The sequence below is a fragment of the Rathayibacter sp. AY1A4 genome, assembly GCF_002930955.1.
Classification (GTDB): domain Bacteria; phylum Actinomycetota; class Actinomycetes; order Actinomycetales; family Microbacteriaceae; genus Rathayibacter.
Genome location: NZ_PSTN01000010.1, coordinates 55,970 through 112,447 on the forward strand (window position 1 = coordinate 55,970; position 56,478 = coordinate 112,447).

The window sequence follows — 56,478 nt, forward strand, 5'->3', positions numbered from 1 at the left end:
GATCGTGGCGCCGCGATGAGGAGCCGGACGGCCGCGCTCGCCTCGGCGGCGCTCCTCCTGCTCCTCTCGGGCTGCTCCTCCGTCGTCGGGCCGGACGGCCCGGAGGCCGTGCGTGGCGAGGGCGGCACGGTGGCGACCGCCGGCGTCACCGACGTGTTCTCGCTGCGGCGCGGCGACTGCCTGGCCGACCCGGGCGACGACCGCATCGCCGACGTGGACGTCGTCCCGTGCGCCGAGGAGCACGAACTGGAGGTCTTCCACACGTTCGCGCAGCCCGGAGACCGCTACACCAGCCGCAACACGCTGCTCGCCCAGGCCGAGGCGGGCTGCGAGCCGGAGTTCGGCGCCGTGATGGGGATCGCCTACGGCGACTCCGCCCTCGAGTACCGCTCGCTCGTCCCCTCCGAGGTCGGCTGGCGCCACGGGGACCGCACGATCGTCTGCGCGGTCCTCGATCCGGCCGACGACTCCACCACCGGCAGCCTCTTCGGCTCCGCTCGCTGACCACGGCTCCGATCGACCCCCGTTCGGCTCATTGACACGCGCTCCGGCGGAGCGCAGGGTGAAGGGACGACCGGCAGGCGCGAGGGGGCGCGGAGACCGGCGGCTCAGGAGTCGACATGCAGGACCGGCACGATCAGGAACCCGCCGAGCGCTCGCGCACGGCCGAGCAGCACTGGGGACCGGCGGACAGCCTGTTCCCGAGGCTCCACCGGCAGAGCTCCCTGCTCGCCGCCGCGGAGGCGGTCGCGCAGGTCGACGGGCCCGGCCCGGGCGACGTCTGGTCGCGGCTCCTGCACGACTACGCCCACGCCTCCGACCGCGTCGTCTCGGTGGACGGCGACGCCGAGGCCGCCACGCTCGGCTGGCTGAAGCCGCGCGGTGTGGTCTCGATGCTGGTCACCGAGCGGTGCGACGACGACGACGCCGCCGAGCACCTGGTGGCCGCGCTCGCCGCGATGAACGCCGTGACCCTCTCCGTGCACGAGGCGCGAGCAGTACGCCTCCGTCCTCTGCTGGAGGTGCTGCACCGGCTCCTGCCCGACGCGTTCGCCGAGCTGCCGGTGGACCGCAGCGCCCACTACCCGGCCGGCACCGCCGTCGCCGTGCTGGCGCCGGGCGTGCTCTACCGGGACTGGGCCCCGCCGCAGGCTCTCGCCGGCCCGGCGCACGACGACGACGACCGGCTGGCGATGCTCACCCTCTACGGGCGGATCAGACAGCTCGACGTGCGACCGTCGTGAGGGCGGCGGAGCGGAGCTCCCAGTGTGCGACGACGACCGGTGGTGGAGATGGGGGGAATCGAACCCCCGTCCATCGCTGTGATTCTGCGCCTTCTACGGGTGTAGCCGATGAGAGCGTTCTGCTCGGCCCCGACCGTTACCATCGGCGCATCGGTCGACGGGCCCAGCCCGAGTGCAAGTCCCGCGTCGCCCTCAGGCGTAACGACGCAGCAAGTCCTCTAGATGACGCCAGGATCCGGGGCGAGGACGCACCCACGGGCTGACGGACTATCTACTCTGGCTTAGGCAGCGAGAGCGAAGTCGGTGCGCTTCTGTTCGGCACCTGTGTTTTCCAGGGATCGTTGACGAGATGACCCTGGATCCTCGACCCGCTTCTCGCAGTTTCGCAGGCAATGTCGAAACCGATCATCCCCGCGAGCACTCGACGGCCAGGAGGCCGCTGGAGTGGGTCGTTCGTCGCACACTGTGGAGTTACGAGTCCTAGTCTACCTCAGCTCCGCGGGCGGTCACCCGGCGGCGGCGCAGATCGAGCAGACCCAGCACGAGCGCGAGCGCGATCAGCCCGAGGGTGACGAAGTAGCCGTTGCGGAAGGCGTCGTGGTAGCGGTCCAGCCCCTCCGCCATCCCCTGCTCGCTCGCCAGCGTCGCGAAGAAGACGGCGGAGGCGCAGGCGGTGCCGACCGCGGTGCCCACGCGCTGGCCGAGCTGGCCCACGGAGCCCGCCACGCCGCCCTGCGCCGGCGGGATCTCGGCGAGGGTGAGCGTCTGGTTCGGCGACACGACGAAGCCGCCGCCGGCCCCGGCGACGAGCATCGCGGCACCCATGCCGTAGGCCGCGGTCTCGGCCGGGAGGAGCTCGGCGGCGAGCAGCACGAGCGTGAAGCCGATGACCACGAGCACGATGCCGAGCACCACCAGTGCGCGGCCGTAGCGCTGCACGAGCTTGCCGCCGTACCAGGCTGTCACCGCCGAGGTCAGCGCGAACGGGATGCTCACCATGCCGGCGAACACCGGCTCGAGGCCGAGCCCCTGCTGGAGGAAGAGCGTGGTGAGGAGGAAGGTCGCCGGGATCGCGGCGAAGTAGGAGGTCGCGATCAGGATGCCGTTGCGGTAGGAGCTGGTCCGGAAGATGCGGAAGTCGATGACGGGCGTCCGCCCCGACGCGGCGTAGTGCGCCTCCCAGCGCACGAAGACGGCGGCGGCGGCCGCGGCGAGGACCAGCCAGAACCAGCGGTAGGGCGAGTCCGAGGAGGAGCCCGTGGTCAGCAGGAACGGCAGCATGAACGCGAAGATCGCGACCGCCAGCAGGAGCAGGCCGACCGGGTCGAGGGACCGGTCTCCCTCGGGCCGCGAGCGCTTCTTCGGGATGAGCTTCCAGGCGAAGACCAGCGCGGCGACGCCCAGCGGGATGTTCATCCAGAACAGCAGGCGCCAGCCGTCCTGCTCGCCGCCGATCGCGATCAGGAGGCCGCCGAGGGTCGGGCCGAAGGCGGTCGACAGGCCGATGGTCGCGCCGAAGACCCCGAAGGCCCGGGCCCGCTCGGCGCCGGTGAACATCTGCTGCACCAGCCCGAGGACCTGGGGCATCTGGATGCCCGCGGCGACGCCCTGCAGGAAGCGCGCGACGACGAGCAGCTCGATCGACGGCGCGAGCGCGCAGAGCAGGCTCGTCACCGTGAACGCGGTCAGCCCGATGAGGAACAGCAGGCGGCGCGAGCGGATGTCGCCCAGCCGACCGGCCGGCACGAGCGCCAGTCCGAAGGCGAGCGCGTAGCCCGCGACGATCAGCTGCAGCTGGCTCGCGTCCGCTCCGAGCGAGCGCTCGATCGACGGCAAGCCGACGTTGACCTTCGAGAGGTCGAGGATCGTGATGGCCGCGACTCCGACGCTCACCGCGAAGGCGCGCCACCGCGTCTTCTCGTCGGCGGCGCTCAGGGCGGCGGGGGCGCTGTTCTCGGGGGAGGTCACGCGCCCCAGTCTCCCAAAGCACCGGGCGCGAAGAAGAGGCTTGCGCGGCACCCGTCGGACAGTGCCCGCCGGGGCCTACTCGCCGAGGCGGCGGCGGGTCGACATCGCACGGTCCGCCTCGCGGCGGTCCTGGCGCTCTCGGAGGACCTGGCGCTTGTCGTAGTCCTTCTTGCCCTTGGCCACGGCCAGCTCGACCTTGGCCTTGCCGTCGCTGAAGTACAGCGAGAGCGGGATCAGCGTGTACCCGCCCTCCTTCACCTTGTTGTGGATCTTGAGGATCTGCGCCTTGTGCAGCAGCAGCTTGCGCTTGCGGCGCGGCGGGTGGTTCGTCCAGGTGCCCTGGGCCCACTCGTTGATGTGGACGGCGTCGAGCCACGCCTCTCCCCCGTCGACGAACGCGTAGCCGTCGACCAGCGAGGCTCGGCCGGCCCGGAGGGACTTCACCTCGGTGCCGGTGAGCACGAGGCCCGCCTCGTAGGTGTCCTCGATGAGGTAGTCGTGGCGCGCCTTGCGGTTGGTCGCGACGACCTTCTGTCCCTGTTCTCTGGGCACGGCTGCTCCTCGGGTCGCGAGCGGATGAAGGGGGCGGGCATCGTCGGGGCGATGCACCGGTGGGCCGCCCCGAACGGGACAGCCCACCAGTATACGTCCGCTCCGGGATCAGACCCGCAGGTACCGCGCGATCGCGACGTTCGCCGAGACGGCGGCCAGGACGATGCCGACCACGATCAGGATCGGCACGACGATCAGAGCGTCGTCGAGTCCCACGAAGGAGGTCAGCGGGATCCGGTACGCCAGGAACCCCTGCACGAAGACCTGCACGATGGCGACCACCGCGACTCCCGCGAGGATCGAGCCGACCAGCGCGGCGAAGACCCCCTCGAGGATGAACGGGGTCTGGATGAACCTGTTCGAGGCCCCCACGAGCCGCATGATGCCCAGCTCCCGTCTCCGCGAGAACGCCGAGAGGCGGATCGTGGTGGCGATGAGCAGCACGGCCGCGACGAGCATCAGGACGGCGATGCCGATCGCCGTGTAGCTCGCCGCGTTGAGCATCGAGAAGATCTGGTCGAGGTACTGCCGCTGGTCGGTGACGCTCTCGACTCCCGAGACGCTCGACAGGCTCTCCACGATGACGTCCGACTGGGTCGGGTCCTTCAGGTTGATCCAGAAGGTCTGGTTGAGCAGGTCGGGAGTGACGTACTCGGCGACCGGGTTGCCCGCGAACTGCTCCTGGAAGTTCGCGTAGGCCTGGTCGTGGTCCTCGAAGTAGGAGCGGTCGATGTACGGCGCGAGCGTGGCGCCCTCGAGCTGGCCCTGCACCGCGTCGATCTGCTCGGCGGTGGCGTCGGAGCCGCTGCAGTTCGAGCCGCCGGAGGTGGCGGTGCACATGTACACCGCGACCTGCGCCTTGTCGTACCAGAAGTTCTTCATCTGGCCGATCTGCATCTGGAGCAGGATCGCCGTGCCGACGAAGGTGAGGGAGATGAAGGTCACCAGGATCACCGAGAGGACCATGGAGACGTTGCGCCGGAGGCCGCTGGCGACCTCCGACCAGATCAGTGCGAATCTCACTTGACGGGTCCTACGTTCTGCTGGTCGTCGCCGGTCTCGTCGCCCTCGCCCGCGTGGGCGCGGAGGCCGAGGCGCGCGGCGAGCGACTCCTCGGGCAGGGCGCCGGTGTCGGCGGGGAGGAAGATCGGACCGGTCTGGCTCTGCAGCTCGACGACGCGCGGGGCGGCGGCGGGCTCGGCGGCCGGCTCCGGCTCGCGCTCCGGCTCGACGGCGGCGGAGCGGCGGCCCTCGGGGACGCGGGGCTGGGCGGCGGTCTGCGAGAGGCGGGCCGGCTCGATCGGCGGGGCCGGAGCCTCCTGGCGCAGGTCGATCTCGGGGACCTCGGCGGGCGCGAGCTCGCTGTCGATGATCGCCGGGGGCGCGGGCTGCTCGGCGACCGCGTGGTCGTCGGCCGCCACGACCACGACGCCGTCGTGGACGACGGTGATGCTCTCGGTCTGGCCGTAGCCGCCCTGGCTCTCGTCGCGGACGATGCTGCCGGCCGAGAGCTCGATGACGCGGCGCTTCATCTGGTCGACGATGCCGGCCTCGTGGGTCGCCATGATCACGGTCGTGCCGCCCGCGTTGATCCGCTCGAGCAGCGCCATGATGCCGGCGCTCGTGGTCGGGTCGAGGTTGCCCGTGGGCTCGTCGGCCAGCAGGACGGCCGGCTTGTTGACGACGGCGCGGGCGATCGCCACGCGCTGCTGCTCGCCGCCGGAGAGCTCGTGGGGCAGGCGCGACGCCTTGCCCGCGAGGCCCACCATCTTGAGCGTGTCCGGTACGGCCTCCTGGATGTAGCCCTTCGACTTGCCGATCACCTGAAGACTGAACGCGACGTTGTCGAAGACGGACTTGTTCGGCAGCAGCCGGAAGTCCTGGAACACCACGCCCATGTTGCGGCGGAAGTACGGGACCTTGCGGCTCGAGATCTTGCCGAGGTTCTGCCCGAGCACGTGGATCGACCCGGAGGAGGGGCGTTCCTCCTTGAGGATCAGGCGGAGGCAGCTCGACTTGCCGGAGCCGGAGGCGCCGACGAGGAAGACGAACTCGCCCCGGAGGATCTCGAGATCGATGGCGTTGAGGGCGGGTCTCGTGCCGCCCCGATACTGCTTGGAGACGTTGTCGAAGCGAATCATGTCGGTACGAGGGTAAGCGACGATCCCGAAGAGTCCGCCGAGGGGGCGCGCGGCGCGTCGGTGGGGACGCGCCCGAGCCGCGCTAGGAGGACTTCCGCCAGCGGATCCCGGCGGCGATGAAGCCGTCCAGATCGCCGTCGAACACGTGCGAGGGGTTGCCGACCTCGTGGTCGGTGCGCAGGTCCTTCACCATCTGGTACGGAGCGAGGACGTAGCTGCGCATCTGGTCGCCCCAGCTCGCGGTGATGGTGCCGGCGAGCTCCTTCTTGGTGGCCGCCTCCTGCTCCTTCTGCAGCAGCAGGAGCCGCGACTGGAGCACGCGCATCGCCGCGGCGCGGTTCTGGATCTGGCTCTTCTCGTTCTGCATCGACACGACGGTGCCGGTGGGCAGGTGGGTGAGGCGCACCGCGGAGTCGGTGGTGTTCACCGACTGGCCGCCGGGGCCGGAGGAGCGGAAGACGTCCACGCGGATGTCGTTGTCCGGGATCTCGATCGCCCCGGCCTCCTCCATCAGCGGGATGACCTCGACCGCGGCGAAGGAGGTCTGGCGCTTGCCCGCGGCGCCGAAGGGGCTCATCCGCACGAGGCGGTGGGTTCCGGCCTCGACCGAGAGCGTGCCGAAGGCGTAGGGGGCGTCGATCTGGAAGGTGGCCGACTTGATGCCCGCCTCCTCCGCGTAGCTGGCGTCCATGACGGTCGCCGCGTACTTGTGCTTCTCGGCCCAGCGGAGGTACATGCGCATGAGCATCTCGGCGAAGTCGGAGGCGTCGACGCCGCCCGCTCCCGCGCGGATGGTGACCACGGCGGGGCGGTCGTCGTACTCGCCGTCGAGCAGGGTCTGCACCTCGAGCTCGCCCATGACCTTCTGGAGGGAGGAGAGCTCGGCGATCGCCTCCTGCTCGGACTCGGCGTCCTCGGCCTCGTTCGCCATCTCGACGAGCACCTCGAGGTCGTCCAGGCGCCGGTCGATCGCGGTGATCCGCGCGAGCTCGGACTGGCGGTGGCTGAGGGCGCTGGTCACCTTCTGCGCGTTGGCCGTGTCGTCCCACAGGTCGGGGGCGCCGGCCTGCTCGCTGAGCTCGGCGATCTTCGAGCGGAGACCGTCCACGTCGATGACGGCGCGGATGTCGGCGAAGGTGGAGCGGAGAGCAGTGATCTGCTCGGTGAAGTCGTTGTCCAGCATGGTGCGTCCAGACTACCGGGGGCCGGGGGCCGCCCTCCGGCCCGGGCGTACCCTGGGGACGGTGACCAGCACCGCTCCGCGCCCCTTCCCCGTCGGGCCGCTGCTGCTGTCGACCTTCCTCCCCACCCTCCTCTTCTCCATCGGCGAGGGGGCGATCATCCCCCTCCTGCCGGCCGCGGCCGGCGACCTCGGCGCGACGCTGGCCCTGGCGGGCCTCGTGGCGGGGATGATCATGATCGGCGAGCTGGCGGGCGACATCCCCAGCGGCTGGATCGTCTCGCGGATCGGCGAGCGCGGCGCGATGCTCGGAGCCTCGGCCGCGTCGATCCTCGGGCTCGTGGTGTGCCTGCTCTCGACGTCATGGGTCGGGCTGACGATCGGCGTCTTCGTGATCGGCCTCGCGACCGCGGTCTTCGCGCTGGCGCGGCACGCGTTCATGACGTCGTTCGTCCCGATCACGCACCGCGCCCGCGCGCTCAGCGCCCTCGCCGGGGCGTTCCGCGCCGGCTGGCTGATCGGCCCGTTCCTGGCGGCCGGGGTGGTGCACCTCACCGGCTCCGTCGAGTCCGTCTTCTGGGTGCACATCGTCTGCTGCGTGGCGGCGGTCGTGGTCCTGCTGCTCGTGCCCGACCCCGCGACGGTGCTGCGGCGGGCGCAGGCCGCGGCCGACCGCGCCGCTCCGGAGGACGTGGTCGCCGCGGAGGCGTCGGCGACCGTCCCGGAGTCGCCGCAGTCGCTGCTCGGGACGCTGCGCGAGCACCGCGGGGTCCTCGCTCGGATGGGGACCGGCGCCGCCGTGATCGGGGCGCTGCGGGCGAGCCGGACGCTGATCCTCCCCCTCTGGGCGGTGAGCATCGGGCTCGCCGAGACCGACACCGCGATCATCATCGGCATCGCCGGCGCGCTCGACTTCGCCCTCTTCTACGCCGGCGGCCAGCTGATGGACCGCTTCGGCCGGGGCGCCACCGCGATCCCCTCGATGATCGGCCTCGGGCTCGGCCACCTCGCCCTCGCCGCCTCGGTGCTCGCCCTCGATCCGGTGCCCTGGTTCGTCGCCGTGGCCTGCGTGCTCGCGGCCGCGAACGGCATCGGCTCCGGCATCCTGATGACCATCGGCGCCGATCTCGCGCCTCCCGCCGATCCGGCCCCGTTCCTCGGCGCGTTCCGCTTCACCGGCGACGCGGGCAACGCCGCCGCCCCGATCGTCGTGTCGGCGCTCACCGCCCTCGTCTCCCTCCCCTTCGCCGCCGTCGTGATGGGGGTGCTCGGTCTGGGCGGAGCGGGGGCGCTCGCCCGCTGGATCCCGCGGTACCTCCCCCGAGCGGCTTTCCGCGGCTGAGGCGCGGAGCCCTCCTCCTACACTGGAGCCCGCACGCGGGAGTGGTGGAATGGCAGACACGCAGGATTTAGGTTCCTGTGCCGAGAGGCGTGAGGGTTCGAGTCCCTCCTTCCGCACGGGATCGGCCGGTACGCTGAGCGCGCTCGCGTGACCGCCGACCGGCCACCGGCCCCCGTCGACTGGAGATCCGTTGAACCACGCCGCCCTCGTCCCCTGGCTCGATCCGGAGACGATCCTGACCTCGTTCGGCCCCTGGGGCGTGCTCGTGGTCTGCCTCATCGTGTTCGCCGAGACCGGACTGCTGATCGGCTTCCTCTTCCCGGGCGACACGCTGCTGATCATCACGGGCCTGCTGGCGCACGAGAACGCGTCGAACGGCGGCCTCGGCGTCCCGATCTGGCTCATCTGCCTGGCCGTCGGGTTCTCGGCCTTCGTCGGCGGCGAGGTCGGCTACCTGATCGGGCACAAGGCCGGCCCGCGCATCTTCGAGCGCAAGGAGTCCGGCTTCTTCAGCATCGAGAACGTGAAGCGGACCAACGCGTTCTTCGAGCGCTTCGGCGGCCTCGCCGTGATCCTCGCGCGCTTCGTGCCGATCGTCCGCACCTTCGCGCCGATCGCGGCCGGCGTGGCCCACATGAACTACCGCAAGTACAGCCTCTACAACCTCATCGGCGCCCTGATCTGGGGCAGCGGGGTCACCCTGATCGGATGGCTGCTCGCCTTCATCCCGCCGGTCGCCGACTTCGTCTCGCACTACATCGACGTGATCCTGATCGGCGCGGTCGTGCTCGCGCTGGTGCCGACGCTGTTCCACTTCTTCCAGCAGCAGCGCAAGGCGAAGCTCGCCGCCGACCCCGAGACCGACTCGACCGAGTCGGCCGCCTACGTGCTCGACGCCGACACCCTGGACGACAAGCACCCGAAGTCCTGACCTCCGCCTCCGGGGGACGCCACTCCGGCACGCGGCACGCCGACAGGCGTGCACCGGAGTGGCAGTTCGCGGTTGAGCCCGCCGGGTCAGAGCCGGGCGGACAGGGCGGCGAGCTCGGCGCGCAGCGCGGTGAAGGCGCGGGTGCGGTGGCTCCGGGCGTTCTTCTGCTCGGGAGCGAGCTCGGCCGCCGTGAGCGCCCCGGCCTCGGGAACGAACACCGGGTCGTAGCCGTGGCCGTTCGCACCGCGCGGCGCCGTCGCGATCGCGCCGTCCCAGCGGCCCTCGACCACCGTCTCCTGCCCGCCGGGGAGCACGGAGTCCGGCACCACGAGGGCGATGGTGCAGCTGAAGTGCGCACCGCGGTGCTCCACCTTCACGTCGTGCAGCTGCGCCAGGAGGAGCTCGAGGTTGGCCGTCGCGTCGTGCGCGCGTCCCGACCAGCGGGCCGAGAAGATGCCCGGCGCGCCGCCGAGGACGTCGACGCAGATCCCGGAGTCGTCCGCGAGCGCCACGAGGCCGGTGTGCGCCGCCGCCGCGCGCGCTTTGATCAGCGCGTTCTCGGCGAAGCTCACGCCGTCCTCGACGGGCTCGGGTCCGTCGTAGGCGCGGACGCCGACTCCGGGGAGCGCGCCGGCCAGCATGGCGCGGAACTCCTCCACCTTGCCCGCGTTGTGCGTGGCGAGGACGAGGTCCAGGCTCACGCTCCGGGCTCCGCGGCGAGCGCTTCGGCCTGGATGCGGGCGAGGTCGGAGGCACCGGCGACCGCGAGGTCGAGCAGGGCGTCGAGCTCGCGGCGGTCGAACGGGGCCCCCTCGGCGGTGCCCTGCACCTCGACGAACAGGCCGCGTCCGGTGACGACGACGTTCATGTCGGTCTCGGCGCGCACGTCCTCGACGTAGGCCAGGTCGAGCATCGGCACGCCGTCGATGATGCCGACGGACACCGCCGAGAGGCTGTCGATCAGCGGCTGCGCCTTCTGCCCCACGTACTTCTTGCCCCGCGCCCACTCGATCGCGTCGGCCATCGCCACGTAGGCGCCGGTGATCGCCGCGGTGCGGGTGCCGCCGTCGGCCTGGAGGACGTCGCAGTCGATGACGAGGGTGTTCTCGCCGAGCGCCTTCGTGTCGACCACCGCGCGCAGGCTCCGGCCGATCAGCCGGGAGATCTCGTGCGTGCGCCCGCCGACCTTCCCCTTGACCGACTCGCGGTCCATGCGGGAGTTGGTGGAGCGGGGCAGCATCGCGTACTCGGCGGTGACCCAGCCCTTGCCCTTGCCCTGCAGCCAGCGCGGCACGCCGTTCGTGAAGGAGGCGGTGCAGAGCACCCTGGTGTTCCCGAACGAGACGAGCGCGGAGCCCTCGGCCTGGGAGCTCCAGCCGCGCTCGATCGTCACGGTGCGCAGCTCGTCGGGCGCCCGCCCGTCCTTGCGCGCGGCCTTCGATGCGGTGCTGTCGGTCACTCGGGTCTCCCTCGATCGTGCGGGAGCGCGGCCCGGTCGAGCTCGCGCAGGTTGATGGTGCCGGTCTCGACGAGGTCGACGCTCGAGACCTCCGGGCCGAGGAAGCGGCGGGCGAGGCGAACGAAGTCGCTCGAGCCCGTCTCCTCCCACCGGTAGGTCGGAGGAGCGGCGGAGGTGCGCTGCAGGCCGTGCGCCACGAGGGTCCGGTAGACGTCGAGCGCGGTCTCCTCGGCGCTCGAGACGAGGCGGACGTCCGGCCCCATCACGTAGGCGATGGCACCGCGCAGCAGCGGGTAGTGCGTGCAGCCGAGGACGAGCGTGTCGACCCCCGCGGCCTTGAGCGGCGCGAGGTACTCCTCCGCCACCGCGAGCAGCTCGTCGCTCCAGGTGACCCCCGCCTCGACGAACTCGACGAAGCGCGGGCAGGCGGCGGTGAACAGCTGCAGGTCCGGCGCGGCGACGAAGGCGTCGTCGTAGGCGCGGGAGCGGATCGTCCCGACCGTGCCGATCACCCCGACGCGGCGGTTGCGGGTGTCGCGGACAGCGCTGCGGACGGCGGGCTGGATGACCTCGATCACCGGGATGCCGCGGCCGAGCGTGTAGCGCTCGCGGGCGTCGCGCATCATCGCGGCCGAGGCGGTGTTGCAGGCGATGACGAGCAGCTTGGCGCCCTGGTCGACCAGGGTGTCGAGGGTGTCGAGGGCGTAGGCGCGGACGTCGGCGAGCGGCTTGGGCCCGTAGGGCGAGTGCGCGGTGTCGCCGAGGTAGACGATCGACTCGTTCTGCAGCTGGTCGATCACGGAGCGGGCGACGGTGAGCCCGCCGACTCCGGAGTCGAAGATGCCCAGCGGTGCGTCCGTCACAGAGGAACAGCCTACCCGCGCCCTGCGGCCCGGTCCCGGCCGCACGCCGTTCCCGGGCCCGGCGGCGTGCGCAAGCCCCGGCACCCGCGCCTGGGCCGCGCGGGGGCGGCCGTGGAACACTGAGCGGATGGACTCCACGGCCTTCCTCACCGACCGGTACGAGCTCACGATGGTCGAGGGCGCCCTCGGCAGCGGCACCGCCGACCGCCGCTGCATGTTCGAGGTGTTCGCCCGGAGCCTCCCGCCGGGGCGCCGCTACGGCGTGCTCGCGGGCACCGGCCGGCTCCTCGAGCTGATCTCGCGCTTCCGCTTCGGCGACGACGAGCTGTCCTGGCTCCGCGACAACCGCGTGGTCGACTCCCGCACGCTGGACTGGCTCGCCGACTACCGCTTCCGGGGCGACGTCTGGGGCTACCGCGAGGGCGAGGTCTACCTCCCGGGCTCCCCCGTGCTCATCGTCGAGGCGCCCTTCGCCGACGGCGTGCTGCTGGAGACCCTGGTGCTCAGCGTCCTCAACCACGACAGCGCCGTGGCGAGCGCCGCCGCGCGGATGGTCTCGGCCGCCGACGGGCGACCGCTCGCCGAGATGGGCTCGCGCCGCGCCGGTGAGCGGTCCGCCGTCGCGGCGGCTCGCGCCGCCTACATCGCCGGATTCGGCGCCTCCTCGAACCTGGAGGCGGGCCGCAGCTTCGGCGTGCCCACGATGGGCACCTCCGCGCACTCCTTCACGCTCCTCCACGACTCGGAGGAGGAGGCCTTCCGCGCGCAGGTCGCCGCGCTCGGCCCCGGCACGACCCTCCTGGTGGACACCTACGACGTGACGGCCGCCGTCGACCTGGCGGTCCGCGTCGCCGGCACCGGTCTCGGCGCTGTGCGCATCGACTCCGGCGACCTCCCCCAGCAGGTGGCCGCCGTCCGGCAGCAGCTGGACGCGCTCGGCGCGACCGGCACGCGCATCACCGTCACCAACGACCTCGACGAGTACGGGATCGCCGCGCTCGCGGCCTCACCGGTCGACTCCTACGGCGTCGGCACCTCGGTGGCGACGGGCTCGGGCCACCCGACGGCGGGCATGGTCTACAAGCTGGTCGCGCACGAGGACGACGCGGGCGAGTGGGTCGCGGTGGCGAAGAAGTCGGTCTCGAAGGCGTCGATCGGCGGACGGAAGGCCGCCGGCCGTCTGCTCTCCGACGACGGGATCGCCGAGGCCGAGGTCGTGCACGTGGGCGCCGGCCCCGAGGGCGCCGTCGGCGAGGGCGAGCGGGCGCTGCTCGTCCCCCTGATCGAGGACGGGACGATCCGTCCCGAGCACCTCGGCATCGAGGGAGTGGCGGCAGCCCGCGCGCACCACGCCAACGCGGTCCTCGAGCTGCCGATCGACGCGCTCCGGCTCGGCCGCGGCGAGCCCGTCATCCCGACCCGCTACGAGTGAGCGGGCGGGCGCTCACTTCATCTTCGCGTAGATCTCCTTGCAGGCCGGACACACCGGGAACTTCTCCGGGTCGCGGCCCGGGAGCCACTTCTTGCCGCAGAGCGCGCGGACCGGCTTGCCGGTGATGGCGCTCTCGAGGATCTTGTCCTTCGGCACGTAGTGGGAGAAGCGCTCGTGGTCGCCCGGCTCGATGGACTCCTGGTTGAGGAGCTCCTCGAGCTCGCGGTCGAGCGTGGCGGTTCCTCCGCCTCCCTCGAGGGGGTCGGTGCTGCTGTTCTGGACGCGCGGAATCATGCCGACGATCCTACGCGCGGAGCCCGGGCCCGCGGCCGTGCGCTCCGGATCGGGCGGCGCTAGTAGCGGCTGGTGAACGCGACCAGCTCGGTCGCGCGGCGCTCGAACAGCCGGCCGCCGAGGAGCACGCCGAGGGCGAAGACGACCACGGCGCTGCCGAAGCCGACGAGCACGGCGTCGCCCGCCGCTTCCGGGTCGACGAACAGGGCCCTGACGCCGAGCACCACGGCCGGAGCCGAGAGGAGCAGCCCCAGCCCGAACGCGAGGGACTGCGGACCGGCGCCGCTGGCTCCGGGGGCCTGGGGCTGCGTGAACGCGCTGTCGCCCGGGCGCGGAGCCGGATAGGCGAGCCGTGCCGAGACGGCGCTGGCGACGCCGGCGGGGACGAGCAGGAGGCAGGTGTTCACCGCGAGCACGACGGGCAGCGCATCGGGGAGACCCGAGGTCGCGCTGCCGATCAGCGAGCCGAGCACGACGACCGGCACGCCGAGCAGGAGGGTCGGGAAGGCGCGGCCGAGCCGGTCCGACCAGCCGCGGACGCCCGCGGCCACGTGGAGCCAGAACGCCGAGCCGTCGTAGGCGACGTCGTTGTGCAGGAACCAGCCGAGGAACAGCGCGATCAGCGGGACCGGGAGCAGCGAGAGCAGCGGGAAGGGGACGCCGACGACCGCGAGCAGCAGCAGGGCCGCGACCGGCAGCACCGGCACGGCGACGAGCGACGCCTGGTAGCGCGGATCCCGGAGCCAGTAGGTGATGCTGCGCGCCGCGATCGCGCCGGTCCGGGTCGAGCCGAGGACGTCGAACCAGCCCAGCCGGAGGCCGCGCGGCGGCCGGTGCGTGCGCTCGGGGCGCCCGGTCAGCAGGCGGACGACGAGCCACCAGAGCGCGCCCGCCGCGACGAGCGTCGCCAGGGCCAGCAGGAGCGGGCCGAGCGCGTCGCCGGTCCGGGCGGCCGGGGCGATCATCCACGCCGCGCCGAACGGAGTGGCCCCCATCGCCGCGCCCCAGCGCTCGAGCACCGGGGTGTCCCCCGTGTCGACCAGCGCGGCGGCGCCGAGGGCTGCGGGACCGCCCAGCATCAGCACCAGGCCGAGGACGGCCAGCAGCTCGCGGGCGGTCCGGGAGGGGACGAGGGCGGCGGAGGCGGCGAGGCCGATCCGCGCGAACAGCGAGGCCGTCGCCACCGCGAGGAGCGGGCCGACCACGGCGAAGGCGCCTGCGCCCGGGACGAGCGGCGCGCTCGCGAGCCCGACCACCAGCAGGGCGAGCGTGGGGACCGAGACGAGGCCGGCCAGGGCGAGCGCCCCGGCGAGGCGGAGCGGCGGAAGGCCGAAGAGGCGGAACGCGCGCGGATCCATCGGGTCGAGCGGGCCGAGCAGGAAGGGCAGCACCAGGAAGCCGACGGAGACGAGGCCGCCGGCGGTCACGAGAGCGCCCGCCGCCGCGTCCGAGGAGCGCAGAGCGCCGATCGCCGCGATCAGCAGGGCCGTCACCGCGACGACCACGAGCACGCCCAGGACGGCGCCGGCCGAGCGCGCGGGCCCGGAGCGGAACGCGCCCAGGAGGACGTCGACCCTCAGCCGGAGAAGTCGTGCAGCCACTGCAGCCCCTCGGCGATCTGCTTGCCGCCCGCGAGCTCGAGGAAGCGCTCCTCCAGCGTCGCGGTGCCGGCGACCTCCGCGACCGTCCCGGAGGCGAGCACGCGCCCGCCGACGATCACGGCCACGTCGTCGCAGACGCGCTCGATGAAGTCGAGCCCGTGGCTCGAGAGGACGACGGTGCCGCCGCCCTCGACGAAGCGGCGCAGCACGGTGATCACGGCGGCCGAGGAGACCGGGTCCACCGACTCGAACGGCTCGTCGAGGACCAGCACGCGCGGTGCGTGGATCATCGCCGCCGCGAGGGCGACCTTCTTCGCCATCCCCGCGGAGTAGTCCGAGATCAGGCGCTCCAGCGCGTCGGAGAGGCCGAGCGCCTCGGCCAGCTCGACCGTGCGCTGCTTCGCCGTGGCGAGGTCGATGCCGCGCAGCGCGGCGGAGTAGGCGAGGAACTGGGCGCCGGTGAGCCGGTCGAACAGCCGGAGGCGGTCGGGCAGGACCCCGATCAGCGGCTTCGCGGCCGACGGGTCCTTCCAGACGTCGACGCCGTGCACGAGGACGCGGCCGGTGTCGGGTCGCAGGAGGCCCGTCATCATCGAGAGCGTGGTGGTCTTGCCCGCGCCGTTCGGGCCGATGATCCCGTAGAAGGTCCCCGCGCGGACGGCCAGGTCGATGCGGTCGACCGCCACCGTCCTCCCGAAGGTCCGGATCAGCTGGTGCAGCTCGAAGACGACGGGCGAGGCGCCGTCCGGATCCGCGGCACCCTCAGCGGGCTCGGCGTTCGTCACGGACGTCATCCGGCTACGGTACCAACTCGCCCGCAGGCCCCCGGCGCCCGCGCCGACACCCGGCGACACGGCGAGAGGTCAACCACCCTGGCCCCGGGGGGCGTGAACTGTACACTAGGTCTCTACCCGAGGAGTCGATCAGATCGAGACGCAGCGGTTAATTCGAGGAGAACACACGATGATGCACACAGGTTCGACGAGCAGCAGCCCCGCCACCGTCGTCATCCTCGCCGCAGGGATGGGCAGCCGGCTCGGCCGCTCCCTCCCCAAGCCGCTCACGCCGCTCAGCGACGGGCGCACGATCATGCAGCAGCAGTTCGACAACATCCACCACGCCTTCGGCACGAAGATCCCGGTGAGCGTCGTCGTCGGCTACAAGCTCGAGCACATCATCGAGGCCTTCCCCTCGGCGACGTTCGTCTACAACGAGCAGTACGACCAGACCAACACCTCCAAGAGCCTCCTCCGCGCGCTGCAGGCGAGCGGGCAGGGCGGCGTGCTCTGGATGAACGGCGACGTCGTCTTCGACCCGCGCATCCTCGACCGGGCGGCCGCGCTGATCGCGAAGGACGTCTCCTTCGTCACCGTCAACACCTCGAAGGTGTCGGACGAGGAGGTCAAGTACACGACGAGCGCCGAGGGCTTCATCCAGGAGCTCTCCAAGACGGTGCGCGGCGGCCTCGGCGAGGCGGTCGGGATCAACTACGTGTCCGCCTCCGACAAGGCCGCGCTGGTGCGCCAGCTCGCCCGGGTCGACGCCCAGGACTACTTCGAGCGTGGCATAGAGTTGGCGATCGAGCAGGACCGCCTGCTCGTCGAGCCGATGGACATCTCCGACCTCTACGCCGTCGAGGTGGACTTCGCCGAGGACCTCGAGCGCGCGAACCTCTTCGTCTGACGCTCCCGGCTCCTCCCCCGGCTCGAGCGGAGCCGACGGGAGGAGTCGCGCAGTGAGCACGGCCGACACCCTCGCGACCGAGACGGCCCTGCGCCACCGGCGCTCCCGGGCCTGGCGCTACCGCCACTCCCTCTGGCTGCTCACCAGGCGCGACCTCACCGTCCGGTATGCCACGAGCGCGCTCGGGTACGTCTGGTCGGTGCTCGACCCGCTCGTCATGTCGGGCATCTACTTCTTCGTCTTCACCGTCGTCTTCCGGCGGACCGTCGGCGAGGACCCGTACATCGTCTTCCTGCTCGCGGGCCTGCTGCCGTGGATGTGGTTCAACCAGGCGACCTCCGACGCGACCCGCGCGTTCCTCCGCGAGGCGAAGCTGGTGCGGTCGACGTCGATCCCGCGGACCATCTGGGTCGGGCGGATCGTGCTCTCGAAGGGCATCGAATTCGTGGCGAGCCTGCCGGTGCTGGTGCTCTTCGCCGTGATCGCCGGCGCGCACCTGACCTGGGCGGCGCTGCTGTTCCCCGTGGCGATCCTGCTGCAGGCGGTGCTCACGCTCGGCGTGGGTCTGCTGGTGGCTCCGCTCGTGGTGTTCTTCCGCGATCTGGAGCGGGCCGTGAAGCTCGTGCTCCGGTTCCTCTTCTACGCGTCGCCGATCATCTACTCCACGGCCAACCTGCCGGAGCAGATCCGGCCGCTCGCGGCGCTCAACCCGCTCAGCGGGATCTTCGCCCTCTACCGCTCCGCGTTCTTCGAGAGCGAGCTCGACGTCCCGCTCATCCTCGCCTCCGCGGGCATCTCGGTGCTCGTGCTGGCGCTGGGCCTCGTCGTCTTCCGCCGCTCCGAGCGCGCGGTGCTGAAGGAGCTGTGATGGCCGACGCCCCCGTGGTCATCGAGTGCCGCGGCCTCGGGATCCGCTTCCGCCGCAACCGGCGGGGCCGCCGCTCCTTCAAGGACCTCTTCGCCGGCCGCTCCCGCCGCTCGCGGCCCGGCGAGTTCTGGGCGCTCCGCGGGCTCGACGTGCAGGTGCGGGCGGGCGAGGCCATCGGTGTCGTCGGCCGGAACGGTCAGGGCAAGTCGACGCTGCTCAAGCTCGTCGCCGGCGTGGTGCTTCCGGACGAGGGCGCGGTGGAGGTGCGCGGTGGCGTCGCTCCGCTCATCGAGATCACCGGCGGCTTCGTGGCCGACCTGAGCGTCCGCGAGAACGTCTACCTGACCGCGGGTCTCCACGGGATGTCCAAGCGCGAGGTCGACGCGCGCTTCGACTCGATCATCGAGTTCGCCGAGATCGGCGACTTCCTCGACACCCCCTACAAGCACCTCTCGAGCGGGATGAAGGTGCGGATCGCCTTCTCCGTCGTGTCGCGGCTCGAGGAGCCGATCATCCTGGTGGACGAGGTGCTCGCGGTCGGCGACAGGGCGTTCCGCGAGAAGTGCTACGCGCGGATCGAGGAGCTGCTCGCCTCCGGCCGCACCCTCTTCTTCGTCTCGCACAATGAGCGCGACCTCCGCCGCTTCTGCACGCGCGGCCTCTACCTGGACAAGGGCCGCCTGGTGCTGGACGCGCCGATCGAGGAGGTGCTCGCGCGTTACGCTGAGGACTACGCGCCGACACCGCGGAGCAGCACGGCGCCGGCCGAGGGCCCGCCCGTCCAGGGCACCGTCTCCGACGACTGACCCCTCCCGCACGCGGCGCCCGAGGACGCAGGAGTGCACGACATGGCCCAGAAGGACCGCAAGCGCGAGCGCGCCGTGGAGAGGGCCGGCGAGGTGGAGCAGGCCGACGGCTCCGAGAACGCGCAGCTGGCGAAGCTGCTCGACCGGCTCCTCGCGGTGCAGCGCCCGGCCGTGCTGGCGAACATCCGCCTGCTGCGGCGCCGGCGTCCCGGGGCGACTCCGGAGCAGATCATCACGTCGCTCGAGCGGCAGTACCTCTCGAGCGTGGCCGCGGGAGGCGCGGCGATCGGGGCGACCGCCGTCGTCCCCGGCATCGGCACGGCCGCCTCGGTGGCCCTCTCCGGCGCGGGAGCCGCAGGGTTCCTGGAGGCGAGCGCGCTCTTCGCGCAGTCGGTGACGGAGGTGCACGGGATCCCGCTCGAGGACCCGGACCGCGCGCGGGCCCTCGTGCTCACGCTGATGATGGGCTCCTCCGGCAGCGAGATGGTGCGCCAGGTGGCCGGGCAGGCCGTCGGCGGGGGCAGCGGCCTCAACCAGTACTGGGGCTCCGTGGTCACGAAGGGCCTGCCGTCCTTCCTCGTGGGCGAGCTGGCGGACCGCGCGAAGAAGTCCTTCGCCAAGCACTTCCTCGCCCAGCAGGGCGCGGGCCTGGTCGGCCGGGCGATGCCGTTCGGGATCGGAGCGGCGCTCGGCGGCGTCGGCAACGCGATGCTCGGACGCAAGGTGGTCCAGAGCGCGCGCGACGCCTTCGGACCGGCGCCGCAGGCGTTCGGCAACACGCTGGTGCTGGAGCCGACGCGCGCCGAGCGGAAGGCGCTGGCCGCCGCGCCGGCCGAGCCGCTGGCGCTGTTCGTCCGCGACTACGGCGGACCGGGCGAGCGGGTGGCGCTCCTCTTCCACGGCCTCGGCTCCGACTCCCGGATCTGGTACGCCCTGGTCCCGACGCTGCACGAGCACGGCTACCGCGTGGTGGCCCCCGATCTCGCCGGTCACGGCGGCTCGCCGGCATCGCCCGCGTACTCGCCGGAGCGCTGGGCGTCGGACGTCCGCGCCTCGGTGCTGCAGACCCCCGACCTCGTCATCGGCCACGGCCTCGGCGCCGTCATCGCCGCCCGGCTCGCCCCCGAGTACGGCGCCGACCGGCTCGTCCTGCTCGACCCCGCGTTCTCCGACGCCCGCGGCCTGACGAGCGCGCTCCACCGCGGCGGCTCGGTCGCGCACGTCGAGAAGGGCGACGCCGACTCCCTCCGCCACCGCCACCCGATCTGGACGGACGAGCAGATCGAGCTCGACGTGTCGGCCCACGCGCTCTGGGACCAGGACTCCGCCGGCGGGCTGACGGCACGGGGTGCGGCCGAGGCCCCCGAGACGTTCCCCGTGCCGACGCTCGCCGTGATGCCGGAGGACCCGCTGGGCCACGGCTCGCTGGGCGACGTCCTCGCCGGCCGCGGCGTCGAGGTGCGGACCGTGCCGGGGGGCGGGGCCTCGATCCTCCGTGAGGACCGCGCGGCGCTGATCGCGGCGCTGGAGGACCGGATCTAGCTCAGGATCTGCTCCAGCTCACGGCCTGCTCCGCGCGCGATGGTCCGGAGCCGTCGGAGGCGTTCGGTCAGCGTTCCCGAGGCCGGCGCCCGGGCCCGACGAGCGGCATCCCGAGCACGGTGCGGACGAGTCCGCCGCCGTCGCGGTCCTCGGCGATCACGCGGAGGCCGGTCTTCTCGGCGACGCGCCTCGAGGCGGCGTTGTCCGGGTGCACGAGCGCCACGAGTCGTCCCGCGAGGCGGTGGGCGAGCGCGAGGTCGCGGCAGGCCGCAGCCGCCTCGGTGGCGTAGCCGCGGCCGTGCAGACCGGCCCGCACGTGGTAGCCGACCTCGAGCTCGATCCCGCCGTCGACGCGCTGCCAGGTCAACCCGCAGTCGCCGACGAACTCGCCGTCGAGGGTCTCGACGATCCACAGCCCGAAGCCGTGCTCGCGGTAGTTGCGCCGGTTCCACTCGATCCAGGCGGCTGCCTGCTCGCGGTCCTTCGGCGCGGGGTAGTACCGCATCACGACCGGGTCGCCGAGCAGGTCCGCCATGTCGGGGAGGTCCTCGGCGGTCATCTCACGGAAGCGCAGCCGGGCGGTGGCGGCGGGGATCATCGGGTCGGGCTGCTCGGCCTGCGACTGCGGAGACGGCGACCGGGACCGTCGTCGAGCGCTCGATCCATCCGGCCGCCGCCCCCGGCCCTACTTCTCCGCCTTGGCGGCGGCCTTCGCGGCCTGCTTGGTGGCGCGGACCTTCGTCAGCGACTCCGGAGAGACGATGTCGGCGACCGAGCGGAAGGCGCCCTCCTCTCCGTAGGCGCCCGCGGCCGCGCGCCAGCCCTCCCCCGAGAATCCGCGCTGCTTGCCGAGCAGGGCGAGGAAGATCCGCGCCTTCTGCTCGCCGAAGCCGGGCAGCGCCTTCAGACGCGCGAGGACCGTGCGGCCGTCGGGCTCGTCGCGCGTCCAGACGGCCGCGGCGTCGCCGTCCCAGTCGTCGACCAGAGCGCGGCAGAGGACCTGCACGCGGCCCGCCATGTTCGCCGGGTAGCGGTGGATCGCGGGCGGAGTCCGGCAGAGCTCCGAGAACGCGTCCTCGTCGAAGCCCGCGATCGACGCGGCGTCGAACGAGGCGCCCTCCGCCTCGAGGCGCTCCTCGATCCTGCGGGGCCCCGAGAAGGCCGTCTCCATCGCCACCTGCTGGTCGAGGAGCATCCCGATCAGCAGGGCCAGCGGGTCGCGGCTGAGCAGCGCGTCGGCGTCGGGATCGTCGGTGATGTGCAGGGCGGAGTCGCGGGTCATCCTCCAGGGATACCACGGACGGCCCCGGCGGCGAGCGCGCGGACGGTCCGGTCGACGAGGTCCAGCGCCGCAGCGAGCTCGAGGTCGCCGACATGGCCGTAGCCGAGGACCAGCGCCTCGGTCGCAGCCCGTCCCGACAGGGCGTACTCGTGCAGAGTGGCGACGAGCAGTCCCTCCCGGAGCAGCGCGGCCGCGACGGCGTGCGCGTCCAGAGGCGCGGGCAGGGAGAGGACGACGTGCAGACCCCCGTCGAGTCCGCTTGCGCGCCCCCACGGCACCGACTCCCCGAATGCGTGGACCAGCTCACGGCGGTGGGCGTAGCGCCGTCTCGAGCGCGTGAGATGCCTCCGGAACGCCCCGCTCGCCATGAACTGCGCGAGCGCCGCCTGCGTCGGACCCGAGGCGGAGGCGTCCTTCTCGCCGTCGAGGCCGGCCAGCGCCGCGCGCAGCCAGGACGCCCGCGGAACGGCCAGGTAGGCGATGCGGAGCCACGGCGAGACGGTCTTCGAGAACGACCCGACATGGGCGACTCCGCCGCCGGAGTCGAGCGAGGCGAGCGCGGGCAGCGGGGCGCCGACGTAGCGGAACTCGCTGTCGTAGTCGTCCTCCACCACGAGCAGGGGGCCGGCCGACGCGCGGCGCACCAGCTCCAGGCGCTCGGCGAGGGCGAGCCTGCCTCCGGTCGGGTACTGGTGCGACGGAGTCACGACGACCACGTCCGCGCCGGAGCTCGCGAGAGCGTCGAGGTCGATGCCGTCGCCGCGCACAGGGACGCCGACGACCTCGTGCCCGTCGGCGCGCAGGCGGCGCCGGACGGCCGGGTAGCCGGGGTCCTCGACGGCGACGCGCACCTCGCGTCCCAGCGAGGCCGAGGCGGCGCGGGCCAGGAGCGCGACGGCGCCCGCGGTGCCGCTGGTCACCACCACGTCCGACGCCTGCACGTCGACGCCGCGGGACCGGCTCAGCTGCTCGGCGATCTGCTCCCGCAGGGCCGGGTCACCGGAACCCCGAGGAGGCGCCGAGGGCGGCGAGGCGAGCGCCAGGCGCCAGGCGGCCCGCCACTCCGGGGTGTCGAGGGCGCGGGTGTCCGGCCGACCCGGCCTCAGGTCCGCCGCGGCGGACGGGACGACGATCTGCCGGGCCTCCGGCCGCGGCTCCTGCGGCGCCGGCGCCAGCAGTCCGTCGGAGGCGACCGTCACCGCCGCGCGCGGGTGGGCGACGAGGTAGCCCTCCCCCACCAGCTGGTCCACCGCGGCGACGACGGAGCCCCGCGAGACGCCGAGCCGCTCGGCGAGCACGCGGCTCGACGGGATCGGATCCCCCGCCCGGTAGCGCCCGTCCAGCACCGCCTGGCGCAGCGCCTCGGCGAGCCCGGCGCGGACCGAGCCGCGCGGCGACGGCCCGAGGAGGAGCGGGATCTCCAGATCGCCCGACGCCATCGACCGCTCCGCTCTGGACCACTCCGATCGCGCTCCAGTGGCATCCTGGCAGATCCAGTCGGCGCGGGACGATTCCGACATGGACAGTCTCCCCGTCACCGATCGCACCCGCGTCTCCCGTCTCCGCGACCGCCAGCGCACCGATCCCGCCGAGCTGCACGCCCTGCTCGACGAGGCGCTCGTCGCCCACGTCGCCGTCGTGCGGGACGGCGCCGCGATCGTGCTGCCGATCCTCTTCGCCCGCGACGGCGACTCCCTCCTGCTGCACGGGTCGAGCGGCGGAGGACTGCTGCGGGAGGCGGCGCGGCACTCGCTCCTCACCGCCTCGGTCACGCTGGTCGACGGACTGGTCGTCGCCCGCTCCACCTTCGACAGCTCGATGAACTACCGCTCGGCGATGGTGATCGGCCGGGCTGAGGCGCTGGAGGGCGAGGAGAAGGCGCGGGCCCTCGATCTGCTGGTGGCACGCCTCCTCCCGGGGCGCGACGAGGAGGTGCGAGCGAGCACCGCCCGCGAGATCGCGGCCACGCTGGTGCTGCGCCTCCCCCTGGCCGAGGCGAGCCTGAAGGTGCGCGCGCACGGAGCCGGCGACGAGCCGGAGGCCGGGGTCTGGGCGGGCGTCGTGCCGCTGGTCACCCGCACGCTCGCGCCGGTGCCGGCGGAGGAGGGCGTCGCGGTCCCGGAGTCGGTCCGCCGCTTCAGCGCTGCGGTCGACGGCGCGGTGCCACCCTGGCGCTGAGCGGACCGGCCGTCGCGGTGCGGTCCGCTACTTGGCGTCCTGACGGGGGAAGACGACCTTCTGCACGACGATGATCACCGAGGCCGCGACCGGGATCGCGACCAGGGCGCCGAGCACGCCCGCGATGGTGCCGCCCGCCACCGCCGCGATCACGACGACCGCACCGGGGACCGAGACGGCCTTGTTCATGATGCGGGGGCTGAGGAGGTACGCCTCGACCTGCATGTAGACGAGGTAGTAGATCGCGGCGACCAGCGCGGTCAGCGGCGAGGCCAGGAGGCAGGCGAGCGAGATGATCACGGCGCCCGAGAGCGTGCCGACCAGCGGGATCAGGGAGCCGAGGAACGCGACGCAGGCCAGCAGCGCCGGCACCGGGGCGCCGATCGAGAGCAGCAGGATGAACGTGAGCACGCCGTTCACGCCGGCGAGCGAGACCTGGCCGACCACGTAGCGGCCCACGGCGCCGGTGATCTCGTCGCCGACCTCGTGCGCCTTCGCGCGGTGCGAGGCGGGGGCGAAGCGGTAGGCGACGGCCTTCATGGAGCGCAGCGACGCGAGGAAGTACAGCGTCAGGATCAGCACGATGACGGCGCCGGTCACGCCGCTGGCGATCCCGGTCCCGACCGCGATCAGTCCGCCGCCGAGCGAGAGCAGGTTGTTGGGGTTGCCGATGAAGCTCTGGACGCTCTCGATCAGCTCGTCGATGTCGATCACGCCGCGCAGCTGCTGCTCGAGGTCGAGCACCCACTGCTGCGAGGCGATGTCGGTGACGATCTGCGGGGCGCTCGTGACGAACATCGTCAGCTGCTCGACAAGGATCGGGATGATGTAGACCAGCAGGCCGGCGAAGATCAGCACCACCGCGGCGAAGACCGCCGTGATCGCGAGCGGCCTCGGCAGGCGCTTGCTCTCGAGCCAGGAGACCAGCGGATCGAGGCCGAGCGCGAAGAACAGCGCCACGAAGATGTAGGTCAGCACCGTGCCCAGCTGCACGACGAGGCCGCCCAGGACGAGCGCCACCAGCACGCCGAGCGCGCCGAACAGGCCGATGCGGAAGGAGCGGATCGTGAAGACCGGCTTCTCCGGGTCGGCGGAGACCACGATGTCCGGCTCGACCGCGGGCTGGGCGGGTGCCGACCGGCGCCGGCGGGAGCGGGCGAAGGCGCGCGGGGTCATCATGGGACGAGCGTAGCGGGGCGCCGGGAGGCCGCCCGGCGACCGGCCCACCCTTGACGCGGCCGTTCGAGCGGTGCTCCCGCCCGCTCAGCCCTCCGGATCGTGGTCGTCGACCGCGCCGTCGCCCCGGTGCAGAGCGGCGTGCCGCTCCCACTCGGTGAGCAGGTGCTCGATCGCCTCGTGGAAGCGCCGCGTGGCCGCTCCGGGCGACGTGTCGCCGAAGTAGCGGTGCACCCAGCGCTCCAGCCGCTCGACCGACTCCGGATCGTGCTCGGCGCTGTCGATCCGCGCGATGATCGCGGAGGCGTCCTCGGCGAGCAGCCACTCCGCGTCGCCGAGGTAGCCGCTCTCGTCGACCTCCGCTTCGGCGCTGACGGGCCGGGTGACCAGCAGCGGGCGCCCCGTTGCCAGCCGGTCGTAGACCATCGCCGACACGTCGAGGATCGCGAGGTCGGCGGCGGCGAGCTGCCAGCCGAGCTCGGCACCGGTGTCGTGCACGTGACCGGCGCGCGGATCGGCCGCGTTGGCGGCGGCGATCATCGCAACGATCGCCCGGTCGGCCGCGGCGTAGTCGGAGTCGACCGCGCCGCTGCGGGGATGCGGGCGGTAGACGAGCCGGAACCGCGGGTCGGCCAGGAGCCCGCGCACAAGGGCCGTGCCGTGGCTCCGGATCGAGCCGTAGCCCGCGGCGGGGCGGTCGCCCTCCCAGGTCGGCGCATAGAGCACCACGCGGCGCTCGTCGGACGTGAACGGCACGGCGCCGGCGAAGTGGTCCGCCTGAGGACGGCCGATGGCGAGGGCGCGCCTGTCGAAGTCGTAGTCCCAGAGCACGCGGCGCAGCCGGGCCAGGGCGGCGTCCCCGGCGATCATGCTGTAGTCGTACGCCTTGAACTGGTTCGTCGTCATGTACATCTTGTCGCTCTCGCCGTGGTTGACGAAGACGTGCCAGCGGCGCCCGTAGCGCATCATCTGGAAGTTGCGGGCGTTCTGGTTGACGTAGAGCACGATCCGCAGCGGCTGGCTCGCGATGGTGCCCTCGAGGTCGGAGACGGAGCGGACGTAGGCGACCGGGACCGGGCTCTCGCGCAGCAGCACCTCCGCGGCGCCGGCGTTGCGGCTGAGCAGCACGACCGGGTGCGTCTCCGCCAGCTCGGCCAGCGGCCGGTACCACTGCCGCAGCTGGTACAGGTTGATGTCGCCGTCGGCGAAGTAGACGCCGATCTCGAACCGGCCCTCGGGCAGCGGCCCGCGCTCCGCGAGCAGCCGGGTCACCGCGTGGCGGGCCCGGCGAGCCGCGAGCAGCTCGCCGCCCACCTTGCGCGCGAGTCGCGCGTCGGTGCGGAGGCGGGCGATCAGGGCACGGGGAGCGGGAGTCATCCGCCCCAGGGTACCGGCGACGGCCCCCGCGCCGGGGGCGTCGCGCGGGCCGATCAGGCCGGGGTCACCCTCAGCCAGACGAACTGCAGCGGAGCGAGACGGAAGCCCTCGCGCAGGTCGACCGCGATCTCGGTGACCAGGTCGACCGCCTCCGCGGCGAACCCGCCGAACCGCTCGGCCGCGACCTCCTGGACCTCGTCCGACACGTTCGCGAGCACGAGCACCGACTCCCCGTCGCCGGGGCGCTGGTAGCCGAGCACGTGGTCGTTGACCGGGTCGAAGACGCTCAGCTCGGTGCCCGCGAACATCGGCACGGCCTTGCGCACGGCGATGAGGTGCAGCAGCCCGCCGAAGACCTCGCTCGCGGCCGTCCCCGGGACCTCGCGCTCGTCGTAGCGCTCCGCGGGGCGGCGCGGCCGGTTCACCCAGCGCGAGTCGCCGGCCGTCGTCGGGTCGTCGAGGTAGCCGTGGTCGTTGAGCTGGCCGACCTCGTCGCCGAGGTAGAGCAGCGGCAGCCCCCCGGTGCTCAGGGCGATCGAGTGCGCGAGCAGCACGCGATCGATCCCGTAGGCGTCGCCCGCCTCCACTCCGGCGAGGGACGCGGTGGTGCCCGAGACGCGGCGGTCGCCGGTGCGCGGGTTCTCCTGGAACGGCACTCCGCGGGCGAAGGTGCCGTCGAACCGGTCCGTGTAGAAGTCGTTGAGGAAGCGCCGGTGACCGGCCGCGTCGATCCCGAGCTCGGCGGCGTCCTCGTCGGCGAAGGTCCAGCCGATGTCGTCGTGCCCGCGCACGTAGTTGACCCAGGCCGTGCCCTCGGGGAGGGCGTGCCGGCGCTCGAGGGCCTGCGAGAGGAGACGGACGTCGCGGGTGGCGAGCGCCTCCCAGGTGAGCGCCATCTGCAGCGGGTTGTACGAGAGCTGGCACTCCTCGACGTCGATGTACTCGATCACCTCGTCGGGGTGCACGATCGCCTCGGACTTGAACAGCAGCGCCGGAGCGGCCAGGCGGCAGACCTCGTTGAACGCGCGCAGCAGCAGGTGCGCCTGCGGCTGCGACTCGCAGGTGGTGCCGAGCTCCTTCCAGATGAACGCGACCGCGTCCATCCTCAGGGCGTCGATCCCCTGGTTGGCGAGGAAGAGCATCTCTCCCGCCATCGCCCGGAACACCTCGGGGTTGGAGTAGTTGAGGTCCCACTGGTAGCGGTGGAACGTAGCCCAGACCCAGCGCCCGTCCTCCAGCTGCACGAAGGAGCCGGGATGGTCGTCCGGGAAGATCTCGCGGGTCGTGCGCTCGAAGGCGTCGGGCTGCTCCCGGTCCGGGTAGATCCAGTAGTAGTCCTCGAAGCGCTGCTCGCCGGCGAGCGCGCGCTGCGCCCACTCGTGCTCGTTCGAGGTGTGGTTGAAGACGAAGTCGACCACGAGTGCGATGCCCTGCTCGCGCAGCTCGGAGGCCAGCCCGCGGAGCTGCTCCATGTCGCCGAGGTCCGGCCGCACGCGCCGGTAGCTCGAGACCGCGTAGCCCCCGTCCGACTCGCCCTCGGGCGCATCGAAGAGCGGCATCAGGTGCAGGTAGTTCAGGCCGATCTCGCGGAAGTACGGGATCTCGGCGCGCAGCCCCTCGAGGTCGCCCGCGTAGCGGTCGACGTAGCAGACCCCGCCCAGAGCCTTGTTCGAGAGGAACCAGGTCGGGTGCTGCTCGCGGGCGCGGTCGAGCGCGCGGAGCTCCTCGGGCCGCTCCTCCCAGGAGGCGGCGGCGAGCTCGACGATCGCGACGAGCTGGTCCTCGAGGTCGTCGCGGCCGGCGTACACCGTGGCGAGCAGATCGACCAGGCGCGGGAGGTGCTCGTCGAGGCGGCCGGAGAACTCGTCGTCGACGGCGCCGAGGCGCTCGCGGACCGTCGTGAGGAGGTCCGGTCCGGCAGGGGTCGCCTCCGCCTCGGCGCGCTCGGGCGGGGAGAGCTGGGTCGAATCGAACACCGTCGTCCTTTCGGGGGCCCCGGCGGGGGCGGATTCCCCGATGCTAGACGATCGGCGGACGCCCGGCGAACGCCATCCGGAGCACCGTGCGGGCCGAGAGGACGCGCCGGCCGCCCGGATCCGAGCGCCATCCCTCCCGCCAGCCGGCGAACCAGGCGCGCAGGGCGGTCGGGTCGCGACGCCAGCGGAGGCACTGGATCGCCGTCCAGGACCCCACGTAGACGAGCGCCAGAGGTGCGGCGAGGTTGCGGCGGGCGAGCCAGACGCGGTTGCGCGCGTTCAGCCGGTAGTAGTCGGCGTGACGGGTCGGCTGGATGACCGGGTGCTGGGCGACGAGCTCTCCCGCGTACCAGGCGGTGCGGCCCGTGTCCCAGACCCGCCAGGCCAGCTCGATGCCCTCGTGGGCGTAGAAGAACGGAGCCGCCCAGCCGCCCGTCCGGGCGAACACGTCGCGCCGCAGCACGACCGCTCCCTCCCAGACCGAGAAGACGGGGCCGGAGCGGCGGGGGTCGCCCTTGAGGATCCGCGGGATCCAGCGCCGCGGGCTCGGCGTGCCGTCCGTGCTGTCGACGCGGGGCTGCACCAGGCCGATGCGGCGGTTCGAGGCGAGCAGCGCGACCGCGTCGACGAGGAAGCGGGGGGACGGGATCCGGGCGTCGTCGTCGAGGAAGAAGAGGTACTCGCCCGCGACGGCGTCGACTCCGGCGTTCCGGCCCGCCGGGATGCCGAGGTTCTCGGGGAGCGCCAGGGCGCGCACTCCCTCGGGCAGGCCGTCCGGCTCCCAGCCGTTGCCGACGCAGACGACGTCCAGCTCGACGCCCTCCTGCGCGAGGACGCCGGCCAGCCCCGTGGCGAGGTCGTCGGGCCGGGTCCCCTGCGTCAGGACGACGACGCCGACCCGCGGCTCAGGAGCGGACACGCTTGGACGCCATGATCGCGACGAAGTGGCCGACCAGGGCGAGGAGGGCGAGCGGCAGCAGCGCCCCCACGAGGACCCGGTCGGCCGTGCCCGCTCCGACGACGAGGCCCACGAGGGCGGTCGCGAAGGCCAGCATCGTCAGCTCGACGGAGTGGTAGAGGCGGTGGAAGGGCAGGAAGCGGGCCGCGCGGCGAAGCCCCGCCAGCCCGGACGAGGACGGCACCGCCTCGCCCTTCGTGTCGGCCAGCTTCGTGAGACCGGCGTTCGCGCGCGCCACGTGCACCATGTCGTTGAGCGCCTTGTTGAGGACGATCACCAGGGCCAGGGCGAAGCCGATCGTGGTCCAGAGGAAGTCCGCCGGCGCCTCGAACGGGACGCCCGCCGCTCGCAGCCCGAGCGCGATCGGGATCAGCGCCTCGGTCGTGTAGTGCCCGACCTTGTCGAGGAACACGCCCCCCGGCGAGGACGTGCGGCGCCAGCGCGCGACCTCGCCGTCGCAGCAGTCCACCAGCATCTGCAGCTGGCCGAGGAGCAGCGCCAGCGCCGCTCCGGCGATCCCCGGGATCAGGAGGGCTGCCGCCGCGCTCCAGCCGACCAGGATCATCAGCCCGGTGACGCCGTTCGCCGAGATCGAGGTCTTCAGCAGCAGCCAGGTCAGGTAGGGCGAGAAGCGGCGCAGGTAGAGCGACGCCGTCCAGTGCTCGGCGTTGCGGCGCCCGCGCACCTCCGGGGGCTGCGTGACGGCGCGCAGCTCGGCGATGGAGCGGGGTCTCGTCGTCGTGGTCATGCGCCCCTCGGCGAGTCGGACCGCGGCTGGTGGCGGTGGGCGGAGATGTTGCTGGTCAGCCCGGCGAAGCCGAGCACGAAGCCGGTCCCCCAGGCCACGTGGACCGCCGGGATGACCACGGCGAACCACAGCATCGCACGCGCGCCGTCCGGCCGCGCGACCACGAGAGTGGCCGCCGCCACCAGGAGGAGGTAGGCGGCGGGCACCGCGAATCCGAGCAGGAGCCAGGGCGCGGCTCCGGCGAGCGCCTGGACGACTCCCGCCAGCCCGACGAGCAGCCCGATGGCGAGCATGGCGACGAGCACGGGCGGAGCGAAGTAGCGCAGCGACCGCGAGGCCGGGAACATCCGGGTGAGCTCGCCGCGCCACATCCCGGTCGAGAGGAACTGCCGGAGCAGCGCGCGCATCGAGGGCCGCGGCCGGTAGGTGACGGTGAGGCGCGGAGTGAACCAGACGACCTCGCCGCGCTCGCGCAGCCGCCGGTTCAGCTCCCAGTCCTGCCCGCGCTTGAAGCGCTCGTCGAACAGGCCGGCGCGCTCGAGGGCGGAGCGGCGGAAGACGCCGAGGTACACCGTGTCGGCCGGGCCCTCCTCGCCTCCCACGTGGTGGGGCGTGCCGCCCAGGCCGATGCGGGAGCCGTACGCCCGGGCGACCGCGCGCTGGAACGGGGTGAGGCCCTCCGCCGCCATCACTCCGCCGACGTTCGCCGCTCCGGAGCGCTGCAGCGCCTCGACCGCCGTGCGCGCGTACTCGGGCGGCAGGACGGAGTGCGCGTCGACCCGGACGACGACCGGGTGACGCGAGGCGCGGATCGCGGCGTTGAGGCCCGCAGGAGTGGAGCCGACCTCGTTCGGCACGACGCGGATCCGCGGATCGGCCGCGCTCAGCTCGGCGACGAGCTGCTCCGTGCCGTCGATGCTCGGGGCGACGGCGAGGACGACGTCGAAGGGGCCGGTGTAGTCCTGGTGCAGCAGCGAGTCGACCGCGGCGCGCACGTGCGCGACCTCGTTGAGGACGGGCATGACGTAGGAGACGCCGGGCAGGTCGGAGAGGTCGTCTTCCGGGATCTCGTGCTGCATGGGTCCAGTTCGTGCGGGAGGAGCGCGGGCGCAGGGATCCACCACCCTACCAGCGGGGAGCGCCGCGCCCCGGGCCGGGCCCGGACGCGGAACAGCCCCCCGGGACGGATCCTCGAGGGGCTGTGCGCGGTGGCGGAGCACAGCCCCCCGGGGACGGATCCTCGAGGGGCTGTGCGCGGCGGCGGAGCACAGCCCCCCGGGGACGGATCCTCGAGGGGCTGTGCGCGGTGGCGGAGCACAGCCCCCCGGGGACGGATCCTCGAGGGGCTGTGCGCGGTGGCGGAGCACAGCCCGCCGGGGACGGATCCTCGAGGGGCTGTGCGCGGCGGCGGAGGGTCAGCCGGCGGCCATCTGGCCGAGCGTCGCCTTCGCCTGGTAGCTCTGGCCGTTGCGGACGTAGGTCAGCTCGACCGCGGCGTTCGCGGCCTGCGCGCGGACCTGCGCAGTGAGGTCGGACGCGCTCGTGATCGGAGTGCTGTCGATCGCGGTGATGATGTCGCCCTTGGCGAGACCGGCCGCCTGCGCGGCACCGCCTCCGGAGACCTCCTCGATGCGGGCGCCGAGGACGTCCGCGGTCGAGTCGGAGACGCTCGCGCCGAGCAGGCCGTGCGAGGCGGAGCCGTTCGCGATGATCTCCTTCGCGATGCGCTCGGCGATCGCGCTGGGGATCGCAAAGCCGACTCCGATGTTGCCGGACTGGCCGCTCGAGGAGGACTGGCCGGCGCTCGCGATCGCGACGTTCACGCCGATCAGCTCGCCGTCGCTGTCGAGCAGCGCGCCGCCGGAGTTGCCCGGGTTGATCGCCGCGTCGGTCTGGATGACGGGCAGCGAGATGGTGCTCTTCGCCTGGGTCGGCGCCTGCTGGCCCGGGATGTCGAAGTTGAACGGGCTCTCGGTGCCGCCGCTCGAGCTGTCGCCCGAGTCGTCCGGAGCCGCTGAGGAGGCGACCTGGATGCTGCGGTTGAGCGCGCTGACGATGCCGTCGGTCACGGTGCCGGAGAGGCCGAGCGGGGCGCCGATGGCGACCGCCGTGTCGCCCACGTTGATCTTGGTGGAGTCCGCGAACGTCATCGGGCTGAGGTCGGTCGCGCCGGTCAGCTTGATGACGGCGAGGTCGAGGGTCGGGTCGGTGCCGACGACGGTCGCGTCGAAGATCCGGCCGTCGCTGGTGGTGACCGAGACGGTGCCGTTCGCGATCTCGCCGTCGAGGGTGACCACGTGGGTGTTGGTCAGGACGTAGCCGTCCTTCGAGAGCACGATGCCGGATCCGGTGCCGGCGGACGAGCTGCCGCTCACCGCGATGGTGACGACGCTCGGAGTGGCCTTGGCGGCGACCGCGGTGGCGGTCGTGGCGTCCTCGGCGTTGTTGACCGTGATCGTCTGCGAGCCGCCGGCGGAGACCACGCGGGTCCCGCCGCCGTTGGAGGCGGACCAGAGGCCGAACACGCCGGCTCCCGCGACTCCGCCCACGACCGCGCCGATGGCGAGCGCCGCGACGACGCCCACTCCGGCTCGGCGCTTCGTGGCGGTGGGGGCGGGGGTGTACTCGGCGCCCGGGCCGAAGGGGCTCGAGGAGGGCGGCTCCTCGGAGCCGTGCAGGGTGTTCGCAGCGGGCGGCGCGTACTGCCCGTAGCGGGCGGGCTGGGAGACGGGCTGCGCCTCGTTGCCGGCCGTCGCGTTCGGCGTGTACGGCGGCCGGGGGGCCGAGGAGGAGGGGTAGGGGACGGTCGGGTTCTCGCTCTCGCGGTGCTCTCCGCCCCGGTGGATCGGCTCGGTGGGCCCGGTGGTCGAGGACGACGCTCCGGAGCTCTCGCCGGGGGTGCGCTCGGTCGCCTCTCGGGCGCCGGACTCCGTCGGCGTGGTGGGTTCCTCCGGCTGACGAGGACCCTCGTGACTCTCGGTCATGGGTGCTGCTCCTTCCAAGCGGGGATAGCTTGGCGATCGTACCTGGGGGTTTCTTATGACGGGCCTGCGAGCGGGAAATGAAACCGGCCGGACTGCTCGAGCGGGCACACTGGGCACGTGAGCATTCCCGGATCCTGGTCCCGCGCCGCGGCGGGCGCCGGCCTCCTCGGCCCCGGCGGCGAGGTCGCCGCCACCGTCTTCAGCGAGATGAGCGCGCTCGCCCTGCGCACCGGAGCGGTGAACCTCGGCCAGGGCTTCCCGGACGAGGACGGCCCGCGCGAGATCCTCGACGCCGCGCGCGACGCCATCGCGTCCGGGCTCAACCAGTACCCGCCGGGTCCCGGCTTCCCCGTCCTGCGCGAGGCGATCGCCGCGCACCGGCTGCGCTTCTCCGGGATCGCCCTCGACCCCGACGGCGAGGTCCTCGTCACCACGGGCGCCACCGAGGCCCTGGCCGCGGCTCTGCTGGGCCTGCTCGAGCCGGGCGACGAGGTCGTCACCTTCACGCCCCACTACGACGCCTACGGAGCCCTGATCGCCCTCGCCGGAGGGGTGCATCGCACCGTGCTCCTGCGCGGCCCCTCCTTCGCGGTCGACCACGACGAGCTGACCGCCGCAGTGAGCGACCGCACGCGCGTCATCCTGGTGAACGACCCGCACAACCCGACCGGTGCCGTCCTCCCGGCCGAGACCCGCGAGCTGATCGTGCGGCTCGCCGAGCGGCACGACGCCGTGATCCTGACGGACGAGGTCTACGAGCACCTGCGCTTCGACACTCCGCACGTCCCGCTGGCCTCCCTTCCCGGAGCCTTCGAGCGGACGCTCTCCGTCTCCTCGGCGGGCAAGACCTTCAGCACCACGGGCTGGAAGATCGGCTGGGTCACGGGCCCGCGCGAGCTGATCACGGCCGTCCTCGCCGTGAAGCAGTTCCTCACCTATGTCAGCGGCTCGCCGTTCCAGGGGGCCGTCGCCCTCGGGCTCGGGCTCCCGGACGCCTTCTTCACCGGCGCGGCGCAGACGCTGGCGGCCAAGAAGGACCTGCTGTCGGCGGGCCTGGCTGCTGCGGGCTTCGGCGTCGCGCCCTCCTCGGGCGGCTACTTCGTCGTCGCGGACGCGGCACCGCTCGGCTACGACGACGGGGTCGAGCTCTGCCGGGCGCTCCCGGATCTCGCGGGAGTGGTGGCGGTGCCCGTGTCGGCGTTCTGCCGCCCCGAGGACGCCGCTCCCTACCGCTCGATCGTCCGCTTCGCCTTCTGCAAGCGGTTCGAGGTGCTGGAGACCGCGGTCGCGGGCCTCGCCCGCATGGCGCGCTGAGGAGCCGGCCTCAGCGGATTCGGTCGGATGCCCGGCGCCGTCGGGCCGGGGGCGGCGGTCAGAGCGGCAGCACCCGGAAGCGCCGCAGCGCCAGAGCGGGGTTCTTCGCGCGCGCCGCGTCGATCCGCTCGCGCGAGACCCAGGCGACGGCGACATCCTCGACCTCGCCGAGGGTGACGGTCTCGACGCCCATCGGATCGACGATCATGCTCGTGCCGACCCCGATCGGCGGGGTCTGGTCGGCTGCGACGAGGTACACCGTGTTCTCGAGCGCGCGGGCGGTGACCAGCGTCCGCCAGTGCGCCTCCTTGAGCGGGCCGCGAACCCACTCGGCCGGTGCCGCGATGACGTCGACCCCGGCGTCGACCAGCCAGCGGCTGACCTCCGGGAAGCGCAGGTCGTAGCAGGTCTGCAGCCCGACGACGAGGCCGCCGACCTCGAACGTCTCGGGTGCGGCGATCTCCCCCGCGGCGACCCACTCCGACTCGGTCTGGCCGAAGGCGTCGTACAGGTGCAGCTTGCGGTAGCGGGCCACGAGCGCGCCCTCGGGGTCGAGCGCGACGAGCGTGTTCGCGATGCGGCGCCCGTCCACCGCCTCGACCATGCCCGCCACGAGGTGGATCCGGAGCTCGCGCGCGAGCGCCGCGAGAGCCGTGACGAACGGGCCGTCGAGCGCCTCGCCCGCCGCGACCAGCTCTGGCCCGAGCGGATCGGTGAAGGCGGAGCTGTACTCCGGCAGCACCACCATGCTCGCGCCGCGCTCGGCGGCGATCCGGGCCAGGCGCTCGATCGTCGCGATGTTCGCCTCCCGGTCCGACGAGGGGGCGAACTGCGCCACGGCCATGCCGACGGCGCCGGTCATCAGCTCGGCGGGTAGAGGAAGAGGGCGACCTGGGAGGCCGGGATGGTGCGCTTGTGGTACGCGTGGTCGTTGCCCCAGTTGTACTCCTCGAGCGAGACCGTGCCGTCGGAGTTGACGGCCTGCACGTAGGCGACGTGGTTGCCGGTGAACCAGGCGACCGCGCCGGGGACGGGCGTGCTGCTGGTCACCCAGCCGTGTGAGGCCCACTGGCCGGCCCACGCGTAGGCGCTGCCTCCGCCCGGGGTCATGTTGCCCCAGGTCCACTTGAAGGGTGCGCTCGTCGAGCCCTGGTCGCGGTTGATCCGCCAGGCGACGAAGTCGACGCACTCGCGGTAGTAGTACCGCAGCGGCGAGAGGCCGCCGCCCTGGTCGTCGGTGAGCTGGTCGCGCCAGGGGTAGTCGTCGCCCTCCTCGCGGGGCGTGACCGAGGTGCTGGTGCCGCCGCTGCCCGCGGCGGCGCCGTCCGCGCCGGTCGTGCCTGCCGCGGCCTGCGCCTCCTGGGCGAGGCGGGCGGTCTCGGCGTCGCGGGCGGCCTGCTCGGCAGCGGCGAGCGCGCGCGCCTGGGCGGCCGCCTCGTCGAGCTGGGCCTGGGTCGGTGCGGTGAAGGAGTCGCGGATGACCTGCTCCTGGACCGCGGTCGGCGCGACGGTGAGCTTCTGGTTGCCGAGCGCCTGCACGCGGGCGGCGGCCTCGACGGCGGCCTGCGAATCGGGTGCCGGGTCGAAGGAGTAGGCGGGGAGCGCGGAGACCGCCACGAGGCCCGCGATGGCGGCGAGGGCGACCGTGCTGACGGTCGCGCGGAAGACACGGCCCCGGCGGCGCCGCACGGGGCGGACGGGCGTGAGGACCGGAGTGGTGACGCCTGCTGCGGGCAGCGCGTGCGGCGCCTGCCGCGGGCTCCGCCGGGTCGGGCGGTCGCCGAGCCCCTCGTTCGAGCCGTCGTCCCCGCGTTCGTCCCTCACAGCAGCACCCCTCGCATCGGGGTCGAGCCTAACGTGCGGGCCGGTCCGGCACACGCGCCGGCGCGGAGCGTCGGGAGGCCGGTCCGCGGATGCGGGTCGCGCGAGCCCGGCACGAAGTCGGCGGCGGCGCCGGGCGGATCCGACGGTGACGCGGACGGGCGACCGGAGTAGCGTCCGGAGCGGAGCGGGCGCGACGGTGCGGCCGCGGGACGGAGGACGGCGATGATCCGGAGCGAGAGGGCCTTCAGCGGCTTCAGCGTGGACGACGTGGAGGCGGCGCGGGCCTTCTACGGCGGAGTGCTCGGGCTCGAGGTCGAGCTGAACGCGATGGGGATCCTCGACATCCGGCTGCCGGGCGGAGGCCGCGCGATCGCGTACCCGAAGCCGGACCACGAGCCGGCGTCGTTCACGATCCTGAACTTCTCGGTGGAGGACGTCGACGCGGCGGTCGCCGAGCTGCACGCGGCAGGCGTCACCACGGCGATCTACGACGACCCGTCGCTGCCGACCGATGCGGACGGAGTGATGCGCGGCCACGGGCCGACGATCTGCTGGTTCCGCGATCCGGCGGGCAACGTGCTGAGCGTGATCGAGGGCGACTGAGGTCTCGGCCCGCGCACTGTCAGCCGCGGGAAGCACGTCCGCGACCCGTGTTAACGACGAAAGCCGGCCCTTCTCAGGACCGGCTTTCGCTTTCTTGTTGCGGGGGCAGGATTTGAACCTACGACCTCTGGGTTATGAGCCCAGCGAGCTACCGAACTGCTCCACCCCGCGGCACAAGAAGAGACATTACACGCGTTCCGGCGCCGATGCAAATCGACGCGGCGGTGGGAGCGGGCTCCGGTCTCAGGCGGGCTTGGCGGCGCGCAGCACGGCGCTCTCGTCCACGCTCAGCCCGACCGCCGTCAGGGCGGCTGCGAGCTCGGACGAGGTGCGCGACCAGGTGCGGACGTCGGCGCCGACGGGAGCGGACGACGACGGGGCGACGAGCACCGCTCCGCCGGGGGCGACGAACCACTCCACCAGCCGCGCCCACTCCTCCAGGTCGGGGAGCCACGAGACGACGCCGGCGCTGCAGAGCACGACGTCGAACGAGTCGGGCTCCGGCAGCATGTGCCGCAGCTCGTAGAGGTTCGCGCAGACGAAGCGGGCGGAGCCGGCGAGGTCCCTGTCCGCGGCGGCGGCGCGTGCTCGGCGCACCGCGGGCATCGAGAAGTCGACGCCCACCACGCGGGCGCCGCGCTCGGCGAGCTCGAGCGCGTCGAGCCCGTCGCCCGAGCCGAGCTGGAGGATCCTCGGCCCAGGGTCGAGGAGCGCCGCGGTGACGAGCTCCGGGTGGAGCGCACCCTCGCCGGTGCGCTCCTCCCAGTACGTGCGGTTCAGCTCGAGCCACTCCCCCGAGCGGAGGTGCTCGCCGCGGTCGACCTGCACCATGCGGGCTACTGGCCGCCCTCGGCCTGCAGCGCCCGCGAGAGCGCCTCGGTCAGCTGCTCGTCCGCCGCCGCGAAGGCGGTGAGGTCGCCCGCCTTGAGGGCGTTCTCGCGAGCCGTGAGCGCGTCCCGCGCGTCGTTCAGCGCCTGCTGCAGCGCCGTCTGGTCGCCCGTGGCCGGCGTGGAGCCGGTGCCGCCGGTCGTGCCGCCCGCGTCGCCTCCGGTGTCGCCGCCCGAGGTGCCGGTGCCGGCGTCCGGAGTCGTCGGCGTGCCGGTGTCGCCCGCGTCGGCTCCCGAGTCGCCGCCGAAGAGGCTGTCGAGGGCCGCGTCGAGGGTGTCCTCGAAGGCGATGTCGTCACCGAACGCGACCAGCACCTTCTGCAGGAGCGGGAAGCTCGTGTCTCCGTTGGAGCGCACGTAGATCGGCTGGACGTAGAGCAGGCCGCCGCCGACCGGCAGCGTGAGCAGGTTGCCCCTCGTGACGGTGGTGTCGCCGCGGGAGAGGATGTTCAGCTCGTTCGCGACCGTCGGGTCGGTGGTGAACGCGTTCTGCACCTGGCCGGGGCCGGGCACCGTGTCGTCCTTCGGCAGCTCGAGCAGGCGGAGCGTGCCGTAGCCGTCGGCCACGGAGCCCGCCGTCGAGCCGGCGTCGGAGTCGGCCACGAGGTAGCCGGTCAGCACGTTGCGGCTGGCCTGCGCGCCCTGGACGCTCGCCGGGATGTACGTCGAGTAGAGCGAGTACGACGGCACGTCCTGATCCGGCGTCTGCAGCGTCAGGTAGTACGGAGGCTGCAGGCTGGTGCCGGTCGCGGCGGCCGTGGTCGCGGCTCCGCTCGTCGGGTCGTTCGGCGTCGCCCAGGCGTCCTCGCGGGAGTAGAAGGAGCCCGCGTCGGTGACGTGGTAGGTGCCGAGGACCGCGCGCTGGACCTTGAAGAGGTCCTCCGGGTACCGGACGTGGCTGAGCAGCTCGCCCGACATGTCGCTCACGGGCTTCACCGTGGTCGGGAAGATCTTCTGCCAGGTCTGCAGGATCGGGTCCTCGGTGTCCCACGCGTAGAGCGTGACGCTGCCGTCGTACGCGTCGACGGTCGCCTTCACCGAGTTGCGGATGTAGTTGACGTCGTCGGTCGGGAACTGCTGCTGTGTGTTCGTGTCGGCGATCGCCTGCGAGAGGCTCTGCACCTCCGAGTACGGGTAGTCGGCCGAGGTGGTGTACCCGTCGACGACCCACTTCACGCGGCCGTCGACGACGGTCGGGTAGGCGTCGGAGTCGAGCTTGAGGTACGGTGCGACCTTCTGGACGCGCTGCACGGGATCGCGGTCGTAGAGGATCTGCGAGTCGTCGTTCACGCCGTCCGACAGGAAGATCTGCTCGGACTGGAACTTGATCGCGTAGACGAGCTTCTTGAAGACGTTGTCGAGAGCGGGGCCGCCCTCGCCGTCGAAGGTCGTGTAGGTCTGCTGCGCGCCGTCGGTGCCCGAGGGGTAGTCGAGCTCGATGTCGCGCGAGTCGTTGCCGCCCACGATCGAGTACGGCGGGGAGTTCTCGCCGAAGTAGATCCGCGGCTCGTAGTCGCCGAGGTCGCCCGTCGTCGGGACGCCGGACTCGATGAACACCGGCTCGCCGTCGGCCGAGCGCTGGTTGCCGTACGCGGCGACCAGGCCGTAGCCGTGGGTGTAGACCAGCGTCTGGTTGTACCAGGTCTGGTTGGTGCCGAGGCCGTTGAGGTTCAGCTCGCGGACGCCGACCACGGCGTCCTGCGTCGATCCGTCGATGGAGTAGCGGTCGACGTCGAGCGCGTTCTGCGTGTCGCCGAACTTGTAGTACTGGCGGAACTGCTGCAGCTGCGAGAACGCGTCGGTGACGACGGCGGGGTCGAGGATGCGGATGTTCGCGGTGGTCTCGGCGTCCGAGCGCAGGGCGCCCGGCTCCGCGTCGGTGGTCGCCTCGTAGGGGATGACGTCGACGTCGCTGACGCCGTAGGCCTGGCGCGTCATGTCGATGTTGTTCTGGATGAAGGGCTGCTCGAGCGTGCGCTCGTTGGGCTCGACCTGGAACTTCTGCACGATCCACGGGTAGAGGGAGCCGACGAGCAGGCTCGACACGATCAGCAGCGCGGTGCCGATGACCGGGAAGCGCCAGCGGCCGATGAAGGCGGTGACGACGAAGAGGATCGCGACCAGCGCCGCGATGCCGGCCAGGATCTGCAGGCCCGGGATCGTCGCGTTGACGGTGGAGTAGGTGGCGCCGGTGATGCGGGGCCCCTGCTGCGCGAGCGTCGCGTACTGGTCGAGCCAGAGGCTGACCGCCTGCACGGCGAGGTAGAGGGCGGCGATGACCGCCAGCTGGATGCGCGAGGCCTTCGAGATGCGGATCTCGCGGCCGTTCACCCGGATCGCTCCGTAGAGGTAGCCGGTGGCGAGGGTCGCGAACGCCGAGATCAGCAGGACCGCCGACGCGAAGCCGACGATGCTCTGGTAGAAGGGCAGCTCGAAGAGGTAGAACGACGTGTCGAGGCCGAACTGCGGATCCGTGGTGCCCGAGGGCGTGCGGTTCCAGAAGGTGAGGCTCGTCTGCCAGCGGGTGGCGGAGGAGACGCCGGCGAAGAGGCCGAGCACCGCGGGGATCCCGAAGGTGGCCAGGCGCCGCAGCGGCTCCACGACCTGCTGGTAGCGGTCGATCTGCGAGTTGAGCTTCGCGTAGACCGGCCGGAGGCGGTACGCCAGCATCAGGCTGATGAACACCGGCACCGCCATGGCGACGAAGCCGATGACGAAGAGACCGCCCGCCGCCGCCCACTGCGTCGTGAGCACGGAGAGGAAGCCGAGCTGGTCGTACCAGAGGATGTCGGTGTACAGACCGGCGAAGACGAAGAACGCCACCACCAGGACGGCCACCACCACGACAGTGACGGCGAGGACGCTCCGTCTCTTCCGCGGCGGGGTTTCGGTTGCTGTGGAACTCACGTGAGGGCCTCTTGCTGTCGAGATGTGAGGGGAGGCCACCCATGCTATGCGACGGCTGTCCGGCTCACCTGGGCGTCGACCCGGGGTCGGCGGGCGGGATCAGTCGAGGGGAGCGGCGGTGCTGCAGTCCGGCAGCCCGGAGGTGTCGCCCGCGGCGATGCCCTTCAGTGCGGCGAGGGCGTCGTCGAGGGTCGAGACCGCGAGCACGTCGAGCCCGTCGGGGACGTGGCCGACGACCTCGTTGCAGTTGGTCGCGGGGGCGAGGAAGTACTCGGCTCCGGCGCCCTCCGCCCCGTAGAGCTTCTGGCGGATCCCGCCGATGGCGCCGACCTCGCCGGCCGCGTCGATCGTGCCGGTCCCGGCGACGCTCCGCCCCCCGTTGAGCTCGCCCTCGGTGAGCTTGTCGATGATCCCGAGGGCGAACATCATGCCCGCGCTCGGCCCGCCCACGTCGTCCAGCTGGATGTCGACCTCGAACGGGAAGTCGAAGGCCGCTCCGGGGAGGACGCCGATGACGGCGGCGCCGTTCGAGTCGCGCGGCGTGACCTCCACCTCCTGCCGGACGCCCTCGCGCTCGATGCTGACCTGCACCGGGGAGCCGGTGCCGAGGGTCTGCAGGGTCGCGCGCAGGGCGGTCGCGTCGGCGACGGGGGTGCCCGCGACCGCGAGGATCTCGTCCCCCGCCTCCAGGACGCCCTCGGCCGGGGAGCCCTCGGGCACCTGCACGACCGAGACGCGCTGCTCGACGGGGTAGCCGAGCTCGGTGAGCGCGGCGGCGATCGCCTCCTGCTGGGAGTCGGTCATCTCGGCCTGGTTCGCCTCGTCGCGCTCCTCGACCGTGGAGGAGGGAGGGAAGATCGCGTCGACCGGGACGACCGCCTTGGTCCTGTCGAACCAGGCGCTCGCGACCTCGACCCAGGTGGGCAGGCTCTGCGGGTTGCCGACGACCGACACGGTGAGCATGTCGAGCGTGCCGGCCGTGGGATAGGTGGTGCGGTCCGGGATCGAGATGAGGGGCACGTCCTTGCTGCTGCCCAGGGTGTCGAACACGGGGCCGGGCTGCTCGATCACGTAGGGGGCGGGCGCGACGCCCAGACCGACCACGACGGCGACACCCGAGAGGAGGACGACCGGTCCGACCCACGGGCGGCGCGGGGAGGAGGAGGGGCGCGGGTCGTCGGAGAACAGCGACACGGGGGCCTTTCTGGCAACGGGTGGAGCGGCTCCGCCGGGATGTTCGCGGCGGGCGGAAGCGGGCTGGGCCCGAGCGGTGCTCTGCACGCCGAGGCCCCGGGCGCTCGGGCTAACGTAGCTTGCACGACTGGGAGTCGCGCCGGAACCGGCGCCCTGTGCAGGGCCGCGGAGGCGGTGCGGCGACCGGATTCAGGTGAGCGACGGAGGGCTGATCCCGATGGCCGATGGCGACAGTGCGGACCGAGCGGGCGGCGGCTCCGAGGACGAGTTCCGGGAGATGCTGCGGCAGTTCCTCTCGGGGAACGGCCCGGTCGACCCCTCGCAGCTCGCCGGGGCGGCGGGACTGCCGAACGACCCGGTGGCCCTGCAGAACCTGCTCTCGCAGCTGCAGAGCGCGATGCAGCAGAACGGCGACGGCGGCGTCAACTGGACGCTCTCGCTCGAGCAGGCGAAGCAGCTCGCGCGCGCCGAGTCCGCGCCGGTGTCCGACTCCGTGCGGGCTCCGATCGACGCGGCCTTCGGCGTCGCCGCGCTCTGGCTCGACGAGGTCGCGTACGTCTCCGAGCTGAGCCGCACGCCGCGCTCGATCAGCCGCCTCGAGTGGATCTCCCTGACGATGCCGGTCTGGACCCAGCTCGCCGAGCCGGTGGCGCTGAGCATCTCGGACGCGCTGACCCGCGTGCTCCGCGAGCAGGCCCCGGAGGAGATGCAGGCGATGATCGCCGGTGCCGAGGGCATGATGCGCGGGATCGGCGGCACCCTGTTCGCCCTGCAGCTGGGCCAGGTCGTCGGGCAGCTCGCCGCCGAGGTCGTCTCGGGCGGCGACATCGGCATCCCGCTGCTGGAGGAGAACGACGCGGCGATCCTGCCGCAGAACGTCGCCGCGTTCGGCGAGGGCCTCGACATCCCGCTGGACCAGGTGCAGCTGTATCTGGCGGTCCGCGAGCTCGCGCACGCCCGCCTCTTCCGGCACGGCAAGTGGCTCCGTCTCGCCCTCATCTCGCAGATCACCGACTTCGCGCGCGGGATCAGCATCGACACCACCCGCCTCGAGGAGCTGGCCGAGGGCTTCGACCCGTCGAACCCCGAGGAGCTCCGCGACGCGATGACCTCCGGCGCGCTCATCCCGCCGAAGACGGAGGAGCAGCTCGCCGCGCACGGCCGCCTCGAGACCGTCCTCGCCCTCATCGAGGGGTGGGTCGACGTCGTCACCGCGGCGGCGACCAACCGCCTGCCCAGCGCCGGGGCGATCGCCGAGACGGTCCGCCGCCGCCGCGCCTCCGGCGGCCCGGCCGAGTCCGCCTTCGCGACCCTCGTCGGCCTGGAGCTGCGCCCGCGCCGCCTCCGCGAGGCCGCCGCGATGTGGCAGGCCGTGACCGACGCCGTCGGGCCCGAGGCCCGCGACTCCCTCTGGTCGCACCCCGACCTGCTCCCCGGCTCAGAGGACCTGGACGACCCGAGCGCGCTCGTCGCCCGGCTCACGGCCGAGGCCCGAGGCGAGACCCCGGAGCCCGACGAGATGGACCGCGCGCTGGAGGACCTGCTGAACGGCACGATGCCGCGCGAGGGCGACGGCGCCTCCGGAGACGCTCCGGACACGACCGACGACGCCGGCTCGCCGGACGACGACGACCGCGGCTCCTCCCCCACGGGCGACCGCCCCGTCTGACCCCCCCGTCCGGCGCCCGCCTGTGGACAACTCGCGCGGCGCCGGGCCGGTCTCGGCCATGATCGCCGGATGGTGCTCCGGCTCGATCCCCGACTCCCCCTGCTCTGGCGCTCCGCGACCGCGGTGCAGCTCGGCCTCGACCGGCCGCACGCGGTCCTGGACGGCGTCGGCTACCCGGAGGAGCTGCTGCTCGACGCCCTCCGCGTGGGCACCAGCGCCGGCACCGTCCGCCTGATCGCGGCGCGCGCCGGAGCGAGCGAGGCGCGTGTCGACGAGGTGCTCGAGGCGCTCCGGCCGGTCCTGCTGCGCAGCGTCGAGCCCGGCCCTCCCCCGGCACCGCGGGTCGTCGTCGAGGGGACGGGCGCGGCACCGGACGCACTGCGCACGCTGCTCCGGAGCGAGGGCTGCTCGTTGCTCGCCGACGACGGGACGCCGGACCTCGCCGTGCTGATCGCCGACTTCGCGGTCGCCCCCGCCCGCGCCGCGCACTGGCTCGCGGCCGATGTGCCGCACCTGGCGGTGGTGTTCGGCGACGAATCGGTGCGCCTCGGACCCCTGGTGGAGCCGGGGTCCGGACCGTGCCTGCACTGCGCCGAGCGGGACCGGATGGACCTCGACCCGGATCGCGCACGCCTCGTGATCCAGGTGCTCGGCCGCTCAGCCCCCACCCGCACGCCGCTCGCGAGCGCGGCGATCGCCGTGGCGGCCGCCGACGCCGTGCTGCGGCGGCTCCTCGCGGGCTGGCGAGGGCTCCGCGCGGCCGAGCGGGTCTACAGCGACGCCTCCGGAGCGTTCACCGTGCGGGAGCGGGAGCCGCACCCCGAGTGCGCGTGCCGAGCTCTTCGAGGAAGCGCGACGGCTCCCTCCGCGTGACGCGGCCGACCGTCGAGCGCGCCCACGAGAGGCGCAGGCGCCGGCGGGCCCGGGTGATGCCGACGTAGAGGAGGCGCCGCTCCTCGTCGATCGCCTCGAGGCCGGCGGCGTACGAGATCGGCAGCAGTCCCTCGGCGAGCCCCATCAGGTGCACCGACTCCCACTCGAGGCCCTTCGCCGAGTGCAGCGTGGCGAGGGTGACCGCGCCGCGGTCCGGCTCGTGGTGCACCTGCTGGCGTGCGGTCAGGTCGTCCGTGAACTGCCGGAAGGTCCATCCGGCAGGGGCCTCGTCGACGAGGCGGGCCAGCGTGTCCAGCGACTCCCACCGGTCGCGCACCGCACCGGGCGCCGACGGGGGCTCGGCGCTCCAGCCGAGCGAGCGGAGGACGTCGCTCACCGACTTGAACAGCGGCTCGCCGCTGATCGACACGGACGCCGCGCGCAGCTGCATCACGGCCTGCTTCACCTCGGGCAGGTCGAAGAAGCGCTTGCCGCCGCGCATGTGCGCGCTCACTCCACGCTCGTGCAGGGCGTGCTCGATGACCGCCGACTGGCTGTTGGTGCGGAAGAGGACCGCGATGTCGGAGGGGCGTACCCCCGCCTCGATGTCGGCCGCGACCCGCGCCGCGATCCCGCGCGCCTCCGCGATGTCGTCCGGGTAGGCGTCGATCGCGGGCTCCGGCGCCTCGGCGGCGGCGACGGCGTGGAGCGAGAGGGCGCCGGGCCTGCCCCGCATGAGGCGGTTCGCGGTCTGCACGATCGGCACGGCCGAGCGGTAGTTCTCCTCCAGGCGCACCACGGTGGCGGCCGGCCAGCGGGACGGGAAGTCGAGGAGGTAGTCGGCCCGCGCACCCGCGAAGGAGTAGATGGTCTGGCTGGCGTCGCCGACGACGCAGAGGTCGCTCCGGTCGCCGAGCCAGAGCTCCAGGAGCCGCTGCTGCAGCGGCGAGACGTCCTGGTACTCGTCGACGACGAAGAAGCGGTACTGCTCGCGCACCTGCATCGCCATCGCGGGCTCGGACTCGAGCATCCCGGCGGTCACGAGCAGGACGTCCTCGAAGTCGATCTGGCGGCGCTGGTCCTTCAGCCCCTCGTACTCGTCCACGAGCGCGACCGTCTGCTCCAGGGTGAGCCGTCCGGGCAGGGGGCGCGTGCGGGCGGCGACGGCGTACTGCTCGAGCGAGAGGGCGGACACCTTCCGCCACTCGATCTCGGCCGAGAGGTCGCGGAGCGTCGCCGTGTCGAGCTTCAGGCGGAGCCGCTCGGCCGCGTGCCCGAGCAGGCGCGCCTTGCCGTCGAGCAGCTGGGGCATCGTGCCCCCCACCAGCTGCGGCCAGAAGTAGCCGAGCTGCGAGAGGGCGGCGGCGTGGAAGGTGCGGGCCTGGACACCGCCGGCGCCGAGCACCCGCAGGCGCGAGCGCAGCTCGGCCGCGGCGCGGCTCGTGAAGGTCAGGGCCATGACGCGACCGGGCGTGTAGACGCCGGTCGCCACTCCGTGCGCGATGCGGTGCGTGATCGTCCGGGTCTTGCCCGTGCCCGCTCCCGCGAGGACGCAGACCGGCCCCAGCAGTGCCTCCGCAGCCTCGCGCTGCCCCTCGTCGAGTCCGTCGAGCAGGGTCACGCGATCGGGCCGTTCTCCAGCTCGCCTCCGTACCAGTCCTCGATCATCGCGCGGGCGATGGACGAGCGGCCGGGCAGCAGCACGGACTCGAGCGAGTCGTGCAGCTGCTGCCGGGTGAACCAGCGCAGCTCGACGATCTCCTCGCCGTCCGGGAGCAGATCCTCCGGGGACTGGTCCTCGGCGAGGCGGGCGGTGAAGCCGACCATGAGGGAGGCGGGGAAGGGCCAGGGCTGCGAGCCGAGGTACTGCGGGTCGACGACGCGCATGCCCGACTCCTCGCCGATCTCGCGGATCACGGCGGCCTCGAGCGACTCGCCCGGCTCGACGAAGCCGGCGAGCAGGGAGAAGCGGCCGGTGCCCCACATCGCGTTCGAGCCGAGGAGGAGGCGGTCGTCCGCGTCGAGGACGCAGACGATGATCGCCGGATCCGTGCGCGGGAAGACCTGGCTGCCGTCGGTGGGCGAGCGGCGGACCCAGCCGCCCTGCTCGACGACGGTCGGGTCGCCGTTGCGGGGCGAGTAGCCGTGCGAGGCGTGCCAGTTCGCGATGGCGAGAGCCTCGGTGAACAGGCCCGCGTCGCGGTCGCTCAGGCGCTCGGCGATCGGGCGCAGGCCGCTCCACCGCTCCTCGTCGGGCTCGAGCTCGGCGGCGGCCGCGTCGGTGAGGACGGTCGCGATGACGGGGGTTCCGACCGGCTCGCCGGGGGCCTCGGCGAGCGTGCGGCCGAGGTAGATCCGGAGGGTGCCGGCGGTCACGTCCTCGGGGCGGCGCAGGAGGAGGCGGTCGGCCTCGACCAGGGTCCGGTCGTGGTGCAGGACGAGCACGCGGGTGGCGGGATCGGCGAGCAGCTCGTCGAAGAGCGCGGGCCGCGAGCGTCCGACGCCGTCGCGGTCGGCCGCCTGTCGCGAGAGCGGGAGGCGATCGGCGAAGGGCAGTGACATCCGGGGCTCATTTCGTGACGGGGGCCGCGAGGACCGCTGTCGCGGGCCTTCGACGGCATCGGCGGGACAGCGCGTGGCGGCGGGCCGGCCGGGCACGAGCCGCCTACCCTGGAAACCATGGCCAGATCCCATCTCACTCTAGCCGCGCTGGCCACCTCGGCCGTCGAGGGCCTCGACGTCCGCTCCGCGCGCCCCTTCACGTCCTCGACGCACGGCGACTTCGACTCCGCCCTGCTGACGACGCGCGAGGGCGCCCGCCTCGTCGTGCGCGTTCCCACGTCCGCGCTCGCGGAGCAGGAGCAGCTCGGCGACCTCGTCGCGCTCCGGGCGCTGACCGCCGGCATCCGCAGCCGCCTGCCCTTCGATCTGCAGGAGAGCGTCGGGCAGACGCCGTTCGACGGCACCCGCGCGGTCGTCTACGAGTACCTCGAGGGAGATCGCGTCCTCATCGACGACGTGGCCGCGCAGAGCGGGCTCGCGGACTCGATCGGCCGGGCCGTCGGGGCGATCCACTCGCTCCCGGTGTCGTTCGTCCAGGAGGCGGGCCTGCCGATCGCGACCGCGCGCGACAGCGTGAACGAGACGGTCGCGGTGATCGAGCGCGCGGCCGACACCGGCCACGTCCCGGCGGCGCTCGTCGCGCGCTGGGAGTCGGCCTCCTCCGACGAGGCGCTCTGGCAGTTCGACCCGACCGTGGTGAACGGCTCGATGACCGCCGACTCCTTCCTCCGCTCGGGCGACGTCGTCGCGGCCGTGCTCGGCTGGGCGGCGCTGCGGGTCGGCGACCCGGCGCGCGACCTGCACTGGCTGCTGAGCGCCCCGGGCTCGGAGACGGCGCTCTCCGCCTACTCCCGGATGCGCGCGGGAGCAGTGGACCGCACGATCCGCCAGCGTGCCCAGCTCTACGCCGAGCTCGAGCTCGCCCGCTGGCTGCTGCACGGCACCGAGACCGACGACTCCGCCATCGTGGACGACGCGGTCGCCATGCTGGACACGCTGGTCGACAGCGTGCTCGGCGACCTCTCCGCGCCCCTCTCGACCGACACCGGCCCGGTGCTGGCGGTCTCGGAGGTCGAGGAGCTGCTCAACCGCACGCCGGGAGCCCGCACGGGCTCCTCCGCTCACGGCCGCGGGCTCGCTCCCGTCGCCGAGGAGAGCGACTCCGCGAGCTCGCGCTCGGAGTAGAACCGCTCGGGCCGTAGCACGAGGTCGTCGGCGACGAAGTAGAACACGGCGTCGACGCTCTCGAGCGGCACCCCCCGCCAGCGCGAGTAGGCGAGCCGGTACAGCGCGAGCTGGAACTGCTTGAGCTCGAGGTCGGCGGCGTCCTTCGGCGCTCGCCCGGTCTTCCAGTCGACGATCTGCACGCCGTCCTCCGTCGGGTACACCGCGTCGAGCTTGCAGACGACGACGTGGCCGGCGAGCTGGAGGTGGATCTCGATCTCGACCGCCTCCGGGCGCCGGTCGGCCCACTCCGAGCGCTCGAAGATGGCGATCAGGGCGTCGAGCCGCTCCTGCTCGACGCTCGCGGGGCCGGCGTCGTCGAGCTCGTCGGGGAAGGTGTCGACCGCCTCCGCCCCGCCCTGGACGCCGAAGCGGTTCTCGACCCAGGAATGGAACGTCGTGCCGAGCCGGGTCTGCCGGTAGGGGCGCTCCGGCATCGGCCGGCGCAGCTGCGCCGCGACCTCGTCCGGCGTGCTGACGATGTCCTTGAACCGGGAGGCGGGGATGCGGGTGGGCAGCGGCGTGCGCTCGCCCCCGGCCAGCCGCACCGCCCGCTCGGCGAGCAGCAGGCGGATGTCGTCGCCGCGCGCTCCGAGCAGAGCCGGCTCGGCGCTGCGGACCCGGGCGGCGGCGGCGCGGACCCGGTCGCCGCGGGAGCCGAGCGGATCGTGCGGCCAGCGGAACGTGCGCGGGGCCCGCTCGAGCGGGTTCTCCTCGTTCGCGGGCTCGGTCGGCAGCGGCGGGATCGTGCCGGCCTGCTCGAGGTCGCGGAGGAAGACGCCCGGTCCGCGCGGCTTGGCCTGGCCGGCCCACCACGAGCCGCTGAGCAGGAGGTGGTGACGCGCCCGCGTGACGGCCACGTAGGCGAGACGCCGCTCCTCCGCCTCGTTGCGCTCGCGGAGGGTGTCGCCGAACGCTCCGATCGCGTCGACGACCTCCTTCTGCGTGCTGCAGCCGCGCCAGGCGAGATCGGGGAGCTCGGCGGCGTCGCCGCGGAACGCGTAGGGCATCGCGCCCAGTCTGACCCACCCGCGGAAGCCCTCGACCGGCGTGCCGGGGAGCTCGCCGTCGACCATCCGCGGGACGGCGACGAGGTCCCACTCCAGACCCTTGGAGCCGTGGATCGTCAGCAGCTGCACCGTCCCCGGTTCCGGGTCCTCCGGTCGCGGGGCCAGGCCGTCGCGCTTGTCCGCGAGGACGAGCCAGCGGAGGAATCCGCGGAGGGAGGAGCCGGTGCCGGCGCCGCGGTCGTCCGTCTGCAGGTACCCGGCCACCGCCTCGCGGAAGGCCTCGAGGTTGGCGCGGCCGTCCCCGCGCGACTCGTTCGCCTCGACCTCGATGTCCAGGCCCAGCTCCTGCTCGACCAGGGTGACGAAGTCGAGGAGGTCGAGCCCGGCCCGGGCGCGCAGCCGGGCGAACAGGGTGCCCGCCTCGTGCAGGCGCCGCAGGCCCTCGGCGCTGAACCCGCCGAGCGCGGAGTGGTCGATCCGCCCGTCGTCGCCGGGGCGGCGCGCCGCGATGAAGTCGAGGGCCTCGACGATCGAGCCGCCCTCGCCCTCGGTGACGGACGCGCGCATCCGCTCGCGCACCTCCTCCGGGAGCAGCCGGTGCGCGTGGTCGCGCGCCGCGAGCCACGAGGCGAGGTCGCGCAGCGCCTTGAGGTCGCGGACGCCCAGACGCCAGCGGGCGCCGGCCAGGAGGCGGACGAGCTCGCTGCCGGCGGCCGGGTCCTCGACCACGGTGAGCGCGGCGACGAGGTCGGCGATCTCGGGCTGCCGCAGCAGGCCCCCGATGCCGAGGATGTGGTACCGGACGCCGTGCTTCGCCAGCGCGGCGGCGAAGCGGTCCATGTGCGCGCGCACCCGGAAGAGCACCGCGGCCGACGGCGGCTCGGCGTTCTCGCGCAGCCGCCCGGCGAACCAGGCGGCGACGTCGTCCGCCTCCTCCTCGATCGTCTCGGGGAAGGTGAGCTCGACCGGGTGCTCGGAGGCCTGAGGACCCGCGCTCAGCGTGCCGACCGCGACCGCGCTGCTCGCCGACAGCGGCTCCACGATCGCATTCGCGGCGGTCAGCACACGGCGGCCGTTGCGCCAGCTCGTGCTGAGGGAGAAGCGGCCCGCTCCCCCGAAATCGGTGCCGAAGCGGCCGAGCCCCTCGGCGCTCGCACCGCGCCAGCCGTAGATGGACTGGTGCGGGTCGCCCACGGCCATCACTCCCTGCCCGGCGAAGAGCCGCGAGAGGAGGCGGGTCTGCAGCACGGAGGTGTCCTGGTACTCGTCGAGGAGCACCACCCGGTACCTCGCGCGGTGCTCGTCCACGATCCGCGGCACACGGTCGACGATCCGCAGCGCGAGGGCCACCTGGTCCGAGAACTCGACGAAGCCGCGCTCGGCCTTCGCCTCCTGGAACCGCTCGGCGAGCGCCGTCAGCACCGGCAGCGCGCCCACGGCCTGCAGCGCCTTCTCGAGCTCGCGGTAGAGCCCCGAGCCGCTGCCTCCGCGCGGCAGCTCGCCCAGGCGGAGGAAGTCCTCGGCGAACGCGGCGACCGCGGCCGGATCGGCGAGGTTGTCGGCGAGGTCGTGCGCGAGCGAGACGACGAGGTCGGTCAGCCGGTCGATCCCCGCCTCCACCTCGAGGATGCGCGGATCGGCCGTGTCGGCCACGACTCCCCGCGCGAGATGCCAGGCGGAGGCCTCGGAGAGCACGGTCGCGTCCCCCTCGCGGCCGATCAGGGCGGCGTTGTCGCGGAAGATCGTGTTCGCGAAGGCGTTGTAGGTCGAGACGGTGGCGGCCTCGAACGGGTCGGGCGCCGACTGCCCGGGCGCGAGCGGGAGCAGGCCCGCCGCGCCGAGCTGGTCGATCCTCCGCCCGATGCGCTCGCCGAGCTCGGCCGCCGCCTTGCGGGTGAAGGTGAGGCCGAGCACCTCCGACGGCGCCGCGTGGCCGTTCGCGAGGAGCCAGAGGACGCGGTTCGCCATCGTCTCGGTCTTGCCGCTGCCGGCACCGGCGACCACCAGGGCAGGCTCGAGCGGCGCCTCGATGACGGCGCGCTGCTCGGCGGTGGGCGGGCGCAGGTCGAGGCGCTCGGCGATGGTCAGGGCGTCGATCACGGCAGCTCCTCCTCGGAGACGGCGGAGGGGCCGGGGTCGGCGGGGCCGGAAGGATCGGCCGGCGCATCGGGACCCGGCTCCTCGGAGTCCTCCAGGTCCTCTGTCTCGTCGACCTCGTCGATCGCCAGGAGTCCGTCCCCCGGGACCTCGGGCACCGCGTGGATGCGGTACCGCAGGGCGTCGCCGGGCGAGAACGGGGTCGCGTCGAGCAGGCCCGAGAAGCCCGCCGCCGCCATGCCCAGGGCCGCGGCGCGGACGCGCTCGCGCAGCCGCTCCAGCTCCTCCTCGCCGAAGCGCTCCTGGACCACCTCTCGGTACGGCTTCCCGCGCACGCCCGTCGCCACGAAGAGCAGCTTCGCGCCTCCCCCGTCGGCCGGGTCGGCCGCCTCGATCGCGCCTTCGGCGACGGCGAGCTGGTAGCTGCCCAGCTGCGCGTGCTCGGCGATGTCGTCCTTGCGGGGGGTGCTGCGGCCCGTCTTGAGATCGACGATCGTGACGGAGCCGTCGGCCGCGCGCTCGACGCGGTCGATCGAGCCCCGCACCCGGGCGGGCGGGACGTCGAGCTCGAACTGCTGCTCGCGGCCGAGCACCACGCCTCCCCCGCGCTCGAAGTCGGCGAGGTAGCCCGCGAGGCCGTCGATCAGCCGCCGTGTGACGCGCTTCTGCCGCTCCCCCAGCCAGGGCGACTCGAAGACCAGCTCGGGCCACCGCGACTCGAGAGCCGCCCACAGCTCCTGCGGATCGGGCCGCTCGGCGTTCTCGAGGACCCAGTGCACGAGGGTGCCGACCCCCATCGCCGTGCTCGTCGTGGAGCCGGAGACGGCGTCGACGAACCAGTCCAGAGGGGACCGCTCGAAGGCCTCGAGGCGGCTCGGCGAGACGGAGACGGGACGCTCGGGGTCGCCGACGTCGAAGAGCGGCTCCGTGGTCGAGGGCTCGAGCACCCCTGACCAGGAGGAGGGGTCGGCGCCCGGGACCTCCGCGAGCGCCAGGGCGCTGAGCCCTCGGATGGCGGCGGGAGCCTCGGTCGAGTCCGGTGTGGTGGCGGTCCGGCGCAGCGCCGCCACCGCCCCGCGCAGCGTGAGCGGCACTGCGGAGGCCGGATCGAGCCGCGGCGCGTCCGGCGGAGTGAGCCGGAAGAAGAGGGAGGGCGTCTCGTCCTCGCCCGCGACGGCGCTGAGCACCAGCTGCCGCCGAGCGCGCGAGGCGGCCAGTACGAACATCCGGAGCTCGTCGTCGAGAGTGGCCTTGCGGGCGTCGAGCGGCAGTCCGCCCTCGCCGCGGGCGTGCCGCAGCAGGCCGTCCGGATCGAGCAGCGAGCCGCGCTGGCGGAGGTTGGGCCAGACGCCGTCCTGCAGTCGCGCCACCACCACGACGTCGAACTCGAGGCCGACGACGGAGGAGGGCGTGCCGATCAGGACCGCGTCCTCGACGGAGCGCGGAGCGAGCGTGTCCTCGGGGACCTCCGCCTCGAGGATCTCGGTGACGAAGCCGACCGCGGAGTGCCCGGTCGCCCGCTCCACGAACCGGCGCGCGGCGCTGAAGAGGGCGACCACGCCGTCGAGGTTGCGGTTGGCCTCGGCGGCGGTCAGGCCGGTGCCGAGGGCGAGCTCGCGCCAGGAGGACGCGACGCGGCTGGACTCCCACGCCGACCACAGGAGCTCCTCGATCGAGCCCCCCTCCTCGTGCAGGCGGCGGACCCGGTCGATCGTCACGGCCAGCCGCTCGGCCTGCCGGGCGGGAGCGGAGTCGATGGTCGCGAATCGGCCGGGCGCTGCGAGGGCCTCGACCAGCAGCGGGTCGCTCGCGCGGATGCCGCCGCCGGCCAGCTCCTCCGCCCGGAGCGCGAGCCGGAGCCTGCGGAGCCCCAGCCGGTCGACCCCGCCGAACGGGCCGAGCAGCAGCTCCGCCGCGAGCTCCGCGTCGAGGGGCCGCTCGCCGATCGCGACGCCGACCAGCACGAGCAGCGCCCGGGCCGCGTGATCGTCGCGCAGCGCCCGTCCGGCGAGCACGGAGCGGGTCGGCACCTCCGCCACCGCGAGCGCCTTCACCAGCGGCTGGACCGCGGCTCCGGAGCGGACGACGACCGCCATCCGCCGCCACGCCACTCCGTCGCGCAGCCGCCGCTCGCGCAGCAGCCGCGCCACCGTCGCCGCCTCGCGCGCCGCCGTCGGGGCGTGCAGCACCAGGACGGGTGCCGGGCCCGCGTCGGGGGCCGGAGCCGCGACCGCCGCCCGCTGCCGGCCGGCCGCCGCGGTGCCGATCCGCTCGGTGGCCGCCGACACGACCGCCCGCAGCGCGGCCGAGTGGCGGTGCACCCGAGCGAGCACCAGCGTCTCGACGTCGGACGCGCCGATGCTCGCGGCGAACCGGCCGAGCGTGTCGGAGGCCGCGCCGCGGTAGGCGCTGGTCGCCACGTCCGGGTCGCCCAGCGCGATCACGGTCACCCCGCGCTCCGTCAGCGCCCGCAGCAGCACGAGCGTCGACTCGCTCGCCTCCTGGAGGTCGTCGACGACGACGAGGCGCAGCGCGTCGATCCGCTCGCCGCCCTCGCCGGCGCGGATCGCCTCGGCGGCGTAGGCCGCGAACTCCGCCGCGTCCAGACGGGTGCCCGCCTGGGGCGCCATCCACTCGACCACCTCGCGCAGCTCGTCGAGCACGTCGGCCGCCGCGCTCCACTCCCCTCGCTCGGCGTCGACCCCGAGGGCGCGGATCGCGTCCGAGTCGAGCCCGTGCTCGGTCGCCCGCATCCCGAACTCGCGGAGCTCGGTCCGGAAGGTCCGCAGCCGCAGCACCTCGGGGCTGAACTCCTCCGGCCACCGCGGGCCGGTCCCCTCCTCGAGGTGGCCCTCGAGGAGCTCCGAGAGGAGGGCGTCCTGCTCGCCGCCGGTCAGGAGGGTCGGCCGCTCGAGGCCGCGCTCCTTGGCGGAGGAGGTGACCGCCTCGAACGCGAGCGAGGTCGCGGTCCGGGCGAGCGGGCCCCGGGTCGGCACTCCCAGCCGCAGGGCGAGCACGTCGCGCAGGGCGGTGGCGGCGGTGCGGCTGGCCGCGAGCACCACGACCGACTCGGGCGGGTACCCCCGCTCGAGGACGCGCTCGGCGACCAGCTCGACGACCGTCGTGGTCTTGCCCGTCCCCGGCGCCCCGAGCACGGCGGCGCTGCGGCCCTCGGGCAGCGCGAGCACCGCGCGCTGGGAGTCGTCCAGCACGACCGCGGGCTCGCCCGGGAGCGCCTCGCCGACGGAGGCTGCGGTGGAGGGAGCGGGGGTCGCGGGAGCGGTCACACGACCACGGTAGCCACCGGGTCCGACACTCCCGCCCGTCCCCGCCGGGAGCCCCGGCCGCCCGCTCCGCTCACCGCGAAACCGGCGCGGTCGTCCGAGCGCGGTCCCGTATCCTGACACCCTCGTCCCCTCCCGAAAGGCACTGCTGGTGGAAATCCGTATTGGAATGGTCAACACCCCGCGCGAGCTCAACTTCGAGTCGTCGATGTCCGTGACCGAGGTCGAGAAGACGGTGACCACCGCTCTCGAGGCCGGCACCGCCGTCCTCCGCCTCCGCGACGAGAAGGGCAAGATCTACATCGTCCCGACCGCCACCATCGCCTTCGTCGAGGTCGGCTCCGAGGAGTCGCGCCGCGTCGGCTTCGTCGCCTAGAGCGTTCCGGGCGGACACGTCGTGGAGCTCCTCTTCATCACCCTGTTCGGGGTCCTGATCGGTCTCGCCGCGCGCTACGGGCTGCCGCACCGGCACCTGCACGGCTCCGTGCTGGTCCCGGCGATCGGCGGCCTCGTCGCCGCAGTCGTCTGGGTCGCACTGACCTGGGCGGGCCTGCCGTGGGACGGCGGCCTGATCTGGGTCCTGTCCCTCGTCGCGACCGCCGTGGTCGTCGTCCCGGTCGGCCTCTCGCTCGGGCGCAGCCGCGCCCGCCGCGACGAGGCCTCCCTGCAGGCGATGCTCTCGGGACGCGTCGCCCCCTGATCCGAGCCGGAGGCGCGGGAGTCCTCGGACTTCCGCGCCTCCGTCGTTCCGGATTCCGGCGCAGTGCGACGCCGGGAACCGTCAGGCCGTGAGCCCCAGCGCGTCCATCCGGCGCGTGTGCGAGGCGATGAGCTCGGTGAACACCGGCTCGATCCGCGACTCGTCGGAGTCGTGGTTGCCCGAGCCCATCAGTGCGGAGCGCGCCACGAGGAGGGTGTCGCCCACCAGGCGGCGGCCCCAGACGGCCAGGCGCGAGCCCAGGCGCTCGTCCGCGGCGATCTCGCGGCGGAGGATCGCGATCACGCCGTCGACGCCCGTGTCCGCGCCGAGCGTCTGCGCGATGCGCGGCCCCACGTCGGTGGGCAGCCCGCCGGTGAGGCGGATGAAGAAGTCGTCGAGCAGGCCCGCCGTGATGTACGCCGAGAGCAGCGTCTCGTGGAGGTCCGCGCCGCGGGTGAGCCGCTCGAAGGTGTCGATCGCGGGGCGGAACGGCGCCATGGCCTCGCCGGGCTCCACGTCGCGGCGGCGCAGCTCGGCGACGACGGCGTGGTGCTTCGCGAGAGCCGTGCCGGCGGCGGAGGAGATGGCCTCCTTGTCCGCGAGGTCGTCGGTCTCGGCGACGGCGCGCGCCAGCACCTCGAACACCGCGAGCTGGAGGTAGGCGACCTGGCCGAGGTAGGGCAGCACCTCGGGGGTGAGGTCGGCGAGGTCGACGCGGTCGCGCTTCTGGCTCGACTCCCCGCGCGGCGTCAGGCGGGGCACCTCGAGCAGGGGACGTCGACGTCGGAACCAGGCAGCCATTTCCTCAGCATAGGGCGCCGGAGGGGCGGGGTTCCGGGGCCGGCGGGGCCGGGAGCAGTAGACTCGCCGGGATGTCACCGGCGCTGGATCGGTGACCCTGCGCCCGGAGTCGTACAGGGGCGTAGACCGTTCGACACGACAGGCGCTTCACTCCGTGACTTTCTCCGATCTGAACATCGACGACGACATCGTCGCCGCACTCGCCGCCAAGGGCATCCTCGAGCCGTTCCCCATCCAGGAGCAGACGATCCCCCTGGCCCTGCAGAAGCAGGACATCATCGGCCAGGCCAAGACCGGCACCGGCAAGACCTTCGGCTTCGGCCTCCCCCTCATCCAGGCCCTCGGCACCGACCCGGAGCCGGGCGTCAAGGCGCTCATCGTCGTCCCGACCCGCGAGCTCGCCGTGCAGGTCACCGAGGACATCGAGCTGGCCGCCTCCAACCGGCCGACCAAGATCGTCTCGATCTACGGCGGCAAGGCCTACGAGGGCCAGATCGAGCAGCTGAAGGCCGGCGCGCAGATCGTCGTCGGCACGCCCGGCCGCCTCCTCGACCTCGCCGGGCAGCGCCTGCTCTCGCTCGCCAACGTGCAGGTGATGGTCCTCGACGAGGCCGACAAGATGCTCGACCTGGGCTTCCTCTCGGACATCGAGAAGCTGTTCGCGCAGACGCCGCCCACCCGCCACACCATGCTCTTCTCGGCGACGATGCCGGGCGCGATCGTCGCGCTCGCGCGCCGCTTCATGAACAAGCCCATCCACATCCGCGCGACCGACCCCGACGAGGGCATCACGCAGGCGAACATCAAGCACATCGTCTACCGGGCGCACTCGCTCGACAAGGACGAGGTCATCGCGCGCATCCTGCAGTCCGAGGGCCGCGGCAAGACCGTCATCTTCACCCGCACGAAGCGCGCCGCCGCCCGCATCGTCGAGGAGCTCAACG

General features: G+C 73.2%; 50 protein-coding genes, 2 tRNA genes and 1 other RNA gene (2 of these 53 only partly in view). 20 read left to right on the forward strand and 33 right to left on the reverse strand.

All coding sequences use genetic code 11. The features are described from left to right. The 3 genes from C5B92_RS07960 to C5B92_RS07970 form a co-directional block, all read left to right on the forward strand. A protein-coding gene (locus tag C5B92_RS07960) for an inositol monophosphatase family protein (protein ID WP_104274581.1) crosses the window boundary here: on the forward strand, window positions 1-19 show its end. Its footprint begins 791 nt before the window's first position; only the last 19 of its 810 coding nucleotides appear in the window; the start codon falls outside the window, past its left edge; its stop codon occupies window positions 17-19. Beyond that, window positions 16-504 carry a septum formation family protein gene (locus tag C5B92_RS07965; protein WP_104274582.1) on the forward strand — a complete coding sequence of 163 codons (489 nt, stop codon included), beginning with the start codon at window positions 16-18 and terminating at the stop codon, window positions 502-504. Before C5B92_RS07960 ends, C5B92_RS07965 begins: the two co-directional genes overlap by 4 nt. A 116-nt stretch (window positions 505-620) precedes the next feature. Next, entirely contained in the window at window positions 621-1,244 is a 624-nt protein-coding gene (locus C5B92_RS07970) for a hypothetical protein (protein ID WP_104350257.1), read from the forward strand. 40 nt (window positions 1,245-1,284) lie between these two features. On the opposite strand, the gene ssrA is transcribed toward C5B92_RS07970, so the two are convergent. The 6 genes from ssrA to prfB all read right to left on the reverse strand — a co-directional run bounded on the left by ssrA (window position 1,285) and on the right by prfB (window position 7,088). Then, window positions 1,285-1,657, reverse strand: a transfer-messenger RNA (tmRNA) gene (gene ssrA / locus C5B92_RS07975). Between the two features lie 67 nt (window positions 1,658-1,724). Continuing rightward, window positions 1,725-3,212: an MFS transporter gene (locus C5B92_RS07980; protein WP_104350258.1), complete on the reverse strand. Its 1,488-nt coding sequence runs from the start codon at window positions 3,210-3,212 to the stop codon at window positions 1,725-1,727. A 75-nt stretch (window positions 3,213-3,287) separates the two neighbouring features. After that, entirely contained in the window at window positions 3,288-3,764 is a 477-nt protein-coding gene (gene smpB, locus C5B92_RS07985) for an SsrA-binding protein SmpB (RefSeq protein ID WP_104223558.1), read from the reverse strand. Window positions 3,765-3,872: 108 nt separating this feature from the next. Next, window positions 3,873-4,787, reverse strand: a complete 915-nt coding sequence (gene ftsX / locus C5B92_RS07990; protein WP_104350259.1) for a permease-like cell division protein FtsX — start codon at window positions 4,785-4,787, stop codon at window positions 3,873-3,875. Continuing rightward, entirely contained in the window at window positions 4,784-5,905 is a 1,122-nt protein-coding gene (gene ftsE, locus C5B92_RS07995) for a cell division ATP-binding protein FtsE (RefSeq protein ID WP_104274571.1), read from the reverse strand. The genes ftsX and ftsE overlap by 4 nt, the downstream gene beginning before the upstream one ends. A gap of 82 nt (window positions 5,906-5,987) precedes the next feature. Continuing rightward, window positions 5,988-7,088: a peptide chain release factor 2 gene (gene prfB, locus C5B92_RS08000; RefSeq protein WP_104226967.1), complete on the reverse strand. Its 1,101-nt coding sequence runs from the start codon at window positions 7,086-7,088 to the stop codon at window positions 5,988-5,990. A gap of 61 nt (window positions 7,089-7,149) precedes the next feature. On the opposite strand from prfB, the gene C5B92_RS08005 reads away from it, so the two are divergent. The 3 genes from C5B92_RS08005 (at window position 7,150) to C5B92_RS08015 (ending at window position 9,358) form a co-directional block, all read left to right on the forward strand. Further along, the gene (locus C5B92_RS08005; protein ID WP_258061312.1) at window positions 7,150-8,427 is read left to right on the forward strand and encodes an MFS transporter; all 1,278 of its coding nucleotides are present in this window, start codon (window positions 7,150-7,152) and stop codon (window positions 8,425-8,427) included. Between the two features lie 35 nt (window positions 8,428-8,462). After that, window positions 8,463-8,543, forward strand: a tRNA-Leu gene (locus C5B92_RS08010). Between the two features lie 74 nt (window positions 8,544-8,617). Then, on the forward strand, window positions 8,618-9,358 hold the full coding sequence (locus tag C5B92_RS08015; RefSeq protein WP_104238166.1) for a DedA family protein: 741 nt from the start codon (window positions 8,618-8,620) through the stop codon (window positions 9,356-9,358). Between the two features lie 86 nt (window positions 9,359-9,444). Here the strand turns inward: C5B92_RS08015 and rdgB are convergent, their stop codons facing one another. From rdgB to murI, 3 genes are read right to left on the reverse strand one after another with little or no spacing between them, the layout of a single operon-like run. Continuing rightward, window positions 9,445-10,059 carry an RdgB/HAM1 family non-canonical purine NTP pyrophosphatase gene (rdgB, locus tag C5B92_RS08020; protein WP_104350261.1) on the reverse strand — a complete coding sequence of 205 codons (615 nt, stop codon included), beginning with the start codon at window positions 10,057-10,059 and terminating at the stop codon, window positions 9,445-9,447. After that, window positions 10,056-10,817, reverse strand: coding sequence for a ribonuclease PH (gene rph / locus C5B92_RS08025; protein WP_104345823.1), 762 nt, complete (start codon window positions 10,815-10,817; stop codon window positions 10,056-10,058). Before rph ends, rdgB begins: the two co-directional genes overlap by 4 nt. After that, window positions 10,814-11,680, reverse strand: coding sequence for a glutamate racemase (murI, locus tag C5B92_RS08030; protein ID WP_104223566.1), 867 nt, complete (start codon window positions 11,678-11,680; stop codon window positions 10,814-10,816). Before murI ends, rph begins: the two co-directional genes overlap by 4 nt. Window positions 11,681-11,807: 127 nt before the next feature. On the opposite strand from murI, the gene C5B92_RS08035 reads away from it, so the two are divergent. Further along, window positions 11,808-13,112, forward strand: coding sequence for a nicotinate phosphoribosyltransferase (locus C5B92_RS08035; protein ID WP_104350262.1), 1,305 nt, complete (start codon window positions 11,808-11,810; stop codon window positions 13,110-13,112). 12 nt (window positions 13,113-13,124) lie between these two features. Here the strand turns inward: C5B92_RS08035 and C5B92_RS08040 are convergent, their stop codons facing one another. From C5B92_RS08040 to C5B92_RS08050, 3 genes are read right to left on the reverse strand one after another with little or no spacing between them, the layout of a single operon-like run. Beyond that, window positions 13,125-13,406 (reverse strand): DUF3039 domain-containing protein, encoded by a 282-nt coding sequence (locus C5B92_RS08040; RefSeq protein ID WP_104223568.1) that lies wholly within the window; start codon window positions 13,404-13,406, stop codon window positions 13,125-13,127. Window positions 13,407-13,465: 59 nt separating this feature from the next. Beyond that, on the reverse strand, window positions 13,466-15,007 hold the full coding sequence (locus C5B92_RS08045) for an ABC transporter permease (RefSeq protein WP_104350263.1): 1,542 nt from the start codon (window positions 15,005-15,007) through the stop codon (window positions 13,466-13,468). Continuing rightward, window positions 14,983-15,801: an ABC transporter ATP-binding protein gene (locus C5B92_RS08050; RefSeq protein ID WP_104350264.1), complete on the reverse strand. Its 819-nt coding sequence runs from the start codon at window positions 15,799-15,801 to the stop codon at window positions 14,983-14,985. The genes C5B92_RS08045 and C5B92_RS08050 overlap by 25 nt, the downstream gene beginning before the upstream one ends. Window positions 15,802-15,970: 169 nt before the next feature. On the opposite strand from C5B92_RS08050, the gene C5B92_RS08055 reads away from it, so the two are divergent. From C5B92_RS08055 to C5B92_RS08070, 4 genes are read left to right on the forward strand one after another with little or no spacing between them, the layout of a single operon-like run. Beyond that, window positions 15,971-16,690: a phosphocholine cytidylyltransferase family protein gene (locus tag C5B92_RS08055; RefSeq protein WP_258061313.1), complete on the forward strand. Its 720-nt coding sequence runs from the start codon at window positions 15,971-15,973 to the stop codon at window positions 16,688-16,690. 52 nt (window positions 16,691-16,742) lie between these two features. Further along, window positions 16,743-17,558 carry an ABC transporter permease gene (locus C5B92_RS08060; protein ID WP_374952924.1) on the forward strand — a complete coding sequence of 272 codons (816 nt, stop codon included), beginning with the start codon at window positions 16,743-16,745 and terminating at the stop codon, window positions 17,556-17,558. Then, on the forward strand, window positions 17,558-18,364 hold the full coding sequence (locus tag C5B92_RS08065; protein ID WP_104223571.1) for an ABC transporter ATP-binding protein: 807 nt from the start codon (window positions 17,558-17,560) through the stop codon (window positions 18,362-18,364). Before C5B92_RS08060 ends, C5B92_RS08065 begins: the two co-directional genes overlap by 1 nt. A 42-nt stretch (window positions 18,365-18,406) precedes the next feature. Further along, window positions 18,407-19,906, forward strand: coding sequence for an alpha/beta fold hydrolase (locus C5B92_RS08070; RefSeq protein ID WP_104350265.1), 1,500 nt, complete (start codon window positions 18,407-18,409; stop codon window positions 19,904-19,906). A gap of 67 nt (window positions 19,907-19,973) precedes the next feature. Here the strand turns inward: C5B92_RS08070 and C5B92_RS08075 are convergent, their stop codons facing one another. The 3 genes from C5B92_RS08075 to C5B92_RS08085 all read right to left on the reverse strand — a co-directional run bounded on the left by C5B92_RS08075 (window position 19,974) and on the right by C5B92_RS08085 (window position 22,627). Continuing rightward, complete coding sequence (locus C5B92_RS08075; RefSeq protein ID WP_104226961.1) at window positions 19,974-20,504, reverse strand: GNAT family N-acetyltransferase; 531 nt, start codon at window positions 20,502-20,504, stop codon at window positions 19,974-19,976. Between the two features lie 87 nt (window positions 20,505-20,591). Then, a complete protein-coding gene (locus tag C5B92_RS08080; protein WP_104350266.1) occupies window positions 20,592-21,188 on the reverse strand; it encodes an HhH-GPD-type base excision DNA repair protein in 597 nt (198 codons plus the stop codon). Continuing rightward, window positions 21,185-22,627 carry a PLP-dependent aminotransferase family protein gene (locus C5B92_RS08085; RefSeq protein ID WP_181028775.1) on the reverse strand — a complete coding sequence of 481 codons (1,443 nt, stop codon included), beginning with the start codon at window positions 22,625-22,627 and terminating at the stop codon, window positions 21,185-21,187. Before C5B92_RS08085 ends, C5B92_RS08080 begins: the two co-directional genes overlap by 4 nt. A gap of 79 nt (window positions 22,628-22,706) precedes the next feature. Between C5B92_RS08085 and C5B92_RS08090 the strand changes: the two genes are divergently transcribed. Continuing rightward, window positions 22,707-23,366: a pyridoxamine 5'-phosphate oxidase family protein gene (locus tag C5B92_RS08090; RefSeq protein ID WP_104226958.1), complete on the forward strand. Its 660-nt coding sequence runs from the start codon at window positions 22,707-22,709 to the stop codon at window positions 23,364-23,366. A gap of 27 nt (window positions 23,367-23,393) precedes the next feature. Here C5B92_RS08090 and C5B92_RS08095 read toward each other — a convergent pair whose 3' ends face one another. The 7 genes from C5B92_RS08095 to C5B92_RS08125 all read right to left on the reverse strand — a co-directional run bounded on the left by C5B92_RS08095 (window position 23,394) and on the right by C5B92_RS08125 (window position 32,585). Continuing rightward, entirely contained in the window at window positions 23,394-24,545 is a 1,152-nt protein-coding gene (locus C5B92_RS08095) for an AI-2E family transporter (RefSeq protein ID WP_244229611.1), read from the reverse strand. 84 nt (window positions 24,546-24,629) lie between these two features. Further along, window positions 24,630-25,919 carry a CDP-glycerol glycerophosphotransferase family protein gene (locus tag C5B92_RS08100; protein ID WP_258061314.1) on the reverse strand — a complete coding sequence of 430 codons (1,290 nt, stop codon included), beginning with the start codon at window positions 25,917-25,919 and terminating at the stop codon, window positions 24,630-24,632. Between the two features lie 53 nt (window positions 25,920-25,972). After that, window positions 25,973-27,895 (reverse strand): amylosucrase, encoded by a 1,923-nt coding sequence (locus C5B92_RS08105; protein ID WP_104350268.1) that lies wholly within the window; start codon window positions 27,893-27,895, stop codon window positions 25,973-25,975. A gap of 43 nt (window positions 27,896-27,938) precedes the next feature. After that, a complete protein-coding gene (locus C5B92_RS08110; RefSeq protein ID WP_104350269.1) occupies window positions 27,939-28,814 on the reverse strand; it encodes a glycosyltransferase family 2 protein in 876 nt (291 codons plus the stop codon). After that, window positions 28,801-29,601, reverse strand: coding sequence for a CDP-alcohol phosphatidyltransferase family protein (locus C5B92_RS08115; protein ID WP_104350270.1), 801 nt, complete (start codon window positions 29,599-29,601; stop codon window positions 28,801-28,803). Before C5B92_RS08115 ends, C5B92_RS08110 begins: the two co-directional genes overlap by 14 nt. After that, entirely contained in the window at window positions 29,598-30,680 is a 1,083-nt protein-coding gene (locus tag C5B92_RS08120) for a glycosyltransferase family 2 protein (RefSeq protein ID WP_181027226.1), read from the reverse strand. The genes C5B92_RS08115 and C5B92_RS08120 overlap by 4 nt, the downstream gene beginning before the upstream one ends. A 336-nt stretch (window positions 30,681-31,016) precedes the next feature. After that, on the reverse strand, window positions 31,017-32,585 hold the full coding sequence (locus tag C5B92_RS08125; protein WP_104350271.1) for a S1C family serine protease: 1,569 nt from the start codon (window positions 32,583-32,585) through the stop codon (window positions 31,017-31,019). Window positions 32,586-32,702: 117 nt separating this feature from the next. On the opposite strand from C5B92_RS08125, the gene C5B92_RS08130 reads away from it, so the two are divergent. Further along, on the forward strand, window positions 32,703-33,899 hold the full coding sequence (locus C5B92_RS08130) for an aminotransferase class I/II-fold pyridoxal phosphate-dependent enzyme (RefSeq protein ID WP_104350272.1): 1,197 nt from the start codon (window positions 32,703-32,705) through the stop codon (window positions 33,897-33,899). A gap of 58 nt (window positions 33,900-33,957) precedes the next feature. On the opposite strand, the gene C5B92_RS08135 is transcribed toward C5B92_RS08130, so the two are convergent. Both C5B92_RS08135 and C5B92_RS08140 read right to left on the reverse strand, forming a co-directional pair. After that, the gene (locus C5B92_RS08135) at window positions 33,958-34,761 is read right to left on the reverse strand and encodes a carbon-nitrogen hydrolase family protein (RefSeq protein ID WP_104350273.1); all 804 of its coding nucleotides are present in this window, start codon (window positions 34,759-34,761) and stop codon (window positions 33,958-33,960) included. Further along, the gene (locus C5B92_RS08140; protein ID WP_104350274.1) at window positions 34,761-35,723 is read right to left on the reverse strand and encodes a CHAP domain-containing protein; all 963 of its coding nucleotides are present in this window, start codon (window positions 35,721-35,723) and stop codon (window positions 34,761-34,763) included. The genes C5B92_RS08135 and C5B92_RS08140 overlap by 1 nt, the downstream gene beginning before the upstream one ends. Before the next feature lie 222 nt (window positions 35,724-35,945). On the opposite strand from C5B92_RS08140, the gene C5B92_RS08145 reads away from it, so the two are divergent. Beyond that, window positions 35,946-36,326: a VOC family protein gene (locus tag C5B92_RS08145; RefSeq protein ID WP_104226951.1), complete on the forward strand. Its 381-nt coding sequence runs from the start codon at window positions 35,946-35,948 to the stop codon at window positions 36,324-36,326. 97 nt (window positions 36,327-36,423) lie between these two features. On the opposite strand, the gene C5B92_RS08150 is transcribed toward C5B92_RS08145, so the two are convergent. The 4 genes from C5B92_RS08150 to C5B92_RS08165 form a co-directional block, all read right to left on the reverse strand. Continuing rightward, a tRNA-Met gene (locus C5B92_RS08150) sits at window positions 36,424-36,497 on the reverse strand. A gap of 72 nt (window positions 36,498-36,569) precedes the next feature. Further along, a complete protein-coding gene (locus tag C5B92_RS08155) occupies window positions 36,570-37,157 on the reverse strand; it encodes a bifunctional 2-polyprenyl-6-hydroxyphenol methylase/3-demethylubiquinol 3-O-methyltransferase UbiG (protein ID WP_104350275.1) in 588 nt (195 codons plus the stop codon). Window positions 37,158-37,162: 5 nt separating this feature from the next. After that, window positions 37,163-40,120 (reverse strand): UPF0182 family protein, encoded by a 2,958-nt coding sequence (locus tag C5B92_RS08160; protein ID WP_181028776.1) that lies wholly within the window; start codon window positions 40,118-40,120, stop codon window positions 37,163-37,165. 99 nt (window positions 40,121-40,219) lie between these two features. Then, complete coding sequence (locus tag C5B92_RS08165) at window positions 40,220-41,314, reverse strand: PDZ domain-containing protein (protein ID WP_104233183.1); 1,095 nt, start codon at window positions 41,312-41,314, stop codon at window positions 40,220-40,222. 217 nt (window positions 41,315-41,531) lie between these two features. On the opposite strand from C5B92_RS08165, the gene C5B92_RS08170 reads away from it, so the two are divergent. Then, entirely contained in the window at window positions 41,532-42,983 is a 1,452-nt protein-coding gene (locus tag C5B92_RS08170; protein WP_104350280.1) for a zinc-dependent metalloprotease, read from the forward strand. Between the two features lie 69 nt (window positions 42,984-43,052). Continuing rightward, window positions 43,053-43,856 (forward strand): hypothetical protein, encoded by an 804-nt coding sequence (locus C5B92_RS08175; RefSeq protein ID WP_104224835.1) that lies wholly within the window; start codon window positions 43,053-43,055, stop codon window positions 43,854-43,856. Here C5B92_RS08175 and C5B92_RS08180 read toward each other — a convergent pair. Continuing rightward, window positions 43,777-45,477: an ATP-dependent helicase gene (locus C5B92_RS08180; RefSeq protein WP_104326796.1), complete on the reverse strand. Its 1,701-nt coding sequence runs from the start codon at window positions 45,475-45,477 to the stop codon at window positions 43,777-43,779. The genes C5B92_RS08175 and C5B92_RS08180 overlap by 80 nt on opposite strands. Beyond that, window positions 45,474-46,418 carry an NAD(+) diphosphatase gene (gene nudC / locus C5B92_RS08185; protein WP_104233180.1) on the reverse strand — a complete coding sequence of 315 codons (945 nt, stop codon included), beginning with the start codon at window positions 46,416-46,418 and terminating at the stop codon, window positions 45,474-45,476. Before nudC ends, C5B92_RS08180 begins: the two co-directional genes overlap by 4 nt. A 117-nt stretch (window positions 46,419-46,535) precedes the next feature. Here nudC and C5B92_RS08190 point away from each other — a divergent pair, with 117 nt between their 5' ends. Beyond that, window positions 46,536-47,603, forward strand: a complete 1,068-nt coding sequence (locus C5B92_RS08190) for a phosphotransferase (RefSeq protein WP_104256193.1) — start codon at window positions 46,536-46,538, stop codon at window positions 47,601-47,603. Here C5B92_RS08190 and C5B92_RS08195 read toward each other — a convergent pair. Together C5B92_RS08195 and C5B92_RS08200 are read right to left on the reverse strand one after the other, a co-directional pair. Beyond that, window positions 47,540-50,752, reverse strand: a complete 3,213-nt coding sequence (locus tag C5B92_RS08195) for an ATP-dependent DNA helicase (protein WP_104350276.1) — start codon at window positions 50,750-50,752, stop codon at window positions 47,540-47,542. The genes C5B92_RS08190 and C5B92_RS08195 overlap by 64 nt on opposite strands. Next, the gene (locus C5B92_RS08200) at window positions 50,749-54,036 is read right to left on the reverse strand and encodes an ATP-dependent DNA helicase (RefSeq protein WP_104256195.1); all 3,288 of its coding nucleotides are present in this window, start codon (window positions 54,034-54,036) and stop codon (window positions 50,749-50,751) included. The genes C5B92_RS08195 and C5B92_RS08200 overlap by 4 nt, the downstream gene beginning before the upstream one ends. Before the next feature lie 148 nt (window positions 54,037-54,184). Between C5B92_RS08200 and C5B92_RS08205 the strand changes: the two genes are divergently transcribed. Then, window positions 54,185-54,409: a DUF3107 domain-containing protein gene (locus C5B92_RS08205; protein WP_104224841.1), complete on the forward strand. Its 225-nt coding sequence runs from the start codon at window positions 54,185-54,187 to the stop codon at window positions 54,407-54,409. Window positions 54,410-54,430: 21 nt separating this feature from the next. Further along, a complete protein-coding gene (locus C5B92_RS08210) occupies window positions 54,431-54,733 on the forward strand; it encodes a hypothetical protein (protein WP_104226942.1) in 303 nt (100 codons plus the stop codon). A gap of 81 nt (window positions 54,734-54,814) precedes the next feature. On the opposite strand, the gene C5B92_RS08215 is transcribed toward C5B92_RS08210, so the two are convergent. Beyond that, a complete protein-coding gene (locus C5B92_RS08215; RefSeq protein WP_104247820.1) occupies window positions 54,815-55,534 on the reverse strand; it encodes a ferritin-like fold-containing protein in 720 nt (239 codons plus the stop codon). A 154-nt stretch (window positions 55,535-55,688) separates the two neighbouring features. Here C5B92_RS08215 and C5B92_RS08220 point away from each other — a divergent pair, with 154 nt between their 5' ends. Further along, window positions 55,689-56,478, forward strand: the 5' portion of a protein-coding gene (locus tag C5B92_RS08220; protein WP_104224844.1) for a DEAD/DEAH box helicase. It continues 647 nt past the right edge of the window; only the first 790 of its 1,437 coding nucleotides appear in the window; the start codon lies at window positions 55,689-55,691; the stop codon falls past the right edge of the window.

Coding starts and splice junctions, on each gene's coding strand:
- prfB (WP_104226967.1), bottom strand. CDS start 7,088: ATGCTGGACAACGACTTCACCGAGCAGATCACTGCTCTCCGCTCCACC.
- C5B92_RS08175 (WP_104224835.1), top strand. CDS start 43,053: ATGGTGCTCCGGCTCGATCCCCGACTCCCCCTGCTCTGGCGCTCCGCG.
- C5B92_RS08145 (WP_104226951.1), top strand. CDS start 35,946: ATGATCCGGAGCGAGAGGGCCTTCAGCGGCTTCAGCGTGGACGACGTG.
- C5B92_RS08125 (WP_104350271.1), bottom strand. CDS start 32,585: ATGACCGAGAGTCACGAGGGTCCTCGTCAGCCGGAGGAACCCACCACG.
- C5B92_RS07970 (WP_104350257.1), top strand. CDS start 621: ATGCAGGACCGGCACGATCAGGAACCCGCCGAGCGCTCGCGCACGGCC.
- C5B92_RS08095 (WP_244229611.1), bottom strand. CDS start 24,545: ATGATGACCCCGCGCGCCTTCGCCCGCTCCCGCCGGCGCCGGTCGGCA.
- C5B92_RS08070 (WP_104350265.1), top strand. CDS start 18,407: ATGGCCCAGAAGGACCGCAAGCGCGAGCGCGCCGTGGAGAGGGCCGGC.
- C5B92_RS08170 (WP_104350280.1), top strand. CDS start 41,532: ATGGCCGATGGCGACAGTGCGGACCGAGCGGGCGGCGGCTCCGAGGAC.
- C5B92_RS08190 (WP_104256193.1), top strand. CDS start 46,536: ATGGCCAGATCCCATCTCACTCTAGCCGCGCTGGCCACCTCGGCCGTC.
- C5B92_RS08050 (WP_104350264.1), bottom strand. CDS start 15,801: ATGACGTCCGTGACGAACGCCGAGCCCGCTGAGGGTGCCGCGGATCCG.
- C5B92_RS08055 (WP_258061313.1), top strand. CDS start 15,971: ATGATGCACACAGGTTCGACGAGCAGCAGCCCCGCCACCGTCGTCATC.
- C5B92_RS08035 (WP_104350262.1), top strand. CDS start 11,808: ATGGACTCCACGGCCTTCCTCACCGACCGGTACGAGCTCACGATGGTC.
- C5B92_RS08120 (WP_181027226.1), bottom strand. CDS start 30,680: ATGCAGCACGAGATCCCGGAAGACGACCTCTCCGACCTGCCCGGCGTC.
- C5B92_RS08080 (WP_104350266.1), bottom strand. CDS start 21,188: ATGACCCGCGACTCCGCCCTGCACATCACCGACGATCCCGACGCCGAC.
- C5B92_RS08115 (WP_104350270.1), bottom strand. CDS start 29,601: ATGACCACGACGACGAGACCCCGCTCCATCGCCGAGCTGCGCGCCGTC.
- C5B92_RS07965 (WP_104274582.1), top strand. CDS start 16: ATGAGGAGCCGGACGGCCGCGCTCGCCTCGGCGGCGCTCCTCCTGCTC.
- C5B92_RS08135 (WP_104350273.1), bottom strand. CDS start 34,761: ATGACCGGCGCCGTCGGCATGGCCGTGGCGCAGTTCGCCCCCTCGTCG.
- C5B92_RS08100 (WP_258061314.1), bottom strand. CDS start 25,919: ATGACTCCCGCTCCCCGTGCCCTGATCGCCCGCCTCCGCACCGACGCG.
- C5B92_RS08040 (WP_104223568.1), bottom strand. CDS start 13,406: ATGATTCCGCGCGTCCAGAACAGCAGCACCGACCCCCTCGAGGGAGGC.
- C5B92_RS08090 (WP_104226958.1), top strand. CDS start 22,707: ATGGACAGTCTCCCCGTCACCGATCGCACCCGCGTCTCCCGTCTCCGC.
- ftsE (WP_104274571.1), bottom strand. CDS start 5,905: ATGATTCGCTTCGACAACGTCTCCAAGCAGTATCGGGGCGGCACGAGA.
- C5B92_RS08155 (WP_104350275.1), bottom strand. CDS start 37,157: ATGGTGCAGGTCGACCGCGGCGAGCACCTCCGCTCGGGGGAGTGGCTC.
- nudC (WP_104233180.1), bottom strand. CDS start 46,418: ATGTCACTGCCCTTCGCCGATCGCCTCCCGCTCTCGCGACAGGCGGCC.
- C5B92_RS08075 (WP_104226961.1), bottom strand. CDS start 20,504: ATGATCCCCGCCGCCACCGCCCGGCTGCGCTTCCGTGAGATGACCGCC.
- C5B92_RS08215 (WP_104247820.1), bottom strand. CDS start 55,534: ATGGCTGCCTGGTTCCGACGTCGACGTCCCCTGCTCGAGGTGCCCCGC.
- C5B92_RS08085 (WP_181028775.1), bottom strand. CDS start 22,627: ATGGCGTCGGGCGATCTGGAGATCCCGCTCCTCCTCGGGCCGTCGCCG.
- C5B92_RS08065 (WP_104223571.1), top strand. CDS start 17,558: ATGGCCGACGCCCCCGTGGTCATCGAGTGCCGCGGCCTCGGGATCCGC.